We start from the raw sequence: 57,671 nt of genomic DNA on the forward strand, positions 1-57,671 counted from the left end.
TCCGCTACCTGAAGTTGTCCATATTCCTCCTGTGGCGATTGTTACCTTTCCTTCAAGTTCTATCGAAGAGGCATCCGAGCATCTTATCATATCAAATCCGGCATCTGCTGTTGGTGCTGGGGTAAAGAAATAATCAACATTGGAGGATACTGCTTTACATTTTCCATTTCCTGTAGTAGTTACATTTAATGTAACTTTTCCTGAAGCTTTTTCAGTATTTGTTGGAAAGTAGTCTGTAGCCTGGAAATTCTCATCCCCAAAACTTCCTCCTGTGGATGTTTTCCATGTTACACCTGAAGCAACTGTAAATGTCGCATTTAACGGTATACTTAATACATCTGAACAATATGAATCACCTGTTCCAGGATTAATTGTAGGAATTGGTGTGAAGGATATAATCCTGTCGTTTGAAGTAGGGGTACATATTCCTGTTCCTGTTGTTAATAATGTCAGTGTAACCGTAGGTTGGGTTAAATCACCTGCAGAAGGTATATAACTGGCATTTAAAGTATTTGCATTAGGAGTAAATATTCCTGTACCGTTTGTACTCCAGATTCCTCCGGCTGCTCCTGATACACTTCCATTTAGCGGAAGCTCATTGACGTCAGCGCATAAAGATGTATCCGCACCTGGATATGCGACCGGACCGGCAGTAAATCTTATAATTTTCTGATCTGATACTTCTGTACAATTGCCACTTCCTGATGTTGCTAGGGTAAATATTACAAATCCTTTTGTCTTATCTGCATCAGAAGGGGTATATGTTGTAGCTAATGAACCGGAAGAGCTAATACTTCCACTTCCGTCACTAGACCACGAGGATCCTGTAGCAATCGTAATCGAACCATTTAAATCAATTGTAGTAATGTCGGCACAAAGATCTTCATCTGATCCTGCTTTGGCAGTAGGAGCAGGAGTAAAGGTAATCACTACCTGATCTGTATCTGCAGCGCAGATCCCGTTGCCTGTAGATTCAGCAATCAATGTAACGTTTCCGTCTGAAAGCTCTTGTGATGTCGGAGTATAAGTTGTAGCAAGTCCTATGTTAGAGGAGAATGAACCTGCGCCTGAAGTAGACCATTTAATATCAGCAGCTTGTGAAACAGTTGCACTTAAATTTATAACTGAATTATTTTCACAAACAAATAAATCTGAGCCTGCATTGACAACTGGTCCTGGTGTGATCGAAATTCTAACCGTATCTTTTCCTGGAAGACATGTTCCTACAGAAGATCCGGTAAGTATTAAATCTACATAACCTGCAGCGATATCTGCTGCGGTCGGACTATAGGAGGCATTTAACGAATTCGGGTTTGGCGAAAAATTTCCGCTTGTAGGAGATGTCCATGACCCATTTCCGGAACCATTTAATTTAACTGGAAATCCATTGGTACACACATCTTGATTGGAACCTGCAAAAACAGGGACGGTGTTAAAGGATATCGTCATCTGGTCTGCTATTGGGCTACAAGAACCGTTTCCGGTTGTAGTAAGGGTAATAGTCACAGATTGTCCATCTATATTTTCAGAAGCAGATGGAACATAACTTGCATGTATTGCATTCGCATCCGGAAGGAATGTCCCTGATCCTGAGCTTGTCCATGTTCCGCCTGAAGCATTTACCACTGATCCGTTTAATGCTACATCTATTACACCGGCACAAACTGTTACATCATTCCCTGCATTGGCCTGTGGAACAGGTGAAAGGGAAATTACAATCGCATCTTTGACAGCATTACATGTTCCGTTTCCTGTAGTTGTCAAGGTTAAAGTAGCTTTACCATTAGCTATTTGAACCGAAGATGGAATAAAGGTTGCATTAGGTGTGGTATCATCCGGAACAAAAGTTCCTGTACCGGATGAAGTTGTCCATTTAATTCCTGAAGCTACATTGAATGTTCCGTTAAGAGGTACACCTGTAACATCCGCACAGACTGTCTGGTCCAAACCAGCATCGACAACAGGAGCTGGGGTAATTGTTACAATCATATCGTTGTTTACAGCATTACAAGTTCCATTTCCAGTTGTCGTTAATGTTAACGTAACGGATCCTGCAGCTTTGTCTGAAGCGCTTGGTGTATATTTTGCATTCAGGTCATTGATACTTGGGCTGAATGTTCCGCTTCCTGAACTTTTCCATATCCCTCCTGATGCAACTGTAACATTTCCGCCAAGATTTACTCTTGTAGCATCTGCACAAACAGTTTGGTCAGGACCGGCATCAGATGTCGGGATAGGAGTAAAGGTAAATGTGACATTGTCAGTAACGAAATTACATGCACCATTTCCTGTGGTAGTGAAGGTCAGGATTGATTGTCCGGAAGCTTTTTCTGATGCTGATGGTACATAAGTCGCATTGGCTGTAAACTCATCAGGAGTGAATGTTCCTGAGCCATTTGTTGACCAATATCCTCCGGTAGCTTTTGTGAAGGAACCGTTTAATGGAATGTCAGTAATGTCTCCGCAATAAGTTTTGTCTGATCCCGCTTCTGCAGTTGGTATAGAATTAATAGTTAATGTCAACTTGGAAGAAACTGCTTTACATGTTCCGTTGCCTGTGCTGGTTAAAGTCAACAGTACTGAACCTGAAGCGAGATCAAAACTTGATGGATAGTAAGTTGTAATTAATGAATTGGCATCTGAGAATGTCCCTGATCCAGAGGTTACCCAGGTTCCTCCAGTTGCAACAGTAACTGAACCATTAAGAGCTGCTTCTTCAAAGTCAGCACATAAAATCTGAGAAGGTCCGGCATCTATAGTTGGAGCAGGGGTTATTTCAATTTTTAATGTATCTCTTACTGTTGAGCAAACCCCTGATCCTGATGATGACAGTGTTAAGGTAACTATTCCTGCTGCTTTATCAGCCGCGCTTGGTACATATGTGGCATTCAAAGAACTGGCATTGGGCGCAAAGCTTCCGGTTCCAAAAGTCTTCCAATTGCTCCCTGTCGCATTTTGTATGGATCCGTTAAGGCTCACTCCACTGGCATCTGCACATATGGAAAGATCAGTACCGGCATCTACAATAGGTTTAGGTGTAATAGTAATTTTTAATGAATCGTTTACTGGTAAGCATAAGCCATTGCCTGAAGTAATTAAAGTCAAGTAAACTGTTTTTGCATTGATATCATTTGCAGATGGCTTATAAACAGCATTCAATGTCGTTTCATCAGGTGTAAATGTTCCATCTCCGGAAGTAGTCCATAAAGCCCCGGTAGCTATAGTTATTTTCCCATTTAAACGAACTCCAGAAGTATCACTACAAACTGTTTGATCCAATCCTGCATTTGCTGTTGGAGCAGGTGTTATTTGAACACTTACCTGATCTGTCACCGATTTGCAAAGACCATTGTTTAAAGTAGTAACTGTTAAATTTACATTGCCTGCATTTATATCAAGAGCAGAAGGTATGTAACCTGTAGTAAGACTGTTTGGATTTGTAAAATTTCCGGTTCCGGAGCTTGTCCATTTCACATCATTAGTTACAGTCGTAACAGCACTTAAATTTACAGATGCATTATTGGCACATACAACTTTGTCAGTTCCTGCATTTACAGTGGGCGCAGGAGTAATAGTTAAAGTCATTTCATCGCTTACTGCAACACAGTTGCTGATTGCTGTGCTGGTTAGTTTCAATTTAATGTTACCGGATAGGCGATCGGCCGCTGAAGGAATGTAGTTGGCATCCAAAGTAGTATTGTCAGGAAGGAATGATCCAGTTCCACTGCTTACCCATTGTCCTCCAGGTGCATTGAGTACTTGTCCGTTAAGTTTGATAGCAAAACTGTCTGCACATATGGTAATATCATCCCCGGCATTCACTACAGGCGCCGGAAGGATTGTTACGGTAATATCATCTTCAACAGGTTTACATATTCCATTACCAGTAGAAGTCAGTTTTAATGTAACCGTTCCAGAACTGATTTCTGAATCAGATGGTACATAGGTTACAGACAGTTGATTGGTTGAAGGAGAAAATGTTCCTGCTCCGCCTGTCCATGTTCCTCCTGTAGCTATTGTAATATCTCCATTGAGTGTAACCTGTGCATTGTTAGCACAGACATTTACATCTGAACCAGCCTTTACGGTAGGGGCAGGAGTGAAGGTAATAACTGTTACGTCAGAAACTGATTTACACAGACCATTACCTGTACTTGTTAAAGTTAGAGAAACAATTCCATCTTCAAAATCTGCAGCAGATGGAATATATGATGCATTAATGGTATTGGCATCTGGGGTGAATGTACCTGTTCCTGTGGACTTCCATGTACCTCCACTTGTATTAACTACAGTTCCATTTAAAGTAACAGATGAAATGTCTGAACATAAGGTTTGATCAGGTCCTGCATTTACTTGAGGTACTTTAGCTATATTTAATTTTATTTGTGAAGAAACAGGATTACATGTTCCATTTCCTGTGGTTGTTAAGGTCAGTGTGATTATTCCTGCAACTTTGTCATCATCCGATAAAACATAGCTTGCATTCAGGTTAGTGGCTGATTGACTGAATGTTCCTGAACCTGTGCTGCTCCACAAAGCGCCTGATGGAATTGTATTTATTGATCCGTTCAATATAACATAAGATGAATCTCCGCATATGGAAATGTCAGTTCCTGCATTTACTGTAGGAACTGGAGTAATTGTAAATAATACTGTATCCTTTTGAGGTGGGCAATAAGTTGTAGCAGATGTTGTTAATATCAGTTTAACACTTCCATTAGTTCTTTCTGTCGAGGATGGAATGTAAGTAGCGTTTAAAGTGTTCGCATTTGGAGAAAAAGACCCATTGCCGTTCGACCAGGTGAACCCTGTTGTGGTATTTGAACTCCCATTTAAAGTAATTCCTGATGCATCTGCACAGATAGTTAGATCAGGTCCTGCAGAAACTGTAACTGCTGGGTGAATGGTAATAATTAAAGTATCAGAGATTGCAGTACAAGAACCATTACCCGTGCTTGTTAGTGTTAATTTGACTTTGCCAAGAGTCTTATCTGTAGATGATGGTTTATAATTTGTAGATTTAGAAAATACATCCGGGACGAAGGAGCCTGTACCTGAACTTGTCCAGAAAGCTCCACTGGCATTGTTAATTGTACCATTTAGTGTAATAGTAGTTGCATTGCCACACATATCCAGATCGGTTCCGGCATCTACAAAAGGAGCGGGTGGTATTGTGATTTTTATATCATCAGATACAGCTTTACAAACTCCGTTAGCAATTGTTGTTATTGTTAGTGTTACTGACCCAGCAACTATTTCAGATGCACTTGGAATATAATCAGCACTTAATGAATTGACTGAAGGACTAAATATTCCAGCGCCTCCAGACCAATTAGCATTAGATCCAAATGCATTTAATTTTACAGGAAAGTCATTCGGACAAACAATCTGATCTGGACCTGCATTTATTGAAGGTGCAACTGTAAAATCTATTTTCATATTGTCCTTCACTGCATTACATAATCCATTTCCAAGGGATGTAAGTGTCAGTGTTACACCACCAGTAGCTTTATCTGCTGCAGATGGAATATAACTTGCAGTAAGTACATTATCATTGGGAGAAAATGTTCCTGTTCCGCTGGTAGTCCATTTCCCACCTGTAGCATTCTGAACTGAACCGCTCAATGGGACAGTTGAGGCATCACCACATACAGTCTGGTCTGATCCTGCATTTGTTATGGGTGATGGTTTTATTGTTATAAGGACTTCATCTGAAACAGCCACACAATTTCCATTTCCTGAAGTAGTGAGCGTTAGTGTCACATTTCCTGTAGCTATTTCATCGGTAGAGGGAATATAAGTAGCATTTAAAGCAGTTGAATTAGGGCTAAATGTTCCTTTTCCACCTGTCCATATTCCTCCAGTTGCTATCGTTACATTTCCTGTAAGAACAACAGAAGGATTGTCTGCACAAACTTCTTTATCCGCACCTGCGTTTGCTGTAGGAGCGGGGGTAATTGAGACAGTGGTTTGTTCTGATACTGCAAGACAATTTCCGTTTCCGGTAGTACTTACACTAATAACGGCTTGCCCTGCTGAAATTTCTGCTGCAGTAGGAGTATAATTAGCATTTATATCCGATGCAGAAGGAGTGAATGTTCCATTTCCTGTCCATAAGATACCTGATGCCGGAGCGCTGAAAACAGCATTTAGTTTTACCAAGGCATTATTTCCACAAACAGGACCAGCATTAGATGCAGTTATCTTTGGTGGATTCGTAAAGTTAATGACCATATCATCCTTTATAGCCAGACAATTTCCATTTTCTGTTGTTGTCAATGTAAGGGTAACAGCTCCTGCAGAAATTTCGGAAGTAGTTGGGGTATAAGTAGCATTTAGAGCCGTATTGCCTGGTGTAAATGTACCAGCTCCTCCAGACCATATCCCTCCTTTTGCAACAGTAATAGTTCCATTAAGATTAGTTGTTCCGTTGTTTTTACATTTTGACTGGTCAGTACCTGCATTCACAGTTGGAGTTGGAGAGAATCTGTATACTACCTGATCCGAAACTGAATTACAAGAAGGTTTGGTTGCACTAAGTGTCAGGGTGACAATTCCAGCAGATATTTCAGACGCTGTTGGTGTATAGGTTGCGTTCAAGGTAGAATTGTCAGGAGTGAAAAGACCAGCTCCTCCGCTCCAGGTATAAGTTGTAGCATCTTGCACGGACCCTGAAAGTTTAATTGTCGGATTGTTAGAACAAAGAGTGTCGTCTTTTCCTGCATTTACTTTAGGTTTAGGATCAACGAGAACATTCAGTGTTTTTGAAACAGGGTTGCAATTACCATTTCCAGTTGATTCTAGTGTAAGGGTAAAGAAGCCTGCAGAAACTTCAGCTGCACTTGCTGTATAGGTAGTTGTCAATGCATTTCTTCCCGGAGAAAAAGTTCCGCTACCTGTTATCCAGCTTCCTCCTGAAGCCCCAGTGACAGTGCCGTTCAAAACCGTGACAGGGTTATTTTCACATATAATAATATTCGAACCAACAGATACCACGGGAATTGGGGTAAATGTAATTGCGGTATTTGATGTTACAGCATTACAGTTTCCATTGTTAGTTGATGTTAAAGTAAGTGTGATATTTCCGGCATTAACTTCTGCGTTTGTAGGTGTATATGTAGCATTCAGAGTACTAGCGTTAGGACTGAATGTTCCTGTACCTCCGCTCCATGTGCCGGTAGTAGTTGCTCCTGTTACTGATCCATTTAATGGTATAGCAGTATTGTTCTTACAGATAGATTGGTTGTTTCCTGCATTTACCACAGGAATTGATGTGAATTTGATTAAAACTGCATCATTTTCAGCAAGACAATTTCCAATACCAGTGGTGGTAAGAGTTAAGTTAACAGATCCAGATGTTAGTTCTGCTGCTGTCGGGGTATAAGTTGCATTCAAGGTATTAGCATTAGGAGTAAAGCTTCCCGAACCTCCGGTCCATGTCCCTCCAGATGCATTCGAAACAGCACCATTTAAATTTACCTTATTATTGTTTTTACATACAGATTGATCAGCTCCGGCATCTGCTGTTGGATTAGGAGTATAAGTAAGCTTTATAGACCCAGTGCCTGCAGGGCAAACACCATTTCCGCTTGTCGTCAAATTTAGCACAACGGATCCTGCAGATATTTCAGCTGCGGTTGGAGTATAGGTGATGTTAGTAGATGTTTTATTGGGAGTATAGGTTCCAGCGCCTCCGTTCCAGGTAAGTCCTGTAGCTCCGCTTATTGTGGCCGATAAACTTAATTTGGGATTGTTAGCACAGGCAGACTTATCAGGACCTGCGCTTATAACTGGTTGTTTAGTGAAGGTGTATGTAATGCTGTCTTTTTTAGGGGAACAAACGCCATTACCAGTGGAAGAGAGGATAAGTTTTACTGATCCGTTTGCAATATCGGCAGCAGATGGAGTGTATGTGCCCTGAAGACTAGTGTTGCTAGGGGAAAAGGTACCGCTTCCTGAAGTACTCCAGATTCCACCACCTGCGTTAGTTACTTTTCCATTTAGTTTAAATGAACTAATAGTCGAACAAAGAGTTGAGTCATTTGATGAACCTGTCCCTGGTTTATCAGCGTTTGCATCAGTAATAACAGAAGGAGGTACAAAATTAGTAACAGTCTTGGTTGTAGAATTAACATACCACCAGGTATTGATTGTTTTACCATCTCCGAAATTGTTATTCCAGGTATGACATCCTGTGGCACTATTGCAACCTGCAAAGTTAGTGCCTCCTCCGACTTGGGAATCATCCCAGAAAAGGGATGGCCGAGGTCCTGTAGGTCTTACAAGATCAACAATATAACCTTTAGTATTATTTTCTACATCAAATAAAGGAAGGTGAGTAAGACCATTATAGTAGTCAACTTTTGTTGTTATATTAACTCCCCCGGTTACAATATTTCCTTTCCCATCTTTACCATCCCAGGTTATGCAGTTATCACCAGCAACAAGATCAGCAGTTATAAGTCTGTCTGTAGATCCAGCCTGATAACCTGCTATTCCGTTTAGTTCAAAAAGTATTTCAGTTTTTCCAGGTTTATCTACATTTATATTTATACAAAAGTTACTTCCAACGCAACCACTTAGAGATACGGAGTTTACATTTCCATATACTCCGGTTGGAAAACAATCTATATCGGGATCATTCAGAAATACTTTATATTGCGGGTAATTAATATTTCCTGATACAGACTGTCTGTCTGTGGCAAATGTACCTGTGTTTGTGCAACCTGCATTATTTGCTGCAATGACAAATCCGAAAGGTTGCATCCCATTAAAATTAATCGATGTAACAATCCCATCGTCAGCATATATATATAGTTTTGCTTTAAATTGATTGGTTGCGCTATTACATTGAAAATCCCATGATTTGGACCATAAGCGTCCGAGTTTTATTTCATTTGCAGCTGTGGCTACAGTAATATCAAAATAGGTAAAAACTCTTTTTACCGGATTAAGTGTCTGGGAGGCACTTGGATTGAACTCTATATAATAATCTCCAGCCATGGTGGAGGTATATGTTAATGCATTGTATCCTGTCGGGCCGACTAAGGCTCTTGGACCAGCAACAGCTTCTGCATAGCTGGCTATATAACCTGGACCAGCTGCATTAGGGATTTTGCTGGGGCCCATCACTACTACTCCATTGGGATTTCTTAACTGAAAATAAACGTCATTATCAGTTTGTCTGAATCCCATATATATTTTTTCTCCTGCATTGCATATTCTAATATTTAGTCTATGAGATTCCGGACAATTATAAGTTGCAAATGGTCTCGTCGTTGTATTATTATCAAATATCTGGATGAAACCATTGTCAGAGGAAGTAGGTTGCAATTGTTTAGTTCCTTCGGCAAATACATTAGGTGTTAGTATGTACCCTGAAAGCAAAAAGATTAAGACAATAAGCACCGTACTCATCTTAAATAAGTAATTGCTCCTGATTCGAAATAGGGAGATGTCCATACCTTTAAAAATTATGTCGTTGTATTTCAGGGTAATTGAATTTTTTTAATGTCTTAGTTGGTATTTATTACGTTTAGGTAGGGCTTCAGTTGTAAAAATCTAAGATCATTCGACGAATAGTTGTGTGTATATTAAATATTACAGAAGCGCGGAAATGAAAAAAGTAAAATTTGATTTTGCTGAAGTGATTGTGATCAATGTCGGATTTCAATATGGTAACGATTTTGTTATATTTGTTAGAATTAATTAATCGTAAAAAATGAGAAAAGAATTGCTGTTAATCCTTTTTGTTTTTCTTGCCGGAACTTCCTTTTCCCAAAATTTTGAAGGCACTATAAAATGGTCAATGAAAATCGATCTGAAAAATGCTCAACATCAGGAAGCTGTTAAAGGAAATAGTTCGGCCTCTCAAATGGATGCTGAAATAAAAAAGCTTGAAGATCAGATGAATGATCCTGAATTTAAAAAACAAATGGAAGCTAATCCTCAGCTTAAATCTTTAATGGAAGAAAATCTGAGCAGACTCCAATCTATGCAAGGCAGTTCAGGTGGAGGGGCAGGAGGTTTTATGCCTACAGGTGTTTTGATAAAAATTAAAGATGGGAATAATCTTATTAAATTGGAAGGTGGGATGTCAGAGATGTTGGGTGAAATTTTATACTTAAAAGATAAAGATCAAAGTTATTCAATAAGGAGAAAAAATAAAACTTATTCTGTTTTGCCAAAGGCTTCTGAATCAAAAGAGAAGGAGCCGATAGTAAAAGTAACGAAAACCGGTGAAATTGTTAAAATTATCGGATATACTTGTACCAAATATATTATACAGGTTACAGATCAAGGAAAAACAATCAATCAGGCTGTCTGGACAACAAAAGAAATAAAGGATTTTGACCCGAAAGGTTTATCAAAAATGACTTCTGCCGGAAGCAAAGAAGCCAAATTTTATCTTGATGGAGTTGAAGGAGTACCGTTAAAAATGGAAAGTGATAACGGTGAAATGAAAATGGTAATGGAAGTGACAGAATTAAAGAAGACACCTTTAGATGGATCTATATTTTCAATTCCATCTGATTATAAGTTGGTTAAAGGGATGGGCTTTTAATTAATCTGCAATAAAAGTTAAATATCAGTAATATAATTATTGAGTTAATTAAAATGAATGCCTTATTCCTGTAATTTTTAACTTTGTTCTTTTTTGTTTTATTTTGAAGAAATAATAAGAATGTTTTAGTTTTGGCACAAGAATTGCAGTATTTAATTTGCAAATAATTTTCTTTTAGATTTAGATATTGAAAAATCCTTTGATTAGATCAAAGGATTTTTTTATTTCATGCGGTGATGAAGAAATCAAGTATAACAAAGGCTATTTATGATTTTGTGCAAACAGAACAAAGTGGTGGGATTGTCCTGATTTGCTGCGCAGTAATTGCATTATTTTTTTCTAATACATCATTGAGTCATTCCTGGTTTAATTTCTGGGAAATTGAAGTTGGATTTGTCTCTTTAGGTCTGCATAAAAGTCTGCTTCACTGGGTAAATGACGGATTAATGGCTATTTTTTTCCTCCTAGTAGGTCTTGAAATTAAAAGAGAAATAGTTGAAGGTGAATTGTCTTCAATTAAAAAATCAATGTTACCCATTTTTGCGGCATGTGGAGGAATGATTGCTCCAGCTGTTATTTATTCCCTGATAAATATGGGTACTGATACTATTAATGGATGGGCAATTCCGATGGCGACAGATATTGCTTTTGCATTGGGAGTATTAAGTTTATTAGGAGATAGAATTCCATTTTCTATTAAAATAATGCTTACAGCCTTGGCAATTGTGGACGATCTGGGTTCAATAATTGTAATTGGTCTTTTTTATTCAGAAGACATTTCTGTTACTTTCTTATTAGCAGCTATGGGAACTTTCGGGGTGCTTCTGATTATGAATAAATTCGGAATAAAGTCTGTAATATTATATTTAATAACTGGGCTTTTTTTATGGTATTTCACCTTGAAATCGGGAATACATGCATCCATATCAGGGGTATTGCTGGCTTTTTCAATACCTCTTGGTAAAGGAGAAACTGATTCTGCTGCAGAAAAATTAATACAAATTATTCACAAACCTGTGAGTTTCTTTATTATGCCGGTTTTTGCTCTTGCTAATACTGGATTTATAATACATGCAAAATTTGAGGAAGTGGCAACTTCTTTAGTTAGTCTCGGGGTGTTAGCAGGACTTTATTTTGGGAAACCTCTTGGTATTTTTCTTGCTTCCTGGTTAGCTATAAAAATGAAGTGGGCTGATCTGCCGGCAAATGCCGGTTGGAGTCATTTGTTAGGTGTTGGTTTTCTTGGAGGTATAGGATTTACAATGTCTATTTTTATTTCTCTTCTTGCATTTACAAATACCAATATTCAAGGATTTTCAAAAATTGCTATTCTTGTTGCTTCAGTTTTATCAGGATTAACTGGTTTTTTCATATTGACCAGGTCTTCAAGAAAAATATGATATTTTTAATGGTCTTATTTTAAATTAGGTGGACTTAATCTTTGAGAAAATGTAAAATTACCATGGCTTATTTCTATCTTTGGGATCCTGATCCCCGCAATACTGATGTCAGATAAATCCTTATCCATAGAAGCAGCCATTAAGAAATTAAATATTGAGCTTAATGAAATGCAATCCTCGACAATCGAGGCTACAAAAAATCATAATAATATTCTCCTTCTTTCACCTACAGGCTCTGGTAAAACACTGGCTTTTTTATTACCCCTTTTAGGTAATTTAAAAAGTGATATAAAGAGAACTCAGGCTATGATTATAGTGCCTGCACGAGAACTGGCTTTACAAATAGAGCAGGTTTTCAAGTCTCTTGGATCAGGATTTAAAGTAGTTTGCTGTTATGGTGGGCACCCTGTTAAAGTTGAAAGGAATAGTTTAATTGAAGCCCCATCATTGATCATTGGAACTCCGGGAAGGCTTGCGGATCACCTCAGAAGAAAAAATATTTCAGTGGAAGCACTTACAACGCTCGTTCTGGATGAGTTTGATAAATCTTTAGAGTTCGGATTTGAAGAAGATATGAGATTTATTGCTTCAGAGCTTACCTCTTTGAAAAAGATCTGGCTTACTTCTGCGACAGAAGCAAAAGATGATTTGAATATTTTTAAGTATAAAATTGATTTTCATAAAATAGATTATTTAAGAAATAAAGTTTCCAGTAAGTTACAACTAAGATATCTGCGATCAGAAGGGACAGATAAACTGCTTACTCTCTTTCAGCTATTATGTTCAATAGGTAATGAATCAACATTGATATTCTGTAATCATAGAGATTCTGTTGAACGTATTGGGGACTTGTTGTATGAAGAAGGTATTGATCATTCTATTTTTCATGGAGGTTTAAAACAAGAAGAACGAGAAAAGGCATTGGTAACACTTCGTAATGGATCCTGTAAAATTCTTCTTACCACAGATCTTGCATCAAGAGGATTGGATATACCGGAAATACGAAATGTAATACATTACCAGTTAGCAACGACAGAAGAGGTTTTTGTTCATAGAAATGGTCGTACTGCCAGAATGTTTGCAGATGGAAATGTTTTTCTATTGCTTTCGGCAACTGATCGTTTCCCGGATTATCTGATTGATGAACCTTGTCTTTATGAATTACCTTCGGGATTAATTTTGCCTGAGAAATCAGATTGGACCACTCTGTATATAGGGGCAGGTAAAAAAGATAAGATTAGTAAAGGGGATATTGTAGGGTTGCTAATTCAAAAAGGAGAACTTACAAAAACAGAAATAGGAATAATAGAAATATATGATTTTGTTTCCTTTGCAGCTGTTAAAAGAGATAAAGCAAAAACTGCAATAAAGTTGCTGAAAAGTGAAAAGCTCAAGAAGAAATCAGTGAAAATAGACTTGTGTCGTTAAATGTTTGTTGCTTTCGTAAACACTATTTTCAATCATTAAAGTGATTTTTAAGTGCCTCCGCTTTGGAGTCTCTCCGGTGTTTTTGAGGAATCCTTCTTCTTGCTAAAATCAATTTCAACTTCTGACACGACTCAAAAATTTTTAAACACACCTACCAATTTATTATTTGAGTCTTTGTAAAATTCTATATGATCTTTAAAATAAGGATTAAAAATTGTATTGGTTTTGTCCAATAAAAGGTAAGAGTTATTAGGAAATGTAGGAGAGTATATAAAGAATTTCCTTAAAAGTAAATACCTCATGTTTAATACAAAAGTAGGTTTTAGAGGTTTTAAAATTACAAATGAATTTTATGAGGAGCTCTGTTTTACCCTTGTTTATTTACTTTTTCAGATTTAATGAAAGTTTTTTTATTTGATTACCAATTAGCAAAGATGAGAGGTTCAATATTGAATCATAATTGTAAAAATTGAACAATGGATATAAAAAGAAAAATGAAATTTTATTTAAAAAAAATATTAAGAAGATAAAACTCGGAAAACTGGGAAAAAATCAATTTTTGTTGTAGCTTGAACCCAACAACTGAATTGAGTTTAGAATCTTATTTATCTTTTTTCAACAGAATGAATTCTTCTGCAAACGGCACTTTACAAGTTTTTAAAAATCTGGTTGGTACCAAGTATGAAATGTACAACAGTCTTTTCAGTTCTCTACCTTTTCATAAAGTAGAAAAGACAGGAGTACTGTTGTCGCTTTTTCTGCTATTATGCGAAGAGGGTTTTACAAAAGGAAAAAGCCCTTCTGCAATAATTGAATCTTTTCTGAAACAATATACAACTTATCGGACAGAGAACGAGCAAACAGATTTACTTTTTAGATTTGTACAATATGCAGAGCGGCAGGTTGTATTATTTGATGCCCTTGAAGATGCAGCATTTCCTTGTGTGCACGACATGAGTGGTCCTGGAACTTTAAAAAATTTACAGGCTCAGGTTATTCATACTCAAAGTCAGGCCGAATTAAAAGACAAATTGAAGGATTTTTCAGTTCGCTTGGTACTTACTGCTCATCCTACTCAGTTTTATCCTAGTGAAGTACTTGGAATTATCCATGATCTTGCAAAAGCTCTTGTATCTGATGATACGGCACTTGTTAATATGTACCTGCAGCAGCTTGGTAAAACTTCCTTCTTTAAAAAAGAAAAACCAACTCCATATGATGAGGCCGTAAATCTGATTTGGTTTTTAGAAAATGTATTTTATCATTCAGCCGGAAAGATCCTTTCATTTATAAAAGGAGAGTTTCCAACCTTAGTTTCTGAAGGCAATGCCTTGATCAGAATGGGCTTCTGGCCAGGGGGAGACAGAGATGGAAATCCTTTTGTTAAGTCGGAAACGTCTCTTAAAGTGGCTGAAACATTACGCGAAAGCATCATTAAATGTTATTATATGGATGTTCGTCGTCTTAAAAGAAGACTAACATTCAAAGGCGTTGAAAATGTACTCGCAGATCTTGAGAAAAAACTTTATAACAATCTTTTTATACCAGGGCATAAAACTGATCTTAATAAAGAGGGAATTCTGGAAGCGTTATATAAAATAAAGGATACCTTAGTCAAAGAACATAATGGCTTATTTGTAAATCTGGTTGACAATTTTCTGAGTAAAGTTCATGTTTTTGGTCTTTTCTTCGCTTCATTAGACATTCGTCAGGATAGTTCTGTTCACGGGCAGCTGCTTGATTTTATAGCCGAACAAACGGATCATTTGCCGGAAGGGTATAAAAAAATGTCAGATGATGATAAAATCAGTGCGTTGATGAAGGTCAAAGGTATTGTAGATCCTTCTATCATTGATAATGACTTGTTGAGGGACACATTAGATACAATGTCTTCAATCAAGACAATTCAGAAAATTAATGGTGAGGAAGGATGCCACAGATATATCATCAGTCATAGCACAAGTGCTCTTAATGTTATGGAAGTTTATGCACTTCTTACTCTTTCGGGATGGAAGGCAAAATCTATGACAATTGACATTGTTCCACTGTTTGAAACTATTGAAGACCTTAGAAATGCTGCAGCAGTAATGAAGGATCTTTATGAAAATAAGATCTATCAAAAACATCTGGAGCAAAGAAATAATATTCAAACCATCATGCTTGGCTTCTCAGACGGTACAAAAGATGGGGGGTATATGATGGCCAATTGGAGTATCTATAAGGCTAAAGAGGAGTTAACATTGATGGCAAAAGAGTATGGTATTCAGGTAGCATTCTTTGATGGAAGAGGGGGACCTCCTGCTAGAGGTGGGGGAAAAACCCATCAATTTTATGCTTCAATGGGTAAAAATATTGCCAACAAGGAAATACAGCTTACTGTTCAGGGGCAAACAATTAGTTCAAATTTTGGAACTACAGATTCAGCCTTGTTTAACATGGAACAATTACTACATGCTGGAATCAGCAATGCGCTGTTCTCAACCATGAATGAAACTTTCACAGAGCAGGAAGATGAGTTAATGCAACTATTGTCAGATGAAAGTTTTAAAGCATATAGTACGCTTAAAAATGATCCTAATTTTCTTGAATATTTGAATTTTGCAAGTCCTCTCCGTTATTATGCAGAAACGAATATCGGAAGCAGACCTTCCAAAAGAAAAGCAGGGAAATTGAATCTGAATGATTTAAGGGCTGTACCTTATGTAGGAGCATGGAGTCAGTTAAAACAGAATTTACCAGGATATTATGGGGTGGGAACTGCTTTTGAAAAAATGGAGAAAGCAGGCAGATGGAAAGAAGTAAAAAATCTGTATGAAAAATCACTATTCTTCAAAACGCTGTTAAATAATTGTGAAATGGCTATGAAAAAATGCTTTTTCCCTTTAACAGCATACCTTTCAAAACATCCTAAATATGGAAGTCTTTGGAATATGATTCATGATGAGTTTGAAAGGACATCTAAATATATTTTGAAACTCACAGGTTCAAAAGAACTAATGGGAGATAAACCAATGGACTTATTGTCGATTCAAATGAGACAGAGAATCGAATTGCCATTGATTACGATTCAGCAGCATGCGTTGACCAAAATTCGCGAAATGGAAGAGAAGGGGGTAGACGGTCCATTGAAAAAAACTTATGAAAATATGGTGATGAGATGTTCTTTCGGAATTATTAATGCCGAAAGAAATTCAGCCTAATGATAAGATGAAATATTGGTTTTGTAATATTTTATGTCTGTAGTTTAAAGATCCTCAAATCACTTTGAGGATCTTTTTTTTATCATTGTTTTTTTCCACATTCTTTCATTTTCAGCTGGTAATGTTATATTTGTGTGTTAAAGAACGCTTTTGATGATCATTTTTTATTTCCCAGTATATGTCAAGATTCTTAAGAAAAGTCCTCAGGGTTGAAGAAAGTGAAACTTCATCACTTTTATGGATAATATGTTTAGGTGTTTTCATAGGAATTGCGATTTCTCTATTTGATCTTGCTTCTGTTTCTGTATTCCTGGAGAATTTTAACAAAACTTATTTACCTGGAGCCATGATTTGTTCAGGGCTTCTCACGGTGTTTGTTTCAAATACATTTATTAGTATTTATAATTGGATTTCCTTTTCAAAAGTAAGTCTCATAGCTTCTCTGGTGCTACTGGTAATTCCATTTTCGGTTTTACTAATTTCTCACTATGCTACAAGTCTTGCCATTACATATATTGCATTTGTGTTGACCGGGCCTTTGACCGCTCTGGCTTTATTGTTATTTTGGGGATTGTTTGAACGACTATTCGATCTTGCACAGGGACGACGTCTCTCCATGAGTGCAGAGAGCGGCATGGTGGTTGCTATGGTAAGCATCTTATCTGCGATAGCCCTTACCGAACATAGTTTTTTTTACAAAATTTCTAATCTCTATCTGATCTCTTGTATTAGTTTCGGAATAACCTTTTTCATTTTTGTTGCCATTTCTATATGCAAGACCTTCCTGACAAAAATAGAAATCAACGTACAATACATTAAAGCTTACAATAATTATAATAAATTGATAAAACAGAATTATACTCTTCTGTTAATATTGTTCGCACTACTTTCCGGACTTACTTTTTATTTCACCGAATATTTCTATCTGGTTTTTGTAGAAGATCAATATGCTGGCGCTGGCAAAACCATGGATTTTCTTTCAGGTTTTTCTGCTGCTATAATTGGGTTAGGTTTTCTACTTCAACTTATTGCTGCCAGATGGGTAAATGCTAAATATGGATATTTAACAAGTCTTTTAATTCTTCCAGGATTCTTAGCATTGTTTACATTGATATTTCTGGTATTGGGTATTATTGAAGGATATGACCCAAGTAAGTCAGTATTCTTTTTCCTTTTCATGCTGGTTTGTATCTCCAAGCTTCTTTCTGTGAGCCTCTTCAAATCTCTTGAATTTTCTACATTCAAGTTTTTCTTTATGCCACTTGATCATTTGCTAAGGTCAGATGTTCAGTCTAAAATAGAAAGAGTAGTAAGAGAGGCGGGCAAAGCAGTAGCTGGATTGTTATTAATTATTGCATTAAGATACATTAAGGTTGAATTTATTCCGGTATTCCTTCTTGTTTTATTAGGGGTATGGGCATATGTAGCCGTCAAAATGAATAATGCCTATAGGGAAAAACTTGTCGTAAGTCTTGATATGCCTGAAGAAATTGAGAAAAAAGATAAAGCTGCTTCCGGGATTATTGATGAACTTTCATTTACTATTTTAAATAATCCTGGTAAAAACCTTCAGGTTTATCTTAATCTTTTGAAGATTTTAGACCCGCATGTTCATAAAGATATTGTCTTAGAATTACTAAAAAATGAAGACGAAGAAACTCTGAAAATTGCACTAAATGAGGCTTCTGAATTATGTTTATTGCCAGCAATTCCGATATTATCAGCTATCAAAAATTCCAGGTTTTATCCTGTTCTCAGATGTAGAGACGTTTTGGATAAAGTATTTAATCAACTAAATGCTGCAGAGTTTCGACTGGAAAAGGTTAAATATATTGAGCAGTTAACACTATCAAAATTAAGAAAAGAAAGGGTTTACGGTGCACTCTTGTCTGCTTATTCTGAGGATGCAATTAAACCTCGTCTTTTGAATAAATTGTTCAGGGATGTAGATGGAAAAGTACGTTATAATGCAGTGGTATCATCAGCAGATTCAGCTAATTCCGACCTTCAGAAAAATCTCATAGAGAAGCTTTCTGAACCTTTTTACAGTAATGGTGCATTGGCAGCGCTCGTCGCTACAGGTGAGAAAATTTTACCTGCTGCAGAAAATGCTTTTTATCTTACAGGGCAGGAAGAGAAAATTCAATTAAGGATCGTGCAGGGGTATGGAAGAATGGGAACTGAAAATGCAGTTCAATTACTTTTAAAGAAACTGTCATACAGAAACCATAATGTGGCCCGTGCAGCTTTTGAAGCATTGAGCCGGTCAGGTTATAATATTACAGGAGACAGGGTAATTCAGTTTAAAGCAGAGCTTGAAGAATATACTAGTGTACTTGTATGGAACATGTCTGTATACCTTGATCTTGTTAGCTTTAAAGCGTCTGACGTGATCATTCAGGCAATGCTTTCTGAAATTGAAAGTAATTACGACAGCATTTTTAAATTACTCTCTCTCCTTTATGATCCTAAAACCATTGCATTGATTAAAGAAAATATATTTTCTAAAGATGCAGAAAAAAGTGAATATGCCTTCGGCTTACTGGAAGTGACGCTCGGAGAAGAAATGAAACCATTCCTGCTTCCCCTATTAAATACCGCTTCTTATGAAGATAAACTGGAAAGAATGCAAGAATACTTTCCATCAGAACCATTGGATATTCTGGAAATTTTATACGATCTGGTCCAGAGAGATTACAAATATGTAAATAGGTGGACGAAAGCTTGTGCTTTAAAAGAACTGGCTGAACAGAAGGAGGAAATCAATACAGATATATTTGTAGCTAATATTATCAATCCTGACCCTTTGCTAAAGGAAACGGCATCTGTTGCTCTTTATATCAAAGCACCTCATCTGTTTCCCGTTGCTTTCGAAAGGTTTCGAAGGGAATTAGGGGCAAACTTCAGTAAAGATGTAGTAAGTAAAATACTTATATCAAACGTTTCCGGCAATCATGAATATATAATGCTTGAAGAAGGGAAGCTGGAGGTAAGTGAAAACAAAGAGCCAATTAATCAGGCAGAAGCAAGGGAATATTTTACCTCTCCTAATTTGAAGTTTGAAATTATCAGATTTTTAAAAGGGGTTGATGATTTTAGATTTGTCCCCGGTATTATTTTGATGGAAGTTGCCAAAGTGACTTCCTTTTATGAATTTAAACAAGGGGAAACTATTGCAACGTTTGAAAGACCCGAGAATATTGATTACTATTTTGTCCGTTCTGGAAAAATATTGCTGAATAACGAAGACGAGAATAGGGAAGTGGTATCAGGAAACGGGTTTATTAATAATTTTATTTATTTAGGCTCAGCAGATTTTAAAGTAGAACTCATTGCTCAGACAGACTGCTCTGTATATAAAGTAAAACAGGAGGAGTTTAATGAAGTAATGTCATTCTTTGAAGATATCCCATCTTCTATTGTTACAAATAAGAAAAATCCCAAGGTATAATAAGGTTTAAATTTTTAAATGAAACTTTATGGAAGATTCGAATTTATATTTATTTCCTGATTGTCCATCAATAAACACAGGTGAAAACTTTTGGATTGATTACCTTATAAAATATCTTTCATTTGGCCTTTCTCAAAAGGGGTATAATGTAAAGGTTTTAAAAGACTTTAATGATCCATTTGAAGAAAATGGAACGGTTGTTTATCTTCCTGTATTTTCTGAAATTTCTCTTTCTTCTGAAGATTTTAAAGAACGTCTTGGAAAGATTACATCATCACCATCTATTTTAAAGTACGGAATTGTAAAAGAAGAAAAATCATTAGGTCCTGCAGCAAAAGCATATCCGGAACTAAAACTTTCCAAGCTTTTTCTTCTGGATCCGGACACTGGAAACGAGGTTCTGGAAAAAGATATTTTTAAAAAAGAGTTCCTGAATTTTTTCCTTTTTAAGATTTATGATTTATGTGCAGAGCTCGAACGGGAATGTAATAGCATTGCAAATACTGATACCAATGATAGATCAAAATCATTATATCTTGCAGAAGTAACAAGAGATTTAATACCGGTAAGAGAAGAAATAAGAAGGGAGCTTTTGCAATTAGGATACAAGGTTTATCCTAATAGCCCGATATTAGGATCAAGTAAGGAAAAGGAAAAGATGATTAATGAACAGATAAAGAATTGCGTTTTGTCGGTTCATCTTTTAGGAAAGATATTTGAAGAAACTTCAGAAGGAAATATTCCTAATTATAATTTCGAAAATCAAATTGCTGCTCAATATTATATTGATAAAGTGGAGGGTAAAAGTCTGGATTTTAAAAGAATTATATGGATTCCTGATAACCTTCTTATTCAAAATGAAAATCAAAAAAAGTTTATTAGTCAGGTTCATAAAGAGAAGAAACATTATGCGGGAGCTGATATAATAAAAAGTACAGTAGAAGAATTGAAGGATATTATTATTGAAAAACTTACTTCAAATGATACAGTTTCTTCGCCTGACAGTACAAGTGGAGAGGATGAGGGGCAAAAAGCTGTATATATTGTAAACAGTGAGAAAAATAAAGATGGAGCTGAGTCTGTAAAGTTTATGCTTGAAGAGTTTGGATATAAAGTTTTCTTAAATAGGATCACAATAGATAAAGAGAAAATAGAAAGAAGTAGTTCTATCCTGTTTTATTATCATAACGAAAAATCAAGTTGGTTGAGGAGTAAAATGTGTGAACTATATAAACTCAAATCCTGGGAATTTACAAGCACATCATTCCGAAGGGGTGTTATTAATTTCGAAAATGAAGAATTGCCTAGTGATGAAATTTTCAAAAATGTATATCATGTAAAGGCCAATGGCAAGATTGATAAAGAAGTTTTAATATCATTTTTTAATACAGCTTTTTAATTAAAAAGATGCTTTCAACAAAAACATCAGGAAAAGTAAAGCCGGGAAAAAAGGTTTCTCAAGTGAGAAATCCCCAGGAAGAGAAGCCTAATCCGTTTCCAGGGCTCAGACCATTTAGGTATGAGGAAAGTCATTTGTTTTTTGGAAGGGAGGGACAAATAGACGAAGTGCTTAAAAAACTTGTAGACCATAGGTTTGTAGGAGTTATAGGAACTTCTGGTATTGGAAAATCTTCCTTTATGTATTGTGGATTGCTCCCGGTAATTTATGGGGATTACAGAACTGAAGATTCATCTCAGTGGGAGGTATCTATATGCAGGCCCGGAATTGCACCTATTAAAAATCTTTCTGATGCCCTTATAGACAGTGAAATTAAAAATGAAGCTGATCCTGAGAAAAGGGAAATCATGTCAAATATGAATTTTTTGACACTTAAAGGTAGCTCTTATGGGTTGGTAGAACTAATAAAGTCTAAAATACGGAAAGAAAAAAAGAACCACCTCATTTTCATAGATCAGTTTGAAGAACTGTTCAGATTTAAAAGTAACGACGATCAAGCAGTAGATGAGGCTTCAGCGTTTATTAAAATTATAACAGAAGCTGTCAGTCAGAGAGAAATTCCAATCTACGTAGTCATTACAATGAGATCGGACTTTGTTGGCGACTGTTCTCAGTTTCCTAAATTGACAAGGTTAATTAATGACAGTCAGTTTCTGATCCCTCAGATGACGAGAGAAGAAAAGAAACAAGCTATTTTAGGGCCTGTTTCCGTAATGGGAGGTAAGATAGATGATCGTCTCGTTCAACAACTTTTAAATGATGTGGGAGACAATGCAGATGCTTTACCGATTATGCAGCATGCATTGATGAGAACATGGGATTATTGGCAAAGAAATGGAGATTCGGATTTAATGGAGATATCCCATTATGAAGCTGTGGGGGGGATGCAAAAAGCTTTGTCAGTTCATGCCAATGAGGCTTTCAATGAACTTAATGAAAATCAGAAACGGATATGTGAAAAGATTTTCAAATCAATAACTGAAAAAGGGGATGAAGGAAGAGGAGTGCGAAGGCCAGCTAAACTTTCGGATATCGCAGTGATTGCAAATGCTCCGGTTGCAGAAGTGACAGAGGTAGTAGACCATTTCAGAAAAACAGGAAATACATTGCTGATGCCTCCCTCCAATGTGAAGCTGGAGGAAAATAGTATTATTGATATTTCTCATGAAAGTCTGATGAGAATATGGGTAATGCTGACTAAGTGGGTTGAGGAAGAAGCGGAATCAGTAAAAATGTATCTTCGCTTAGCTGAAGCAGCCGAGATGCATCAGCAAGGGAAGTCTGGCCTATGGAGGCCTCCGGATCTGCAAATAGCCCTTAACTGGCAGGCAGAACAAAATCCGTCTAAAATATGGGGACTGCGCTACCATAAGGCTTATGAACGGACTATGCTATTTCTTGATTTCAGTAAAAAAGAATTCGAGAGAGAGCAAATTATGAAGGAGAAAATGCAGCGAAGAAGATTGATCGCCGCCAGAATAACTGCCCTTATACTTGGTTTGGGAGCCATTGTTGCCTTTTTATTCTTTATATATGGAGAGCAGCAGAGAAGAGAAGCAGAAAAGCAAAAAGCTGAAGCCAGAAGACAATCTAAAGTAGCAGAAGAACAGGCAAAAATTGCAAAACAGGAAAGTGAAAAGGCCAGGGCCAGCGAAAGAGAAGCTTTAGAGCAGAAGAAAATTGCTTTAAGCGAAACCGAAAAAGCCTTGAAGAATGCTCAGTTAGCGAAAGAACAGAAATTATTGGCTGAACTTGCCACAAAAAATGCACTTATTGAAAAGGCCAAAGCAGAAAAGGCTCATCAAATAGCTCTGACAGAAGAAAGAAAAGCATTTAACCTTAGAATGCTTTCTATAGCAAAATCAATGGCAATTAAATCTGTAAGCCTTGTAGATAAAGAGCAAAAGGGGATTGTAGCACAACAAGCGTTTTTGTTTAATAAAGAACATGGAGGAAAAGATAACGATCCTGATATTTTTGATGCTATGTACAATGCTATAAAGTCTCTTGGCGATTCAACGTTCAGACCGTTAAAAGGGCATAACCAAAACGTTCGTGCGCTTACAACAACCATCACAGGAAAGATGATTTATTCCGCAGGAAGCGATGGTAAAATTAATCGCTGGGATCCAAAGAAGGAAGATGGTTCCAGGCAGTTAATTAGTGAATCTCCTACTCATATACATAAATCAATAGCATTGAGTCCTGATAATAAGTTTCTGATTGCTGGTGGTGATTATTCATTTTTACAGCTATTTGATTTATCTCAGATTGGTACTAAACCTAAAATATTTAAGTCAAAAACAACAGAAACCTGGTTTCTTGGATTTACTAAAGATTCAAAAAGTATTATTTCTGCCGGTAATGATAAAAAGATATACCAATGGGATGTTGAGTCTGCCACTTCTCAGGAAGTCATAATCAGTGATTCTAAAATCAATGCTATTGCAACAAGTCCAACATTAAATCTTGTTGCGGCAGCTAAAGGAAATGGAGATGTTATTTTAATCGATCTGGATAAGAAAAATCAGGAGTCAATTTTATTTCAGGATAATGTGCCGGTCGTATCAATCGCATTCAGTAAAAATGGACTGCTGCTTGCTGCAGGAGATGAAAAAGGAATTGTTCGTATTTGGAATATGCAAACCAGAACAATTCTTGCAACTCTCTCAGGGCATACAGCAAGGATCAACAATATCAGATTTAGTAATGATGGAGAGAAACTAGCTACAGGTAGTTTTGATAAAACTGTCCGTATCTGGAATATGCTGAATATTTATGACGCTCCTATTGTTCTTAAAGATCATGATGACTGGGTATGGTCTATTGAATTTAGCCCTGATGGCAATAAGCTGCTTGCCGGATGTAAAGACAATAAGATAAAAGTATGGCCTACAAAAATTGAATTAATGAAAAACATCGTCTGTGACAAAGTGAGCAGGAACATGAATAACAAAGAGTGGGAGCAATTTGTGGGAGATGATATAGTTTATGAAAAAACTTGTTTAGATAAACCGAAAGGAAACGGAAAATGAATTCAATAGCATCCAAATTTTTATTAACTACTTTTTTAGTTTTCATATCTGCAATTATATGTCAGGTTTCTGCCCAAACCAGTGATTGTGGACAAGTGCTTTCAAAAGCTCAGGATATATATAAAGAAGGTAGAATTTCTGAAATTGCAGAACTCCTGGAGCCATGCTTAAATGAAGGTTTTACAAAACAGGAAAGAGTCGAAGCATATAGGCTATTGACTTTATCAAATCTTTATTTTAATGAAAGAGAAAAAGCTGAAAAGTCTATGACACTCTTATTAAAAAGTGGACCTGAATATAAATTAAGACCAACAGATCCTAATGAGTTTGTCCAGCTTTATAATAGCTTCAGAACTACACCGTATTTATTGATCGGGGGAAAGTTTGGGGTAAATGTTTCGGATATAGATATCAAAAGAAATTTTAGCTATGAAAATTCTCAAATGAATATTGGGGATTATAATTCAAAAGCGGGTATTCAGGGTGGAGTTTTTTTACAGATTCCTTTATACAAAAGATTTTCATTGCTAACAGAGGTATTGTATACGCAAAAGAGGTTTGTTTTTAAAGAAAGACTTTTTAATTATTCAACTATTGAGCTGCCGGAAACTCAAACCTATTTTGAAGTTCCAATACTTCTTAATTTTAACTTTGGAAGAGAAAAATGGGTACCTTATTTAAATGCCGGTGTTTCTATATCCTATCTGGCAAAATCCAAAATGTCACCGTTAAGAAAAGATTCTCTATATATAGGAGGAGGTCGTGAGGTAAAAGAAGGAGAGATTGATGTTACGAGCTTAAGGCAAAGATTTAATTATAACCTTATCCTGGGAGCTGGTATTAAAGTTAAGGATATTATTGGAAGGGGATATGTTTTTCTGGATGTGAGATATTGTCATGGTTTGAACAAACTAAATGATCCGGATAAAAGGTATTCTAACAATGATCTTATGTACAAGTATTTTTATACGGACAGTGATTTTAAGATAAATTCATTTCAGTATTCTTTAGGCTATTCATATCCTTTGTATAAACCGAAGTTGAAGAGAAAGACTAAAGAAAAGTATGAATGAAATAAAGATGTATAGAGTTAAAAAGAGGAGAATTTTCTCCTCTTTTATTTTAATGCCTTATCCAGGATTTTTACTCTTCCTTGTTTTCCTCCTTTTGCATTTTTTAGATAGAACTTAGCATCTCTGGAGATCTTGTTGTAGTTCCTGTACATTTTTTTCGCATTCGGCTTAAATTTATAGTAACAGGAGAATGTTAATCCGTCGACATTCCTTGGTTTTTTCTTTTGCCTTATCAGTTTGCTTTCTATCATGAGACAAATCATATCTGTATAAGATTGATCTTTCTCCTCCATTTCACTTTTGCCTTTAACTTTTCTAATAGAGTAAAAATCCGTACTATCAAGAATTAGAAATGTCCATTCTTTTCCTTTCTTTATTCCGAATAGGTCGTATTTATTTCCTTGCTGAGTTTTACCTGTCATGCTTGGCTGCAGTGCTTTTAATGCAGAAATATGCTCTTCACGCAATAATCGTGATGAATCCAGTGGATTTTTCTGTTCCAGAGAAACTTTATTCTTACCTCCAGCAATAGCATAAGAGAATATAGGAAGGGAAAACAAACAAGCTAAAAAGTGTTTTTTCATAGACGATTCTAAAGCTACAATATTAAAAAAAATATTTTTTGTTTCTAAGTAAGTTTCATGAGAAAAAGCTCGCTTTTTTTAGAAAAAAAAATATCTTTGTGTCTGTTTAAAAGAAGTATTTAACTTTGCTTAATGGCCAGCAATCTCCATTTTTAAGAATGCATAAAGTAAGATTAATTTTAGAATCATAGTTTTATAAGCAATTATGCTCAATAAAAGTTTAATTTTTTGGTTAGTTTGTTCAGTTCTTTTATTACAGCAGTTAGATTCATTTGGTCAAGGTGTTTTGAGGGATCTTATAGATAATACTGTTGACAAAAAGCAAGGTAAGGTAGCTGAAGAAAAAAAGAAAGAAGAAACAGTTAAAATCCTCAAAGATTCATTACAAAATCTTATAGCTAAGAGAGATTCTCTCAAGCAAGAAGATCCCAAGGTTCTGGATGTAGCTGTTCAATTTGATACCACAGAATTTAAGAAGAGAAACTTTTCGGTTAAATCGAGAAAGCCTAATTTCAACCTCACAAGTGAAGAAGGCTGGCAGAAAGAATTTTTGATTACTAATAACAAGGTATACAAGAAAAATCATAAGTTAGACTCTACTAAGCATGTATTTGGCTGGCATCCCTATTGGATGGGGAATGCATATAAAAGTTATAACTTTTCTTTGTTATCTGTAATTGCCTATTTTAGTTATGAGCTGGACCCCAATACAGGTTCTTACTTTAATATCCATGAGTGGAAGACTACAACTCTGATTGATTCTGCACATGCTCATGGTTGTAAGGTGGTATTAAGTGTTACGAACTTTGGCACCGGAAATAATGGAAAATTTTTGTCCAATATTAGTGCTCAAAAAACCTTTATTAATACTCTGATTACCTTATTAAGAGAAAAAAATGCAGATGGTGTGAACATTGATTTTGAAGCCATTTCTTCATCTAACAGGTCTGATCTTACTAACTTTATCATAGATTTATCATCAAGCCTGAGAGCTTCCAAAAAGGATTATCTCATAACTATTGCTTTACCGGCTGTTGATTTTGATAACGTTTATGAAATGCAACAGCTCTCAAAGTATGTTGACATGTTCGTAATTATGGGGTATGAGTTTTATGGAGCAAACAGTAAGGTTGCAGGTCCGGTAGCTCCAATTAAAAGCGGCAATGTCTGGTGGCCGTATAATCTTGAAAGAGCAGTTGATGAGTATTTGATTGCTGGAGTTCCTCCTGGAAAACTACTTTTAGGATTACCGTATTACGGCGCGGAATGGCAAACTAAAGATCTGAAGTTTCCTAGTAAGGTAGAGGCTTTTGTTGGATATTCCATGTATAGAAGTATAAAAAATACACATGGTGAACTTTTATGTTGTGATGATGAAGTCAGTGGAAGTAAATTTCATGTATATAGGGACGACCAGAACAGGTACAGACAAATATGGTTTGAAGACAAAGTCTCATTGAGTAAAAAGTATGATTGGATAAAAGAGAAAAAAATCGGAGGTGTAGGTATTTGGGCATTGGGATATGATAATGGTCATACAGAGTTATGGGAATTATTGGCAGACAAATTTTCGTTAAAAGAAGACTCTGTGTTAAAACCAAAAGTCTTAAAAGCTTCTGTTAGAAAACCTAGAATCTCCTGGCAGATGATGTTGTCTTATGGTATGCGAATCCTTCAAAATCCGAGGGTGCTGGTAACAAACCCAAGACCTCTATTCATCGTATTCGGGTCACTAATGGGAATCAGTATTGCAGGATTTTTGGTATTGTTCAGATATGGTTATCGTTTTAAACGATATTGGAAAATTATTTTACAAGGTGGGATTTCATTGGTGATTCTTATACTTCTTGGCCTAATATTCTTTACTCTAAAATATGCAGGTTTGCGTGAAGTTGCATTTTTGTTAGGTGGATTTATAATAGCAGGAGTATTATTTCTTATTTTTAGCAGACAGTTTTTGGTTGAAAGAGATTTACCTTAAACCTATTATTTTTATAAATGATATATTCAGTACTAAATATAATTGGAGAACGACTCAATTTTTATCTAAAAAACAGATTTGCCTTAGGTGAAGATAAAGTCATTTTATCTAACATAGTAAATCAGGATGGAAGTCTTGCTATTACTGAGTCAGATAAAGTCGTAATTACTTTAGTCAATATTCAGGAAGAAACTATAACCAGCAGATTAAATTCTACTGTTAATATGGCAAGACCAATTAATCTGAATATTTATGTTATGTGTTCTGCTTATTTTACAGATAAGAACTACCCGGAAGCTTTAAAGTTTTTATCAGCTACTTTAAGTTTTTTTCAGGCCAACTGTGTATTCACCCATAGCAATACTCCTGATTTAAATCGAAACATTGAGAAGCTGACTTTTGAAATAGTAAATCAGGATTTGCAAAATCAAAGTCATTTGTGGGGGACCCTGGGAGGTAAATATCTTCCTTCAATATTATATAAAGTCAGAATGGTGACTGTTCAGGAAGGTAATTTTGAAGATGACTATACCAGGGTTTCAGGCTTTAGCAGTATCATATAAAAATTAAATGACTTGAACAATGCTCGATATAAGCTTTAATTATAAAACACTTTTTAAATTAGCAATTGGGCATAATTTTTATGCTGATAGGCCAGGTGAAGATTTGAAGATTGTTTTAGCTTCTGAAAGTTCAGGCTTATTTCGTAAACTTGACCTTATTACAAAAGAAGATGCAGGAGAGTGTTTTTTTCTTTATGCACCCGAGAAAGTTGAAGGCTTATTAAATCTAATAGAGAAAAAAGAATTAAAATTAACTTACTTATTATATACTAAGAATCAATATTTTTCTAACTTTACTGATGTTTCATTAGAAAATAACTCGAAAATTTTTTACTTTTCCAACAATCGGGTAATCAAAGACAATGAAACTCTTTTATTGCATCACGGACAATTTGCAGGCACTAAAGAAAGATATTCTCTAAAAAAGGAAATAGTACTGCTTGGTGGAGATAAAGGATGTAAGTTTGAATTTAAGAACGATTTCAATCAGGTCGTTTTAGTTAAAGAAGTTGCTCCAGGCGGGAGTATAGCTATCAATAATACTCATTTACCCTTGGGGCTTTATTTCCTTTATGAAAATGAAACTTTAAAAGATTCATTTGTACTCTATACGAATGCTCCAATTTTAAAGCCTGTTGGAATCATTGATATTTCGTTAACTGGAAGTATTAAAGACGAACTTATAGAAGGAATAAAGAGTTTTGACATTCCATTTTATAGTTATAAAATAGTATTTAATTCCAGATCGACCTATTGGAAGTATTTATTAATAAGTAAATATAATTCAGGGTTAAAAAATACCGTCATTGATAGCGGCTCCGGAGATTTAAAGTTTTCCGGCCCTCAGGAGGTAAAGCTGAATAACGGAGCTAGTGCGATTATGTTTATCTCAGATCAGCCTTTGCCATTAAAGCAAATGTATGATTACAGGTTTCAATTGAAGCATGCGAAGAATGGAAGTTCGGGAGGGAAAGTTATAATGGATAAATTACCATTCGCTTCATTTGAAATGATAAAGCCTGAATCACGGGATGAGCAATCCAAAATTTTTTCTGAAATAATTATTCACATATAATTTTTACAATTAATAACTATGGCGCAAACTTTAGCAACCCCCGGCGTTTATATTGAAGAAAAAAATGCCTTTCCTAATTCTGTTGCCGGTATTCCTACTGCTATTCCGGCATTCATTGGATATACCGAAAAAGCAATAAGAGAAGGAGAGTCTTTAATCAACCAGCCGGTAAGAATCACATCTCTTGCGGAATACCACAGCATTTTTGGTGCAGGAGTAAAAACCACATTTAGTATTCAGCAGAGTCAGGGAGCATCTTTTGATTTCCAGGTAGACGGTGCATCTTACAAGCTTGTTCAGGACAGTGAATCAAGATTTCTTTTTTATGATTCATTGAGATTGTTCTTTGCAAACGGAGGTGGAACTTGCTACATTGTTTCTGTTGGTACTTATTATAAAGCAGAATCTAGTCAGTCAGAGGATGATTTCTACAGCTCTGGTTCAGGACCAAAACTAAATTCAATTTCTAAAAAAGCTTTGGAAGATGGTCTTACAGCCTTGATCAGTGAAGAAGAACCTACTATGGTAGTCATTCCTGAAGCGGTTGAATTGGAAGAAGGTGATTGCTTCGCTCTTCAACAGGCGATTATTGCTCATTGCGGTTACAAAATGAAGAACAGATTTGCTATCCTGGATGTATTCAAAGGAACAGCAGCAAGAACTTATGACAGAAATGATGTCATCACTAGATTCAGAGAAGGTGTTGGTAGCAACTTCCTTGCTTATGGATCCGCTTATTACCCATTCCTTAACACATCAATTGTACAGAATGAAGAAGTAAGCTTTAAGAATATTTCAAATCTTGATGTTTTGGAAAGCCTTCTTAATAAAGAGGTCGATCGTTCTACGGATGATAAAAAGAAATCAGACGAAATAAAAGCTGAGATCAGGAAAATCTCGAATCCTGACGCAGATGCTGATGGTGTTAATCAGACATTAAAAGTTGTTAGCCCTGTATTCAAGTCTATCTTAACAAAAGTTAGAAACCTTCTGAACGTGCTTCCTCCAAGCCCTGCAATGGCTGGTATTTATACTGCTATCGACAATTCAAGAGGTGTATGGAAAGCTCCTGCCAATACTAGCATTGCTTCTGTTATTTCTCCTGTCGTAAAATTAACTCATGACGATCAGGAAGACCTGAACCTTACAGTAACAGGTAAATCAGTAAATGCGATTAGATCATTCATTGGTCAAGGCACAATAGTTTGGGGAGCAAGAACACTTGACGGAAACAGTCAGGATTGGAGATATATAAACGTAAGAAGGACTTTAATATTTATAGAGCAGTCTATCAAATATGCAGCTAAAGCTTATGTATATGAGCCTAACACTTCTAATACCTGGGTATTGGTTAAAAGCATGATCTCTTCATTCTTGAATGATCTATGGAAACTTGGTGGCTTGGTTGGAGCATCTCCTGAGCAGGCTTATCAGGTTGAGATTGGTCTTGGTTCAACAATGACTCCGAATGATGTTCTTGATGGTGTTATGAGGATATCCGTGAAAGTTGCGATCTCCAGACCTGCCGAGTTTATCGTGATCACATTCCAGCAAAAAATGCAGGAATCATAATTGATTGATAGAATTTTTAATTAAACAGAAAATTACTTTTAATAATAAAAAGATAAAAATATGGCAGATACACAATGGCCCATTCCTAAGTTCCACTTTTCAGTAGAAATAGGAGGAACTTCAGTTGGATTCCAGGAGGTTTCTGGATTAAGCATGGAAACTCAATTTATTGAGTACCGCGCAGGAAATGATTCAACATTTTTAACTCAGAAAATACCAGGTCTTAAAAAGAACGGAAACATCACATTGAAGAAAGGTATGTTTCATGGAGATGAATTATTCTGGCATTGGTGGAATGATGTTCAGGTAAATAAAGAAAGAAGGGAAACTGTAATCATTAACTTACTTGATGAAGAAGGAAATCCTCTTTTTACATGGACTGTCAACAATGCATTCCCAATTAAGTTCTCTGCACCTGATTTAAAATCAGATGCAAATGAAGTGGCAATAGAGACCCTTGAGCTTGCTCATGAAGGTATAGTGCAGACTCTTGCTTAATTATATTAATTTTTAAGGAAGTAAATAATGGCAACTGGAACTTCAACTTCCAAGAAAAAACCTTCTGCTGGTGGAACATCTAAATATTACCCACCAGTTGGATTTCATTTCAGAGTTAGAATTGTTAATACCAATGACAGCTCTGGCTTAGATTCAAATTTTCAGGAGGTCTCAGGCATTTCTGCTGAAATACCAACTGAGGACTTTTATGAAGGAGGTGTGAATTCATTTACTTATAAGCTTCCTAAAACAATGAAATATTCACCTTTACAGCTAAAGAGAGGCTTAGTGTCCTCTCTTTCAGCTTTAGGTGAATGGTGTAAAACAACTTTGATTAATGGCTTTGACCAACCTATTGTTACCAAGGATGTTGTGGTAAGTTTGTTGGATGAAGAGAATGAACCGCTCATGTCCTGGAAGTTTATAGATGCATATCCCACAAAGTGGAGTGTATCGACTTTTAATGCCCAGAATAATGATATTGTTATCGAAAGCCTGGAACTAACTTATAAGCGATTTGAGCAGGTAAAGGTTTAATTTATGGCAATAGAAATTAAAGAATTAATTATTAAAATGACGGTTTCCTCCTCTGATAATGAGAAGAGACCTTTGCAGTTGGAAATGCCTTCTTCTGTTAAAAATAAAATAGTAAAGGAATGTGTGGATAAAGTTATGCAAAAATTACAATCAAAGATAGAAAGATAGAATGGCTGCAAATCAAAGTGGATTGACTAAGATGGAAATAATCGGCTATAAAAAGTCGACCTTTGAAGATGAGCATGCCAGATTTAAGGTCCAGTTTAATCCAACTACTTTCAAACAGGAATATGCTGTTGAATTTGTTGAAGATGCACCCCCAGGTTCTACTGATAGTCCGCAAAAGCTAAAAAAAGCTCCTTCAAAAAAGCTGAATATGACTCTTACTCTTGATGCTACAGGAGTGACAGGTCAAGCGGGGACAAATGGAAGTAAAACCATAGATATAATGGAAGAAATTAAAGCCTTTAAAAAAGCAACATATGATTTTATAGGCTCAACACATGATATACCATTTGTAAAGATAATCTGGGGTGTAAATACATTTCAGGGAAGATTGAAAAATCTTACTGTGACCCACACTATGTTCAAGTCAAATGGAGATCCTTTAAGAAGTACTTTAGAAGCTTCATTTGAAAGTTCAAAAGAAGCTTCTAAGCAGGCAAAGGAGCATGATCTTCAATCTCCTGATTTAACACATTTAAGAACCGTAAAAATTGGGGATACATTACCTTTAATGTGTAATGAAATTTATAATGATTGTTCTCTTTACTTAAAAGTAGCGAAGTTTAACAACCTGGTAGATTTTCGTAATCTTGAACCTGGTACCGAGATTATTTTTCCTCCAATAGTATGAGTAAGTCCCTGATAGAAAATGATACCAGTTTAGTAACTTATGAAATTCTTACTGACGGTACACTGATTCCTGGTCAACATCAGGTAACCTCAATAAATGTTTCAAGGGCAGTTAATAGAATAGGTACAGCTACTGTTACTATTGCGGATGGTGGATTTACCGGATTAGCCGATGATTTCCCTTCTGCTAATTCAGGCATTTTTGATCCTGGAAAGAAAATAACAATTAAAGCCGGCTATCATGCTAAAAATGAAGTAATTTTTGAAGGCATTATTGTAAAACAAGGATTAAGCCTTTCCCCTGATAGTCGTAGGCTGATTGTTGATTGTAAAGAAGAGGCTTATAAGATGGCTCTCGCAAGGAACAATGCAATATTTCTTGACAAAACAGATAGTCAGGTTATATCAGAACTGATCGGTAATAGTGGACTTGAGGCGACAGTAACTTCAACTGACGCAACACATCCGGAACTTGTACAATATTTTTGTTCAGATTGGGATTATATGCTGATGAGAGCCGACTTCAATGGACATATTGTAGTTACAGATGGGAGCAAAGTTAAAGTTGGTAATCCTGATGTTTCTTCTGCTCCGGTTGTGGAAGTGGTGAATGGGCAGACTTTAATGGAAATAGACATTGAAATAGATGCTAGAAATCAATTTCCAAAAGTAACAAGTGTAGCATGGGATGTTGCCAATCAAAAGATTCTGGAGGCAAATTCCGGAAGTGTGACTATACCAGCCGTAGGTATTACTCCTGCTAAATTAAGTAGCGTACATGGAATACAGGAATATCAGCTTCAGACACCAGCAAATTTACCTAATAATGTCCTTCAGGCTTGGGCAACAGGTAAATTGACGAGATCTAAATTATCTATGTTGCAAGGGCATGCAAAATTTATTGGTAGTTCCCTAGTGAAGCCGGATATCGTTTTAACATTAAAAGGCCTTAGTGATCATTTTAATGGTGATGTATATGTAAGTGCAGTAAACCATGTTCTTGAAGAGGGTGAGTGGTATACGCAAGCAAGCTTTGGGATTTCTTTTAAATCTTATTCTGAAGCGAATAATGACATTGATGCTCCTGCTGCCAGCGGAATAACTGCGGGTATCAGAGGGCTCCAGACTGCAATTGTAAAAAAAATCGATGAAGATCCCGCAGGGCAGCATAGGATACAGATTAGTTATCCAACATTGAAACAGGATAATATGGGAGTCTGGGCAAGGCTTTCTACCTTTTATGCAACGAATGGGTCCGGGACTTTTTTTATTCCTGAAATAAATGATGAAGTTGTTATTGGTTTTTTAAATGAAGATCCTGAACAGCCTATTATTTTAGGATCTGTATATAGTGCTAAAAATGTTCCTGCCTTCACTTCTGAAGCAAAAAATAATACTAAATCATTTGTAACCAGAAGTAAAATGAAAATGACTTTCGATGAAGAAAAGAAAATCATTACAATCATTACTCCGGGCAACAATAGTATTGTATTGGACGATGATAAGGGTGCCATAACAGCCATCGACAAGAATAATAATAAAATGGAGATGAATGATGCAGGGATAACCTTTGACTGTGTCAAGGATTTTACAATTAAAGCTCAGGGGAAAGTGATAATTGAAGCGCAGCAGGATATTCAGGCTAAAGCTACAGGTAATCTTAAAGGAGAAGGAATGGCTGTGGAACTAAAAGGGAGTACAAAATTTGCCGCTGAAGCAGCAATGGCTGAACTTAAAGGTTCTGGCCAGACTGTTATAAAAGGCGGAGTAGTGATGATTAATTGATTTTATAACTTTAAACTAAATAAATGCCTTTAGCAGCCAGAGCAGGAGATATGCATACTTGCCCTATGATGACGCCAGGTACCCCACCTATCCCTCATGTTGGAGGTCCTGTAATGCCACCTGGGTGTATGACTGTATTAATAGGTGGGATGCCTGCTGCAAGATTAGGCGACATGTGTACATGTGTAGGTCCTCCGGATAGTATTGTTAAAGGGTCTGCAACAGTCTTGATCGGAGGTATGCCAGCTGCCAGAATGGGTGATTCAACAGCGCATGGTGGGTCTATAGTTTTAGGTTGTCCAACTGTAATGATCGGAGGTTAATATGAAGCATAAAAAAACATTTTTGGGTGTTGGATGGAAGTTTCCTCCAACTTTTGATAAAACCTCTGGAAGTATAATGCTTGTTTCAGAAGAAGAAGATATCAGAGAAAGTCTTTTTATTCTATTGTCTACCAAACCAGGTGAAAGAACAATGCTTCCGGAATATGGATGTGACCTGAACAAAATGATTTTTGAGTCTATTGATAGCTCTCTGATTACTGAGATGAAAGGAATGATTGAAAATGCCATTCTTTATTTTGAACCAAGAATCATTTTGAATGAAATTGACATCAGTCAGGATAAAACAAATGATGGATTGTTGCTGATTGATGTACAATATACTATTAGAAAGACAAATAAAAGAAGTAACATGGTATATCCATATTATATTCTAGAAGGTAATGAAGCCCGCTTCAGGGCAGTGAATACTTTTTGATCTGACCAAACCAAAGCATGGAAGGTAATAAATTTATAAGACTTACAAGTGCCGGTACTTCACAGGAAAGCAGGGCATTTCCTGCCTTGGATTTTAATTATGTTAAAATTGATGAGCGTTCATTTGAGGATCTGTTGGTTTTTTCTTCAGGTTTTTCAAGACTTATCAATTTTTATAATTTAAAGAATAAAGTAGAAGGTGATTGGTCCGAATTCCTGACAGATGAAACAGTAATTCTGGCTACCATTATAGATTCTAATCCATCAGGAATAGAAATAAATTTTAAGAACAATCTTAATAAGGCCATCCTTTTTAAAAGACCTGAAAAAAAGTTCTTTTACTTTAAAAAATGCTTTAAAGAAGTTTTTGATCTGGCGCTTCGCTTCCAGATCTGGTTGGGCAGACTTAAAGCCGTTGAAGCATTTTCCGGTGAAGAGTTGAAAATCAGAAATGAAATTTCAAGCGCTATTTCCAGTAAGTTAAATGTGTCCTTAAAAATTCTTGTTGAGCAACAACGCAATCTTAATGGATTTTTAAGTGAAGATGAAACAATGGTTTTCAATTACCATAGGTTTGATGATATATGGGGAATTAAAGACTCATTGCAGGATAATAACCAGAAGAAGGATATTATTTCATTTAAAAAGGAGAGTGGCATTATTTCAGAACAGCTTCAACTAAGTTTTCAGGCATTTTATGAAACTTTGTTATATCTGAAAATGAAGGCTCCGGATTATCTCCAGGAATCTCTTAGAACAGATACCCATTATCCAGAAGTTTCTTTATTTCTGGCATTCTTAAAACTGTTTCAGCATGCTCAGGGTGAAATCAATAATATTTCTAAAAGACACCTTGATTTTTATTATAAAGTAGCTCTTCAGCAATCACCTAAAAATGCTATAAGAGATAAGGTTTATCTTTCGTTTAAAACATATGACACTTCTGTTGTAGCTCAAGTTAAGAAAGGAACTGTATTTATTGGTAAAGAAGATGATAGTGGAAAGGAAGTTTTATATACAGCTGATTATCCTTTGCTGATAAATAAAGCTAAAATTGAGCGTCTTCGTTCAATCTTTATTGAGAAAAAATCTTTGAATGTAAGAGGGGTAGAAAAAGTATTATTTAAAAATATTCTTTCAGCAGACTCCGACATTAAAGCATTAACAAGAAAAGCTGAGGATAATTTTCCTCGCAAGTCATTTGCGACTTTTGGTGAAAGTCAGGATGGAAAAGGTGAGCTTGAGAAAACAATGGGAAATGCCAGCATTGGTTTTGTTATAGCATCACCCGTATTGTTTTTGAAAGAGGGGTATAGAGAAATTTCATTGAAGCTTCAGTTTCTTCCTGAAAAGTTTCAAGGTTTGATTCAGAAGCTTGAAGACATTGCTCATGTTGAAAAAAGTACAGAAAGTGAAATCTTTATAAAAAGCTTTCTAGATGCATTTCAGCTGGACATTACTGTTCCGGATGGCTGGTTCAGGGTTAGAAAATATGTGATTTCAAGGGAGGTAGATTCTTTTTCTCTAGTAATTAGATTTGACCTGGACGAGTCCGATCCTGCTATTGTTAAGTACAATCCAGGTGTTCACAGAGGAATATATTCCTCTAAAGCGCCGTTGATTAAAATAGGCTTAAATAGCGATACTTATATATATCCTTATTCACTTCTCAAAGACCTGATACTTGAAGAAGTGGATATCAAAGTTAATGTAACAGGTGTAAAGGATCTTGTTCTATATAACAATATGGGACAGCTTAGCCCTGACAGTCCTTTTTATCCATTCGGACCAATGCCAAATGTTGGTTCTTATCTTGTTGTCGGGAATAATGAGATTTTCAGGAAGAGTCTGGACTCTTTAAATGTCAATATTGAGTGGTTCGATCTTCCCAGAAATAAAAGCGGATTTTTCGGACACTATGAGGATTATGGGATAAATATTGATAACACGTCTTTTGAAGCCAAGATTTCAATTCTGGAAAACGGAAGGTGGAGACCATCGGCAAAGGAACAACAATCATTTAAATTATTCAGATCAGAAGGCGATCCCAAAGGGGAATTAATTAACGCAAAATCAGAACTGGATGAACAAACATTAATTCATTCTGTAGAAATAAACAGGATTAAACAATCTCCTGATTTTGCCGGAATAGAATTGAATTCTCTTTACACCAGTACTTCACAAAGAGGATTTTTAAAAATTGAATTATCAGCTCCTGAAACAGCATTTGCTCACACAGTTTATCCTGCTGTTCTTTCAGAAACGGCAATTAGAAATTCTAGATCTAGCCTTGTGCAGCTGGTTGAGAAGAAAATGGATAAAATGCCTAATCCTCCATATTCTCCTCAGATTAAATCTTTATCACTTGACTATAGCTCTGCATCTGTAATATCTCTAAAAGACAGATCTAACAGATCGGATGGAAATGAATTAAGAGGTGCGATTTATCATATTCATCCTTTTGGGGAAGAATTGGTATATCCTGATAATTCCTCTCAGGTTACTTACCTATTGCCAGAGTACAATCATGATGGTTCTTTGTTGATAGGATTTTCAAATATCAATCCTCCTCAATCAGTATCCATGCTGTTTGAGATGTTTGATGAATTTACTATTTCTTCAGAGGAAGATCCTCCGGTAATCGAATGGAGCTATCTTGCAAATAACAAATGGCATTTGTTGAAGCCTTCTAAGATATTGAGAGATGATACAAGCTGCTTTATTAAAACCGGTATCATTCAGATTGATTTACCTTACGAAATAAACAGAAACAACACAATTCTTGATTCTAACTTATTTTGGGTAAGAGCAAGTGCTCTTAATAATATTGAAGTAGCATCGAAAACAATTAGTGTATATACACAAGCTATTTCTGCTACACTTTCAGATTCATATGATCTTGATGGAAATCATCTTAAAAAGCCATTACCTGCATTCACAGTAAAAAGATCGGTTGAAAATATTGAAGGTGTTGAATCAATTATTCAGCCTTTAGAATCATATAACGGTCTGCCGAAAGAAGGTAATAAAGAATTTTATACCAGAGTAGGAGAGCGCCTGAGGCACAAATCGAGAGCTATCATGGCCTGGGATTATGAGAGGATTATTCTTGAAAAATTTCCTTCTGTATATAAGGTTGCCTGTTTACCAAATATGACAAGCAGCAATCTTGATGCTCCGGGAAGTGTTTTACTTGTGATTTCTCCATTTAGAAATAGTAATAATCTGGATGGTAATGAGCCAATGGCAAGTAGTGAGCTGTTGTATCAGATTAAAAATTATATTACGCAATTCGTTAGTCCGTTTGTAAAGTTAGAGATCAGAAATCCTAATTATGAAAGGATCAAAATTATTTGTGGTGTTAAATTTACTGATGGGTATAATTATGGCTTTTTCCTTCAGAAGCTGAATGAAGAGTTGAAGAAATACCTTAGCAAAAGTAACGAGGAAGGTTATTCAAGACTTCATTTGGGAGGAAAGATAAATACTTCTGATATTCTAAGTTTTATGAGAACGCTGCCTTATGTTGACTTTATAACAAAATTCTCTATGGTTCAGGCTGCGCGTGATTTTGCCGGTAACTGGATATTGATTGATACTGCGAGAGATGGAGAAGCAAAATCATTTCTGCAGGCGACCAAACCATGGTCTGTTCTTGTACCAGCCCTGGAACATCAGATTACAGTACTGAATGACAAATATGAAGAACGATCACTTCAGGCAGGTATTGATTCACTGGAGCTGGGTCATGATTTCATTATAGAATAAAACATTAATAATTAAGGAATATATCATTTTATGTCTTTACAAAATCGAAATTCTTTAAAAACCTTTTTCAAGAAAGGTCAATTACCTTCGGAAGGCAACTTCTTTGACCTAATTGATTCAATGATAAATAAAGTTGACGATGGGATGTCTAAGACGCTGGAAGACGGCTTAATGCTTTCTCCTATCGGTGGATCAAAGAAATTGATCAGTTTTTACAAGAGCATTGAGGAAAAAAGCCCCGCCTGGGGACTGGAAATTGATCAGGGCAGTGGAAATATTAATTTCAATAACCATGTTGGTGATAGTGTATTGACATTGGCAAATTCTGGTAAAGTAGGCATAAACAATCCTTCACCTGAATTTGAGCTTGATGTGAATGGTTCTATAGCCATGGCCGGAAGACAGGGAAATGCTTACAAAGGAAAAATTCTTGCTGACGGAAAGTGGCATCCTGTGCTAACTGAATTAAACGGCTGTCATGCACTCGAAATAGTTGCAGGAATCGGGAAAAAGAAAACAGGTAGATATGCCCTTATTCATGCTTTTGCTTTAAGTGCTTTCGGAAAATCAAAAAGTAAGATTGATATACGTCAGGCATATTATGGGGTAAGAAGTAATAGAATCGAACTGCGCTGGACAGGTACAACTTACAATTTTAACCTGGAAATGAGAACCCGTAATACTTACGACGGAGAATTTTATATTCAATATTTTATTTCCAAACTCTGGTTTGATCAGTTTATGGATAATAGTGTCGGAAAATAATTTACCTGCATCATGAAACTAGAGAATGAAAATACGGGAAATATCAATTTTTCAGTGTCAATTGATGAAGCAAATAAGATATTCAAGGCTTTGGGAAATCTTCCCTTTGTTGAAGTCTATGAGTTGATAGGTAAGCTCAACGAACAGGCAAACTCTCAATTATCTAAAAAAAGAGGGAATTCGGAAACAATGATTTCTGACGCTTCATTTGATATTGATCAATTGCTAAAATAACCGGTTATGGAAAAACCTGCTTTTATTTCTTCTGAAAAGGAAACCAATCCTGGCCTGGATTATGGTTTGCTTAGAGCAGAAGGTGTTAATATAATTCAGAAACTTACGGGAGCATTCTGGACTGATTATAATGAGCATGATCCCGGAGTTACTATTCTAGAACTACTTTGCTATGCGATCACAGACCTTTCTTATCGTACACAGTTTGATATACAGGATCACTTATATAACGATCCTGAAGATGATACTTTTTTAAAGGCACATTCAATACTTCCTTGTAATGCGCTAACATTAAATGACTATAGGAAACTTATATTTGATAAAGTATTTGAACTTAAAAATGTCTGGGTACTTCCTATTCTTGATGATGGTAGTTCATTTCGAGGGCTTTATAAAATTCTTATAGATATTGATCCTGCAATTAAATCTGAAGAGGACAGACTTGCCGTTTCAGAGAAGACCAGAAAGGTTTTCTGTGATAACAGGAACATTTGCGAGGATCTTGAACAGATTAAAATACTAGATCAGATTGACGTAGGTATTTATGCAGACATAGAAGTAGATGGAATCAGAGACCTGGAAAGTATTCTTGCTTATATATATTTTAAAGTTGATGAATATTTAAGTCCTGAAATAAGGTTTTACTCCTTAGGAGAATTGTTGCAGGAAGGGTTTACATTAAATGAAATATTCAATGGACCTTTATTGAAGCATGGTTTTATCAAGACTTCAGAATTACAGCCTAAGTCAAATAAGATACTTATATCTGAAGTGATTAAATTTATCATGCAAGTGCCTGGTGTGGTAAGTGTAAAGAACCTTCATCTTAAAGTCGGTGATAGAATTTTTGAAAACCAGATTGAAATAAGTGAAGATGAGCTGCCTAAACTTCTTACTGTACTCACTGATGCACAAGGTAACTCCAGTATACAGTTTTTCAGAGGGGCAGTAAATTATACTTCAATTGATTTTAACATTGTTAAAAGAAAACTTAACGAACTTCAGTCTGCTAATAAAAGGGTTTATAGATTAAGTGAAGAAACCATTTCAATTCCTTTAGGAAAAAAACTGAATGTAGAGCCTTATTTTTCTATTCAGAATCAGTTTCCTCTTGTATATGGTATTGGTCAGTATGGATTGCCTAGTTCTGCGGATACTAAAAGAAAAGCGCAGGCAAAACAGCTGAAAGGTTTTCTGTTAATTTATGAGCAAATCCTTGCAAACTACCTTTCTCAGTTGGCAAACGTTAAAAGGTTATTTTCATTAAAAGAAGATTTAAAGCAAACATATTTTTATCAGACACTCGATTCTGTTCCTGATGTTAAACCATTGCTAAAAGAAAGGAAACATGAATTTATTGATGAAACGGACCTTCATTTTTCTACTTCTTTAAATTATTATCTTGGTTTACCAGAACTTGTAAAGGTTAAAGATAACTATACAGACAGAAGAAACAGGTTTCTCGATTACCTGTTAGCAATTCACGGAGAATCATATACACAATATTCCCTTTCTCAGTTTAATTTTTATTTCAATGAAAGTGAGTTCGAAAGACATCTTATCCAGAATAAGACAAGACTTTTGAAATCACTTTCAACAATTAATAAGAACAGGGCAAGAGGGTTTAACTATCTGGAATCTAGTGTTAATACAGATAACATAACGGGAATGGAAGCTAAGATCTCCATATTACTTGGACTTGGAGGCAGTCATTCCGATCAGGTATCAGAATATAAAGCTCATTCTCTTGTAGATCATTATAACAGCTTTGGAGTTAAATTATTAAATGATGATGCCGAAGATATCGAAAAAGATACCTGGTATAAAGAAGGTGCATTTCCTGATGGCTTAAACGAGGAATATATAGAAGAATATTTCGATTTTATTGACACTGATGAAATTGATATCACTGAATTTTCAGAGAATAAAAGAAACTCCCTTTTAACTCAGACTTTGCCAGTAAAAAGTAAATTGATTCCATCTGAATTTTTAAAAGAGGGAATTACTTTGAATAATTACAGACTTGGCAAATACTCGTATGGAGGAGAAGAAAGTTATTATATAGCTTTTAAAGGAGCTAATAATAAATGGCATAACTTGGGAAGCTTTGTAGAAGAAAAAGATGCTATTGCTGCTGTAATGGAGCTGATTTCCCACATCAAAAAACTGAACATTCAAAGTGAAGGGCTTCATATAATTGAACATATTTTGTTAAGGCCTGATTTGAAAGATCAGAATCATGGTATTTTGATTTATGATGAATATAGAAAGCCAGTTCTAAGAAGTGCTGAACAGTATTCTTTCAAAGAGAGAGATGCTATTTTGAAAGATATCAGAAACCATTTATATGAATTTGCAAACTATTCTGTAGAGACTACTGCAGATAAGGATTTTGAAGTTCATTTTAAAACCCCGGATGACAAGTACCATTTTATAAGTATGGAAGCAGATATATCTGTAGAAGCTACTCACGAAAAAATGGAAAGGTTATTCAGGTTTATATCAGATCAGGAAGAAATTACTCCATTTGAGAGAAAGATAGGCCTATATATCAAAAATATTCATACAGACAGAATTATCCCTGAAGACTTCTTTAGCTATAGAGCAAGTATTATTCTTCCTAATTGGACTGCAAGATTCAGCAATAAGGAATTCAGAGCTATCATTGAAGATACCATTCATGAGAATAAGCCTGCAAATATTTCATTTAATTGTTTCTGGCTTCATCCATCACAGATGCAGGAATTTGAAACTGTTTATTACCTTTGGATGGAAGAACTTCGTCAGCAGAATCCTGATAAAGACCTGCTTGATGAATACAGCTATCAGTTAAGTGAATTGCTGATGACCTATAATAATGAGTAAAGCGTAATGGCTGAAGATAAGCACTTTGTGCAGAAGTATGTCTTTGATGTTAATTATGATTCTGAAGAAAATGCTTTTAAATTTCAGACTCAGTTTGCGGATTTTATAAAAGAAAAAATAGTAGGGCTTACGGATGAGGTATTAAGTGAAGCTACTAAAGGGTATCTCCTAAGTACAGATAAATTAACGCTGGATTTAGGAGAAATTTCTTTTAATAATTATGAGAATGAAATATATGACAAAATAAAATCTCGACTTTCAGATAAGATCTCCTTACTCTTATCTGGCCAGTTTACTGGCAATCACCAGGAAAATGTCACTTTTTTATCTAAAGAGTTATCAGACCTTCAGGTATTAGATTTTTTTCTTCAGAATGGATTTTTGCCTTGGAATATACATCAGGAATATACTTCCTATTCTGTAAAAAAGTTATTGCTTGAACTGATTGAAAATAACCCTTCCACAATAAAAAAATATATAGAAAAGATTTCTTCCGATGAGGTTTTGGCAAGAAGACTTATTCGTCAGTTCGATGATGAAGTTTTATGGAAAATGGTTACTCTTTGGACTGGCGAACCTGTTTTTCTCAAGCGGTTTTATAAAGAAATTATTACTTTATACAAAAGAAAACCAATTATAAGAAATACATTTTCGGAATTCAGAGATCTTGTGTGGCCTTTTATTCTAAAGGAAGTAATCCTTGAGAAGAAGATGAATTTTGAGACTATTCAGTTTACAGAGGATTTAATGAATTTTGTTTCAGAGGAAACTACAACTGAATATCATAATGTAATACTCGCCTTTTATAACTCAATTGATGATGCTATCAATAATTCATTAAAACATGATGTTCCTGATTTAACAGAAAGTATAAAAGCTATTTTATTAAAGGATGACTTTTCAGATTTAGAACTAAAGAGAAAAATAAAGGAATCGAAAGACTTAGAAAAGGCTTTTAGAGCAAAGGAAAAGAAAGAAAATAAAGACGACGAAGATCCTTTTTTTTTAAACGATTCATTTGAAAATAGGAATAGAGAGGGTCAACAAAAGGAGGATGAATTTATCCTAACTAAGTTTTTATCTTTAAGAAACGAAATATTTGCTGTAGAAAAGGGCACTTTAAATGAAATTATAACAAGAGTAGAGAGGATTATAAAAGCGTTCAGTTTTTCAAATCCTGATTTCTTAAAGAAGAGTTTTGCGATTGCAGGGTGGACATTGGAAGAGCAGATAACCATTAAATTCCTGGATCTGTTTTCAGGAGAAGTGCGGAAGCAGATCATTTTACATATTCTTAAAAAAACTGAATCGGAATTTGAAAGAAGTGTAATTGATCAGGAAAAAAATCTGATTCAAAGGTTCTTTGAAATAGGCCATATTCCTGTTTTATATAATAAACCTTTTACCAGAAATTCAAAGACCTTTCAGACCATCCTTCTGAAAACAGCACAAAATAATACGGATTGGTTTAATGCAATTTTTAAACGTACTATTATAGAGAGTTCCGATAAAGATATAAAGATATCTTTACTAATGGAAATTTTTACAATGGATGTACTGAATAGTATTTTCAAATTGGCAGGACAGGAAGGGGAATTAAAGTTATTTACCGATCAATTGAAAGGGCAGTCAGGAGAACGAGGATTGGCAAAAGAAACTGTTAACAGAGTTGACAATCCTGATTCTGCTGCTTCTACATCAGGTACTAATGATGAAGTTTATTTTGCTTCAAGACTCTCAGAGATAAATTCTCCTGAAAGTGTAGTCTATCATTTAAATGTTTTATTAAAAAAATCATCTCCACAGTCAGGCAGGAACATCAAAACTCAAGACATCAAAAATGATGATAACTTTATAAATACAAGTGAGGTAAAGCTGAACACATTGATTCCTCTTTTCTTTGAGAAATATACATCAGTTGCTATTTCTTATTTTAAATCCTTGTCTGCAAGAGAACAAAAGGCTGTATTGAAGGCTTTGAAAGGAGAAAAGCTGGAAAGTGTAGAAGGTCTAATTAAAGGCCATGACAAAATCTTGGAGGAGCTTATTAAAGAAATAAGAAGTGAAAATAAGATCGTTGACAATACAGATCAAAAAGACGGCGCTAAGATTACAGAAGCAAAAGCAAAGGAACATAAAGAGCTTAAACTTGAGTACAGAAAATTGGAAAGTGGGGAGCCTATTTATATCAGTAATGCCGGATTGGTTTTGGTACATCCTTACCTTACCAGATTTTTTAAGATGCTAAACCTGACAGAAGGCAGGGTATTTAAAGATGAATATTCATCTCATAAAGCTGCTCACATATTGCAATATCTGGTGAATAAAAACACAAGTGCAGAAGAGCATGAATTAGTTTTGAATAAACTGATTTGCGGGATAGACCTCACTGCTCCTTTGATGCGGGATATAGAAATTACTCAGGAAGAAATAGAAATCTGTGAAGGTTTATTGGAAGGGGTTATCCAAAACTGGACTATCCTGAAGAAAACAAGTAATGATAATTTCCGGTCTTCTTTTCTGATGAGACAAGGAAGACTTGTTCTCGAATCGAAAGGATGGAAATTAAAAGTAGAAGAAAAAGCTTATGACATACTTGTTGAAAAACTTCCTTGGTCTATTGCTATGATTAAAATGCCATGGATGAATAATATCATATATGTGGAGTGGAAGTAATAGAATGCATAATTATTAAAATTTTAACTTAATTTTAATAATTAAGATTAGTAAGTGGATGTTGCTTAATCAACAATCCCTAAACAGATTGGAATTTAGCTTAAGATGGAAAAAGATTTCAATAAGACTCTGAATGCTCCCATAAATGAATTTACCGGAAAGGGCAAAGAGAAAATCGATTATGACCTGATAGGAAAGAATGGTGAAGTATTAAAAAGGGAACTGGAGTGGCTGAAATTTCTCATAAAAAAGAGGATCAGTTACTTTGATGATGATGAGATGAATTCATTGCCAATGGACCTGAATCCTCCGGTAATAGTTCATAAAGAAACGCCCTATGCAAAGTTTATTGAGAGGTATGAGCTTGATGCATATGGAAGGATATTACTCATCATGACCCTGGCGCCCGCTTATCATCCAGAGGTGTTTTCAGAACTTGTGGAAAGAGAACGAGGATTCAGGTTAAAGTATGACGAATTTGGAGGCATCGCGGAGAACTTTTGCTGTCAATTTCTCCCAACCTTAAAGACGTTGATTTATCTGATTGCAGGAAGTAACTCATCCCTTACAGGACAGCTTTATACACGCTTTATAGAAGAAAATATTCTGATTGAAGAGCAGATCATAATATTTAAAGAAATAGGTCCGGACAGCGACAGAGTAATCAATCTGGAGCTAAAACTCATCCCTGAATTTGTAGCACACCTAACCAGAAACAGAGAAACTCTTCCTGCTTTCAATAGTAATTTTCCTGCAAAATTAATCAAGTCCAGATATGAATGGGATGACCTTGTTGTTACTCATTTTACAAGAGAGAGACTGGAGTTGATTGTAGATTGGGTAAATTTTAAAGATAAGATATTTGAAAGACAAGGTCCGCAAGGGAAAGTGAAGGATGGATTTCCTGCTTTATTTTACGGTCCTCCCGGTACTGGCAAGACTATGGCTGCTTCTTTAATCGGCAAATTAACGAACAGACAGGTTTTCCAGATCGACTTGTCAATGGTTGTTTCCAAGTATATTGGGGAAACAGAGAAGAACTTAAGCCGCTTGTTTGATAAGGCAGAGAAGAAAGATTGGATATTGTTTTTTGATGAAGCAGATTCTTTATTTGGTAAAAGAGGCGTTGTAAAAGATGCCCATGATAAATACGCTAATCAGGAAATGTCTTATTTGCTTCAACGTATGGAACAGTTTACAGGTCTGACCATTCTGGCTACTAACTTTGATCAGAATCTGGATCCTGCAATGACAAGAAGGTTTCAGGCAAAGGTTTATTTCCCACGTCCTACAAAAGAAGAAAGATTGAATCTTTGGTATAAAAGCCTGTCAGAAGGCTATAGCTATGATCCCGATATATTAATGGAGAAAATAGCCGAACGCTTTGATGTCACCGGAGCCAATATAGCCAATATTTTAAAGTTGTGCTGTATCAGAGCCGAAAAGAGAGGAGATGGAATTATAATTGCCAAAGACTTGATAGAGGCATTGAGGATCGAATATTCAAAAGAAAACAAGACACTTTAATTAAATTCTGTTTTCTTCAGGAAATCGAATTGTTGTAACTCCGTCTTTGTTTTAAAAATAGATAATTTAAAACTTAGGGAGGATTTATGGATAATTTTAAAAAAGGACTTATCCTGATTGTCATCTTAATGTTTTCTGCCTTTTCCGGGTTTTCTCAGGATAAAAATACTGACAATGTAGAGATTACCTCATCCGGATATAGATCAGAAAATCAAATCAGCAAAGACAAAGACAACTGCTATTCAGATACTGAATCTCAATTTGACCGCACTAAACATAAAACCTTGAAAAATACCGGTGCTGGTGCTGCTGCCGGAGGAATTGTCGGTGGTATTTTAGGCCATGGAGGTGTGGGAGCAGCTGCTGGTGGAGCAGCAGGAGCTTATAGAGGCCATAAAAAATCTAAAAAAGATAAAAATGAATTTAATGAATTATATGCTTCTTGCCTGAGAGATAAGGGGTATACAGTTGAAGTAAAGGAATAAATATATTCTGATAATAGAGTCTTCCTGAACTGATTGTGAATACGATATATTTGTTCAGGAAGACCTTATTTTTTATTTATGGTTTTTATTACATTTTTTAATTACTCCCATTTTGAATGTAACTTTTTATCCATCAGTTTTTGACCTAGACTTTTAATTCTAATTGGAATTCTTTAAATGGAAAAATACCTTTTTTATTACATCATAGGAAACTGCCAGTGGCCTTTACGTAATAGGATGATGATTAATTACTTAATTTTTGCTTATGTCCTACAAAATTGTAAAGGGGAATTACCTAAAAAATCTTCACGAGCAAATTGAAAAACTTAGAAAAGATGTTGTCAGTGCTACAGATTTTATTAAAAATATAGAGAAAGGAGATCTGAATGCTGAATATACCGGTGATGCAGAAGATAAAAATAGTCTGATCCATGCATTATTGAGTATGAGAGAGCAAATGCAGCTCATTGCGGTACGTGAAGGTGAGAGAAACTGGGTAACAGAGGGGCTTGCAAAGTTTGCGGATATTTTAAGGACCAAGAATGAAAATATTAAAATATTAAGTGAAAATATCATATCTAATCTTGTTAACTACCTTAAAGCAAATCAGGGTAGCTTCTTTATTTTAAATGATGAAGATGAGAATGATAGGTTTCTGGAATTAATGGCCTGTTATGCCTATGACAGGAAAAAGTTTGCTCAAAAAAGGGTTGAGATAGGAGAAGGGCTCCTAGGACAGTCTTTTTTGGAAAAAGAAACGACCTATTTAACCCAAATACCTGAAAATTACCTTAATATAACTTCCGGATTAGGAGAAGCACTTCCCAGAGCTATCATCATTGTTCCTATCAAAGTCAATGATGTCGTTTATGGTATGCTTGAGATTGCTTCTTTTACAGAGTTTAAGGCCCATCATAAAGAGTTCTTGGAGAAGTTGGGTGAAAGTATAGCTTCCTCAATATCAAGTGTAAAAATCAGCGAAAGAACTCAAAAACTACTTCATGCATCACAGATAGCTTCCGAAGAGATGAAGTCGCAGGAAGAGGAGCTGAGGCAAAATATGGAAGAAATGCATGCTACCCAGGAAGAACTGGCAAGACATGCTGCGGAATCCAAAAGTTTATTGGCGGCTCTTGATTCTATAGCGGTAGTAGTTGAGTATAGTTTACAGGGAGATATTCTGAAAGTCAATGATAAAATGAGAGTTATTTCTGGTCTTCAAGAGGAGGAGTTGATCGGATTAAATTTATTCGATTTTTGTCAATCAGAGACAGAAAAGGTAGAAGCCAAGGCAATGTGGGAGGATATAATAAGAGGGAAATCAGTAACGAAGGTAGGAAAACACAAGAGTGATGGCGGATTTATCTGGTTACAGGAATATTACAGCCCGATCATTGACAGGAATGGTGATCTTATCAGAATTCTGGAAATTGCTATAGATATAAGTGAAACCAAGCGACAGGAGTTACTGCTATCTGAAAAAGCAGATGAAATGAGGGCGCAGGAAGAAGAGTTAAGGCAAAACATGGAGGAGATGCAAACTATCCAGGAAGAGCTTTCACTCAAAGAAGCAGAGTCTAAAAGTTTACTTTCAGCTATTGACAGCCTTGCTATTCTTACCGAATATGATATTGATGGAAACATGCTCAAAATCAATGATCAGATTGAAAAAATTATTGGTATTCCTGGAAATACTTTAGTCGGCCAGAATTATATGAGTTTTTGTGAAACGGAGGATGAGAAGGCTGAAGGTACTTTAATGTGGCAGAACCTAAAACAAGGACAATCTTATGTGAAAATAAGAAAAATGAAGCTTGAAAATAAATGTTTCTGGCTTCAGGAATTTTATAATCCTGTAATGGATCATGATGGAAGAATTCAAAAAGTTTATGGTATCATTATAGACATATCAGATTCTAAAAGACAGGAAGATGAATTAATTGAGAAGGCGGAACTAATGAAGGCTCAGGAGGAGGAATTAATGCAAAGTATGGAAGAAATGCAGTCTATTCAGGATGAACTCTCTCAAAAAGCAAAAGAAATGGAAGAGGCTCTGGAGCTTGAAAAGGAAAAAGCAAAGCAGGTTGAAAATGAATATAAGGCAAAAATTGCTGCACTGGAGCAAAAACTTTCCGGAAAAAAGTAACAGGAACCACCAGACTATGGAGCAAGCACAAATGGAGGTAACACATTTGTGCTTTTTTATTTTACTCAGTTTAAAGATGTTATTATTCAAATCCTGAAAAGGTTGAATATTAATTGTCTTTTTCCGTTACAAAATGTAATTCCTTTTAAAAAATGAGAAGGTTTTGATTATTTATAACATCCTATTTTTATAACTTAGATAAGGTAAACTTTATTAATTAAGAATTTAAATGCGATTAAAAAGAAAATTAGCTTTAATTGGTTGCGTTCTATCAATTTTGCTTTGTAATACAAGCATTTTTGCTCAGAGTAATATTGTGGAAAAATATGGACAGCTTTCTGTAAAAGGAAACTACATTGTCGGGCAATATGGAGACACAGTGCAATTGCGCGGAATGTCTCTTTTCTGGAGTCAGTGGATGAGCCAGTATTATAATCCTTATGTTGTGAAATTTCTTAAGGATAAATGGAAGTCCACTGTAATCAGGGCAGCGATGGGAGTAGAAATGGGAGGGTACGCGGATAGCAGGGCTTCGGAAAGAGAAAAGGTAATGACCATAGTGGACGCTGCTATCAGAAACGGTATTTATGTGATCATTGACTATCATAGCCATGAAGCGCATACCAGTCCGGATATGGCAAAGAAGTTTTTTGCGGATATGGCTAAGAAATATGGAAAGTATCCTAATGTACTGTATGAAATATACAATGAGCCTTTAAATTATGTAAGCTGGTCAAAAGATATTAAACCTTATGCTGAAAAGGTGATTGAGAGCATTCGTCAATATGATCCTGATAACATTATCATAATCGGTACCAGGCAATGGTCGCAGATGGTGAGTGAAGCGGCTGAAGATCCTGTTAAAGATACTAACTCTGTATATACTCTGCACTTCTATGCTGGCTCTCACAAGCAATGGCTGCGAGATGAAGCTAAAAAAGCAATGGATAAAGGGATTGCATTATTTGTAACAGAATTCGGTACTTGTCATGCCAGTGGTAACGGTAGCTATGATCCTGAAGAAACAAAAATCTGGTTTGATTTTATGGATAAATATAAAATCAGCTGGTGCAACTGGTCTATTGCTGACAAAGACGAAACAGCTTCTGCATTAAAGCCAGGTGGCTTTAGTGCAGGGGGGTGGGAAGATTCAGACCTGACACCTTCAGGTATCTTGATAAGAGATGAGATGATATTGAAGAATACACCAATTGTACCTTCTAAGAAAAAGTAACTTTTAAAACTTTTAAAGGTTTATAAGAATCTAAAGCGTAGTCTTATATATATTTGACTACGCTTTGTTGTTTTTAATGAAATTGAAATTAGAAATATGAAATTAACACTAATGATATTGTCTTCAGCCTTGATAGTTATTGGTGCAACAATTCCAGATCATATCAATCAGAATGATACTCAGCAGTCTGCTACGAGGGGGAAAAAGATATATGAAGAATATTGTCTTTCATGCCACCAGGCAGATGGGAGTGGTGTTCCCAGATTAAACCCTCCACTAAAGAAAACAAGTTATGTGCTGGGACCTCAGGATAAGTTGATCAAAATCCTGCTGAATGGGTTGGAGGAAGAAATTGAAATCAATGGAGAGTATTATTCTAATCCAATGCCAGCTTTCGGATCAGTTTTAAATGATCAACAGATTGCTGATGTGCTTACATACGTAAGGAGCAATTTTGGGAATAAGGCCAGTGCTGTGCCTGTTTCAAAGGTGAAGGAAGTGAGAGCGGCGAAATAGAGGATGGTTAACTTTGCCATTCTCTCATCCGTGGCCTGGAGCAGGAAATTGTCTGAACTGGGATTCGTGGGATTATAGGATAGACAGGATTATCTGCGAAGAGGATTCATTGGATGATGTGGAATTTTACTGTGGTTTCCTGAAAGGCCACGGAGCAGTTCTGTAAACCATATTAGGCGTGTTGGTCATCCTGAGCCCTGCGAAGGATCTGATAGTTACAAAAGGAATTTTCCATTTAAATCACCATTCTGCGAGAAAGCTTAATTTTATTTATTTTTAAAGATCTCATTCTTCGCAGGCTCAGAAGGAGGACAAAGGAAAGATTCTGGTAATTTGTCTATGGTCTGGGAACAGACAGCGGAAGCAGAAGTTATCTCTCCCTCGTCGCAGACTTGAACCTACTTTAAAACCTTAGTTGTATACAAATTTCCCCCGTTTTCGGTAATTACCACAAAGAGCAAGCCTTTTACCTTTGACATATCGATTTGCGTCAACGAATTTTCTATTCTTCGCTTTTCAATTAAATGACCGCCTAATGAATATATTTCACAAATATAATCCTTACTTGAAAAATCTTTTATTTCCGCAAAAACCTGATCGGCAGTTGAATTATACCAAACTTTTACATTCCTATTTTCAGCAATGTCAAAAGTACCGGTTATTTTTTCCTCATAGGTAGTTGAGGCAAGTTTAGGTAAGACGGAATATATGCCGTTATTGGTATTTTCATTGACCCCAGCGGTATTTGTCAATTTATAATTGGCATCAAAATAATCCTGTCCACGCAGAAATGCAGTATAGAAGGATTGTCCGGGGAATCCGCCATCGGTTGTTATATCTACAAGATACCATTTACCATCGACCTGAACATAATTCCAGGCATGATTTTCCCACGTATCGGTTACGGTATTGGTGTGTAGCCTTCCCGAAACATACAAGCAAGGTATTCCGGCCTTCTGGCAGAGCAGCAGAAACGCACGGGATAAACCTTCGCAAACAGCTTTTTGCTCTAAAAAAGCACCTTTTATATTACCCGAATATGCCGACGCAAGTCCACCATAATCTGTCCAATCAATCAAGCCGTCATGAAGCACCTTAAGTTTTTCGTGAGTTGACATTCCATCGGTAATATTGGCAATAATCTCATTACAGATTGTATCTATACGAACCAACTCGTTCAAATACGATTCAGGGGTGTGTACGGCCGCAATACGGCCGTAATACGTTCCCGTAACTTCATCCTGACGTGGAATGGAGTTTAAAATGTACATCTCGGGAACATCACGATAGATGCGTGTAAGCATATACATCAAAGAATTTAAGTCGGTCGTAAATCCCTGTCCTGCAAAATCAAAATCTACCCGATGATAAATAGAGCCGGCAGCTTTATTAGCATCAAAACGACAAAGTGTTTCCAGTATATAATCATACATTGCTTTATCTGTTTCTGAAAGTTCATTATATCCGTATCTATACACTTGTGAACCTGAAGGGACTATTGCAGCTATACTATCTTTTATTGGTTCTAAATCAACCTCATCGTCTTTGATAATTTGCGTGGCATATTTTGCCACACATCCGTAGGTTTCAGATTGTAATTCCAATACAAAATTGGTTTTGTTTTTTACCGTAGCCAGATTTTTGCATAAATCAAACGCCTTGTCGCCAATTGACAGTAGAGTACTCGGCAGCTGAACAAACGAAATACTTTCACAACCATAAAAAGCCATTTTGCCTATAGTCTGCAAACCTTCGTTCAATAGCAGATATGTTAAATTGGGGCAATCAGCAAATGCAGTTGCTTCTATTGTTGTTACCGAAGCCGGGATATTTACAAGCATAAGTTCGGAACATTTTCCAAACGCCTGAACCCCAATAGTAGTAAGTTTCCCAGTATTAGAGAAATTTATTTCCGTAAGTGCCGTACACGAATTAAATGCGCCGTCGGCAATGGTGGTCACATTATCCGGAATGGTCACGCTTGTGATACCCGAACAATATTGAAAGGCGGAACTTGGTATGGTTGTTATTCCACTATTCAACTCCACATCTCCCTGCACATTCCGTGGCACATAGAAAAGTGAAACGGGATTCTTTTTATATAGAATCCCGTTTTCACTAAAGAACACGATGTTATTTTCTTCTACTTGAATGGAAGACAAACTATTACATAACGAAAATGCACCACTTCCAATAGCTACCACTGATGACGGTAGAGTTAGAGTATTCAGTAATTTACTACCGGCAAATGCATCATTACCAATTGCCGTTATCGAATAGGTAAGATTGTTATAGGTTATGGTTGATGGTATACGTACATTACCTTTGTATAACTCCTCTGCTGTAAAATACATCCAACCGTCAGTTCCATTATTGCCGTATCCACGACAGGTAACTTCGACTGTATTTGCATTTGTTATATTATAGTAAACACCATCAACAAGTATTTCAGCTGTAGCAGAATACATGAATAAAAGGAAGATAAGAGAAACGGATAGTTTTTCTAAGTACAAATTTCTTTTCATAATTCTTTCAAATAAAGACATATTAAAATGGCTCCAGGTGCAATACTCTCTCTTTCTTGAATCTGTATAATTTTAAGATTATTTATTCTGGGGCAGAACTACTTCCGTTGGCTTAGTATTTTACGAATTATAGCAAATAAGGATTTTGTGAGGTGGATTTGCTATGTAATATTAGTTGTATTATTTAAAGATATTTTCTTTTTGTTTACAAGTCTTTTAGATTGAATAGAAGATAATATACCAGACAGACATAGGACTCTATATTATTTGAAGTCATGCTTACTCACGTGCTAAACTGCTCGCGTTTTTTGATCAATTTGTGTGCATTAGGTAAAAACAGATTGGCTATTAATGCTTTCCGGATTGGTGTTATAATACCCTCTTTGCTGTCCGGAAAAAATAACTCAACTCAAAATTTTGTTTTAATTGCTTGAAAAGTACCTTCATATTCCGCCTGCATTTGTCTAACTAGGTAATATTGTCTGAACTGGGATTCATGGGATTAAGGGATAGACAGGATTATCTACGAAGAGGATTTATGGGATGATGTGGATTCTACTGTGGTTTCCTGCCAGGGTTACTCTATAATGAGGACTCTTGTAAAAACTCCATAATGGTCAGCTAACTTTTGTTTTAACTCATTATGAGGAAGGGTTTTGCTGGAAGGGTAATTATGGCCTGTCAGGGGAGGCCATGGAGCAGGGGAAAGGGGCAACAGTTTGAGCAACAGCAAGAGATAAAAGTAATCCAGTAACGGCGCACAAAGGCAATATTGTCTGAACTGGAATTCATGGGATTAAGAGATAGACAGGATTATCTATGAATGTAACCAGAGAAAGTAATAAAAGTAAATCAGTAAGCTTATCCTCTCCTGAAAGGCCACGGATGCGAGCTTTTATATGTCAGTTAAACGACTGCCTGAATTCCAATGGCGAAAGGTTTGTTTTTGTTTTGAATAATTTGCTGAATGATTGTATATGTTCAAATCCTAATTGATAGGAAATTTCACTAATCGTCAAATTGGTGGTAGTTAGTTTTTCCTTTGCCTTTTCAAGTAATTTATCGTGAATATGCTGCTGTGTGCTTTGCCCTGTCAATATGCGTAACAGATTACTCAGATACTTTGGGGAAACATTTAATTGTTCTGCAACATATTGAACCGTTGGCAAGCCCTTATTTACTATATCATCGCTATAGAAATAATTTGTAAGTAACTCTTCTAACCGATCTAAAATTTGATGATTCGTTTTGTTGCGTGTAACAAATTGACGTTGATAAAAACGATCTGTATAAGTTAGCAGTAGTTCCAGCTGGGCAACAATTACAGACTGACTGAAATTATCTATGTTCGTTTGATATTCCTGAGCTATACTTTGCAGGATGCTGACAATGGTTGTTTCTTCTTTATCAGAAAGAAACAATGCTTCATTTACAGAATAATCAAAAAACTCGTATTGCTTGATTGTCTTCGCAAGTACTGTATTCCAAATGAAATCAGGATGAACGAGCAGCAACAACCCTGACCGATTGACCATTTCCTGCACATCCACTTCAAATACTTGTCCCGGGGACATTAAGAACAAAACACCTTCATCAAAATCACATTGTTGTTGTCCATATTTCATTTTGCCTTTAAAATTTTTATCAAGTAAAATTGCGTAAAAATCGAATACCAAACTAACCTGAGATAAGCAAGGCAATTGAATGGTATCATAATTGATCAAACTGATTAATGGGTGTTCGGGAGCAGGCAGCCTCATTACTTTATGGTATTGGCTAATGGTTTCTATTCTTTTAGGTGTTGCCATATCTTAGTGCTCCTTTAAAACTTGTTCTAATTTTTTTACTAAATTTCCCGGCTGTTCACGCATTGAATAATGCCCACCTTCAAAGGGATAAATTTTCCAGTTCCTTTCTTTTGCTTTGTTTAATCCCATGGCGTTATAAGCACTTTCGCTTTTACCGTCTTTTGTCATTTGGATAAAGGACGTTGGAATATTCTTGACTAATGGATTACTTATTTTTAATGGCTCCGTATACGTTTTTAAAGGTTGCGGAACATCCGTAGGATACGTTGATTTATTTGTGCCAAAGGGATATAACACCATGCTGTCTTTTATAAACGGGATAAAATGATTCCATAGTACACCACAAACATCTTTGGCACTTTCACCATCATTGGGGACCATTGCATCCAGATAAATAAGTTGGCTGATACGTTCCGGTATTTGTTCTGCTACACCGGAAATAACCATACCACCGAAGCTATGTCCGACCAATATAACATTATGAAGGTTTTCAAACTTTATGACATTTACAATATCTGTGATGTATGTGGTAAGGTTGATATTGGCATTGGATAAATGCACTCGTTCACCAAGTCCTGTAAGGGTAGGGCGGTAAACTACATCGCCTTTTGTTCTATAGATGGAATCTACTTTCGCATAGTCCCAGCCGCCATCCCAGGCTCCGTGGACAAATAACAGTGTCCTTGGTGAATGCTTTTGCCCAAAACTCGCAGTCGATAAAATGATACTGGCTAAAAGGAAAATAATTGCTTTCATGCTTTTCTGTTTTAGAAGTTAATGATTGTTTTTTACAAGAGCAAAATTGTAAAGAACACCTCAAACAGATTTAGCCTGATTACATTTTGTTTAAGTCGAAAAGGAGTGGGGAGTATTTATGCAGTCGAGGTAGAATTATGGGGGCAGTCTTGGAGGATAGCTAGCTGCTCCATGTCACCATGACAGATCATGGAGCAAGAGGGAGGGAGAGGTTTTTATTTTAATTTATTTTCCTTTGCCACGCTCAGCCTTTTCTTCGGTTGTTATGTTCCTGTACTAAAGCTACTAACTTTACTTTTTCTTCACAATATTCAGAAAAGCAAAGAAACGATGCTTCGGTTCGAAATTCAATTCCCCGCTTCTGGTCAGTCGTACGTTGTAACCATAACCTACACCTGCAATACCACTAACGTGAATGAAGGCCTCTGGAACGAGGTACAATGAGTGACTCTTAAAATTTGAATAAACAGCGGCATTGCATCGAGCTCAAATGCCAAAAGGACCTGTAGCAAAATAATATTCCAGTCCAGTTTTCGGGGCAACATACA

The 57,671-nt window shown here is 36.0% G+C and carries 35 protein-coding genes (1 of these 35 cut by a window edge); 29 read left to right on the forward strand and 6 right to left on the reverse strand.

Annotation, left to right across the window (positions count from 1 at the left end; all coding sequences use genetic code 11):
- Positions 1–9,417, reverse strand: the 5' portion of a protein-coding gene (locus MYP_RS17050) for a T9SS C-terminal target domain-containing protein (RefSeq protein WP_045465974.1). It extends 3,462 nt beyond the left edge of the window; only the first 9,417 of its 12,879 coding nucleotides appear in the window; it begins with the start codon at positions 9,415–9,417; its stop codon lies beyond the left edge, outside the window.
- 304 nt (positions 9,418–9,721) lie between these two features.
- Between MYP_RS17050 and MYP_RS17055 the strand changes: the two genes are divergently transcribed.
- From MYP_RS17055 to MYP_RS17090, 8 genes are all read left to right on the forward strand, one after another.
- Positions 9,722–10,564 (forward strand): DUF4412 domain-containing protein, encoded by an 843-nt coding sequence (locus MYP_RS17055; protein ID WP_045465977.1) that lies wholly within the window; start codon positions 9,722–9,724, stop codon positions 10,562–10,564.
- Positions 10,565–10,800: 236 nt separating this feature from the next.
- Positions 10,801–11,964 carry a Na+/H+ antiporter NhaA gene (gene nhaA, locus MYP_RS17060; protein WP_045465980.1) on the forward strand — a complete coding sequence of 388 codons (1,164 nt, stop codon included), beginning with the start codon at positions 10,801–10,803 and terminating at the stop codon, positions 11,962–11,964.
- Positions 11,965–12,069: 105 nt separating this feature from the next.
- On the forward strand, positions 12,070–13,392 hold the full coding sequence (locus MYP_RS17065; protein ID WP_045465983.1) for a DEAD/DEAH box helicase: 1,323 nt from the start codon (positions 12,070–12,072) through the stop codon (positions 13,390–13,392).
- 623 nt (positions 13,393–14,015) lie between these two features.
- Complete coding sequence (locus MYP_RS17070; protein ID WP_045465985.1) at positions 14,016–16,592, forward strand: phosphoenolpyruvate carboxylase; 2,577 nt, start codon at positions 14,016–14,018, stop codon at positions 16,590–16,592.
- 178 nt (positions 16,593–16,770) lie between these two features.
- Positions 16,771–20,043, forward strand: coding sequence for a hypothetical protein (locus MYP_RS17075; RefSeq protein WP_045465988.1), 3,273 nt, complete (start codon positions 16,771–16,773; stop codon positions 20,041–20,043).
- A gap of 28 nt (positions 20,044–20,071) precedes the next feature.
- The gene (locus MYP_RS17080) at positions 20,072–21,442 is read left to right on the forward strand and encodes a hypothetical protein (protein ID WP_045465991.1); all 1,371 of its coding nucleotides are present in this window, start codon (positions 20,072–20,074) and stop codon (positions 21,440–21,442) included.
- An 8-nt stretch (positions 21,443–21,450) separates the two neighbouring features.
- A complete protein-coding gene (locus tag MYP_RS17085; protein WP_081990561.1) occupies positions 21,451–24,537 on the forward strand; it encodes an nSTAND1 domain-containing NTPase in 3,087 nt (1,028 codons plus the stop codon).
- Positions 24,534–25,610 carry a porin family protein gene (locus MYP_RS17090; RefSeq protein ID WP_045465994.1) on the forward strand — a complete coding sequence of 359 codons (1,077 nt, stop codon included), beginning with the start codon at positions 24,534–24,536 and terminating at the stop codon, positions 25,608–25,610. Before MYP_RS17085 ends, MYP_RS17090 begins: the two co-directional genes overlap by 4 nt.
- 44 nt (positions 25,611–25,654) lie before the next feature.
- On the opposite strand, the gene MYP_RS17095 is transcribed toward MYP_RS17090, so the two are convergent.
- Positions 25,655–26,194 carry a hypothetical protein gene (locus tag MYP_RS17095; protein WP_045465997.1) on the reverse strand — a complete coding sequence of 180 codons (540 nt, stop codon included), beginning with the start codon at positions 26,192–26,194 and terminating at the stop codon, positions 25,655–25,657.
- Between the two features lie 286 nt (positions 26,195–26,480).
- Between MYP_RS17095 and MYP_RS17100 the strand changes: the two genes are divergently transcribed.
- The 21 genes from MYP_RS17100 (at position 26,481) to MYP_RS17195 (ending at position 52,034) form a co-directional block, all read left to right on the forward strand.
- Positions 26,481–28,175, forward strand: coding sequence for a glycosyl hydrolase family 18 protein (locus MYP_RS17100; RefSeq protein ID WP_197060110.1), 1,695 nt, complete (start codon positions 26,481–26,483; stop codon positions 28,173–28,175).
- Between the two features lie 17 nt (positions 28,176–28,192).
- Positions 28,193–28,738, forward strand: coding sequence for a DUF4255 domain-containing protein (locus MYP_RS17105; protein WP_045466003.1), 546 nt, complete (start codon positions 28,193–28,195; stop codon positions 28,736–28,738).
- Positions 28,739–28,757: 19 nt separating this feature from the next.
- Positions 28,758–29,813, forward strand: a complete 1,056-nt coding sequence (locus MYP_RS17110; RefSeq protein WP_045466006.1) for a hypothetical protein — start codon at positions 28,758–28,760, stop codon at positions 29,811–29,813.
- 18 nt (positions 29,814–29,831) lie between these two features.
- Positions 29,832–31,385 (forward strand): phage tail sheath family protein, encoded by a 1,554-nt coding sequence (locus MYP_RS17115; protein ID WP_045466009.1) that lies wholly within the window; start codon positions 29,832–29,834, stop codon positions 31,383–31,385.
- Between the two features lie 60 nt (positions 31,386–31,445).
- Positions 31,446–31,883: a phage tail protein gene (locus MYP_RS17120; RefSeq protein WP_045466012.1), complete on the forward strand. Its 438-nt coding sequence runs from the start codon at positions 31,446–31,448 to the stop codon at positions 31,881–31,883.
- A gap of 27 nt (positions 31,884–31,910) precedes the next feature.
- A complete protein-coding gene (locus tag MYP_RS17125) occupies positions 31,911–32,420 on the forward strand; it encodes a phage tail protein (RefSeq protein ID WP_045466015.1) in 510 nt (169 codons plus the stop codon).
- 3 nt (positions 32,421–32,423) lie between these two features.
- Positions 32,424–32,588 carry a DUF5908 family protein gene (locus MYP_RS26160; RefSeq protein ID WP_156140696.1) on the forward strand — a complete coding sequence of 55 codons (165 nt, stop codon included), beginning with the start codon at positions 32,424–32,426 and terminating at the stop codon, positions 32,586–32,588.
- A 1-nt stretch (position 32,589) separates the two neighbouring features.
- On the forward strand, positions 32,590–33,276 hold the full coding sequence (locus MYP_RS17130; protein WP_052430294.1) for a CIS tube protein: 687 nt from the start codon (positions 32,590–32,592) through the stop codon (positions 33,274–33,276).
- Positions 33,273–35,060, forward strand: a complete 1,788-nt coding sequence (gene vgrG / locus MYP_RS17135) for a type VI secretion system tip protein VgrG (RefSeq protein ID WP_045466018.1) — start codon at positions 33,273–33,275, stop codon at positions 35,058–35,060. The genes MYP_RS17130 and vgrG overlap by 4 nt, the downstream gene beginning before the upstream one ends.
- 23 nt (positions 35,061–35,083) lie before the next feature.
- Positions 35,084–35,383, forward strand: a complete 300-nt coding sequence (locus MYP_RS17140) for a PAAR domain-containing protein (protein WP_045466021.1) — start codon at positions 35,084–35,086, stop codon at positions 35,381–35,383.
- A 1-nt stretch (position 35,384) separates the two neighbouring features.
- Entirely contained in the window at positions 35,385–35,819 is a 435-nt protein-coding gene (locus tag MYP_RS17145) for a GPW/gp25 family protein (protein WP_045466023.1), read from the forward strand.
- Between the two features lie 17 nt (positions 35,820–35,836).
- The gene (locus MYP_RS17150; protein ID WP_045466025.1) at positions 35,837–39,586 is read left to right on the forward strand and encodes a baseplate J/gp47 family protein; all 3,750 of its coding nucleotides are present in this window, start codon (positions 35,837–35,839) and stop codon (positions 39,584–39,586) included.
- A 30-nt stretch (positions 39,587–39,616) separates the two neighbouring features.
- Positions 39,617–40,351 carry a hypothetical protein gene (locus MYP_RS17155; RefSeq protein ID WP_045466027.1) on the forward strand — a complete coding sequence of 245 codons (735 nt, stop codon included), beginning with the start codon at positions 39,617–39,619 and terminating at the stop codon, positions 40,349–40,351.
- A 12-nt stretch (positions 40,352–40,363) separates the two neighbouring features.
- Positions 40,364–40,585 (forward strand): hypothetical protein, encoded by a 222-nt coding sequence (locus MYP_RS17160; RefSeq protein ID WP_045466029.1) that lies wholly within the window; start codon positions 40,364–40,366, stop codon positions 40,583–40,585.
- Positions 40,586–40,591: 6 nt separating this feature from the next.
- The gene (locus MYP_RS17165; RefSeq protein WP_045466031.1) at positions 40,592–43,450 is read left to right on the forward strand and encodes a hypothetical protein; all 2,859 of its coding nucleotides are present in this window, start codon (positions 40,592–40,594) and stop codon (positions 43,448–43,450) included.
- Between the two features lie 6 nt (positions 43,451–43,456).
- Positions 43,457–46,126 (forward strand): contractile injection system tape measure protein, encoded by a 2,670-nt coding sequence (locus MYP_RS25290; protein WP_052430295.1) that lies wholly within the window; start codon positions 43,457–43,459, stop codon positions 46,124–46,126.
- A gap of 105 nt (positions 46,127–46,231) precedes the next feature.
- Complete coding sequence (locus tag MYP_RS17175; RefSeq protein ID WP_081990562.1) at positions 46,232–47,653, forward strand: ATP-binding protein; 1,422 nt, start codon at positions 46,232–46,234, stop codon at positions 47,651–47,653.
- Between the two features lie 86 nt (positions 47,654–47,739).
- Positions 47,740–48,138: a hypothetical protein gene (locus MYP_RS25295; protein WP_052430296.1), complete on the forward strand. Its 399-nt coding sequence runs from the start codon at positions 47,740–47,742 to the stop codon at positions 48,136–48,138.
- Between the two features lie 265 nt (positions 48,139–48,403).
- Positions 48,404–50,284, forward strand: coding sequence for a PAS domain S-box protein (locus MYP_RS25300; protein ID WP_052430297.1), 1,881 nt, complete (start codon positions 48,404–48,406; stop codon positions 50,282–50,284).
- Positions 50,285–50,600: 316 nt separating this feature from the next.
- Positions 50,601–51,518, forward strand: coding sequence for a glycoside hydrolase family 5 protein (locus tag MYP_RS17190; protein WP_231570066.1), 918 nt, complete (start codon positions 50,601–50,603; stop codon positions 51,516–51,518).
- A gap of 96 nt (positions 51,519–51,614) precedes the next feature.
- Entirely contained in the window at positions 51,615–52,034 is a 420-nt protein-coding gene (locus MYP_RS17195) for a c-type cytochrome (protein ID WP_081990563.1), read from the forward strand.
- A gap of 398 nt (positions 52,035–52,432) precedes the next feature.
- Here the strand turns inward: MYP_RS17195 and MYP_RS17200 are convergent, their stop codons facing one another.
- The 4 genes from MYP_RS17200 to MYP_RS26170 all read right to left on the reverse strand — a co-directional run bounded on the left by MYP_RS17200 (position 52,433) and on the right by MYP_RS26170 (position 57,564).
- A complete protein-coding gene (locus MYP_RS17200) occupies positions 52,433–54,559 on the reverse strand; it encodes a leucine-rich repeat domain-containing protein (RefSeq protein ID WP_197060111.1) in 2,127 nt (708 codons plus the stop codon).
- A 902-nt stretch (positions 54,560–55,461) separates the two neighbouring features.
- Positions 55,462–56,367 carry a helix-turn-helix domain-containing protein gene (locus tag MYP_RS17205; protein ID WP_045466037.1) on the reverse strand — a complete coding sequence of 302 codons (906 nt, stop codon included), beginning with the start codon at positions 56,365–56,367 and terminating at the stop codon, positions 55,462–55,464.
- A gap of 3 nt (positions 56,368–56,370) precedes the next feature.
- Positions 56,371–57,123: an alpha/beta fold hydrolase gene (locus MYP_RS17210; protein ID WP_052430299.1), complete on the reverse strand. Its 753-nt coding sequence runs from the start codon at positions 57,121–57,123 to the stop codon at positions 56,371–56,373.
- 291 nt (positions 57,124–57,414) lie between these two features.
- The gene (locus tag MYP_RS26170) at positions 57,415–57,564 is read right to left on the reverse strand and encodes a hypothetical protein (protein WP_156140698.1); all 150 of its coding nucleotides are present in this window, start codon (positions 57,562–57,564) and stop codon (positions 57,415–57,417) included.
- Positions 57,565–57,671: the final 107 nt, after the last annotated feature.

Origin of the sequence: Sporocytophaga myxococcoides (assembly GCF_000775915.1) — a bacterium.
GTDB lineage: Bacteria > Bacteroidota > Bacteroidia > Cytophagales > Cytophagaceae > Sporocytophaga > Sporocytophaga myxococcoides_A.

Bases quoted from the DNA above. Each gene is read 5' to 3' on its own strand.
- MYP_RS17205 (WP_045466037.1), bottom strand. From the start codon at position 56,367: ATGGCAACACCTAAAAGAATAGAAACCATTAGCCAATACCATAAAGTA.
- MYP_RS25290 (WP_052430295.1), top strand. From the start codon at position 43,457: ATGGCTGAAGATAAGCACTTTGTGCAGAAGTATGTCTTTGATGTTAAT.
- MYP_RS25300 (WP_052430297.1), top strand. From the start codon at position 48,404: ATGTCCTACAAAATTGTAAAGGGGAATTACCTAAAAAATCTTCACGAG.
- vgrG (WP_045466018.1), top strand. From the start codon at position 33,273: ATGAGTAAGTCCCTGATAGAAAATGATACCAGTTTAGTAACTTATGAA.
- MYP_RS17120 (WP_045466012.1), top strand. From the start codon at position 31,446: ATGGCAGATACACAATGGCCCATTCCTAAGTTCCACTTTTCAGTAGAA.
- MYP_RS17150 (WP_045466025.1), top strand. From the start codon at position 35,837: ATGGAAGGTAATAAATTTATAAGACTTACAAGTGCCGGTACTTCACAG.
- MYP_RS25295 (WP_052430296.1), top strand. From the start codon at position 47,740: ATGGATAATTTTAAAAAAGGACTTATCCTGATTGTCATCTTAATGTTT.
- MYP_RS17175 (WP_081990562.1), top strand. From the start codon at position 46,232: ATGGAAAAAGATTTCAATAAGACTCTGAATGCTCCCATAAATGAATTT.
- MYP_RS17085 (WP_081990561.1), top strand. From the start codon at position 21,451: ATGCTTTCAACAAAAACATCAGGAAAAGTAAAGCCGGGAAAAAAGGTT.
- MYP_RS17070 (WP_045465985.1), top strand. From the start codon at position 14,016: ATGAATTCTTCTGCAAACGGCACTTTACAAGTTTTTAAAAATCTGGTT.
- MYP_RS17125 (WP_045466015.1), top strand. From the start codon at position 31,911: ATGGCAACTGGAACTTCAACTTCCAAGAAAAAACCTTCTGCTGGTGGA.
- nhaA (WP_045465980.1), top strand. From the start codon at position 10,801: ATGAAGAAATCAAGTATAACAAAGGCTATTTATGATTTTGTGCAAACA.
- MYP_RS17080 (WP_045465991.1), top strand. From the start codon at position 20,072: ATGGAAGATTCGAATTTATATTTATTTCCTGATTGTCCATCAATAAAC.
- MYP_RS17105 (WP_045466003.1), top strand. From the start codon at position 28,193: ATGATATATTCAGTACTAAATATAATTGGAGAACGACTCAATTTTTAT.
- MYP_RS17165 (WP_045466031.1), top strand. From the start codon at position 40,592: ATGGAAAAACCTGCTTTTATTTCTTCTGAAAAGGAAACCAATCCTGGC.
- MYP_RS17210 (WP_052430299.1), bottom strand. From the start codon at position 57,123: ATGAAAGCAATTATTTTCCTTTTAGCCAGTATCATTTTATCGACTGCG.
- MYP_RS17095 (WP_045465997.1), bottom strand. From the start codon at position 26,194: ATGAAAAAACACTTTTTAGCTTGTTTGTTTTCCCTTCCTATATTCTCT.
- MYP_RS26160 (WP_156140696.1), top strand. From the start codon at position 32,424: ATGGCAATAGAAATTAAAGAATTAATTATTAAAATGACGGTTTCCTCC.
- MYP_RS17155 (WP_045466027.1), top strand. From the start codon at position 39,617: ATGTCTTTACAAAATCGAAATTCTTTAAAAACCTTTTTCAAGAAAGGT.
- MYP_RS17130 (WP_052430294.1), top strand. From the start codon at position 32,590: ATGGCTGCAAATCAAAGTGGATTGACTAAGATGGAAATAATCGGCTAT.
- MYP_RS17110 (WP_045466006.1), top strand. From the start codon at position 28,758: ATGCTCGATATAAGCTTTAATTATAAAACACTTTTTAAATTAGCAATT.
- MYP_RS17115 (WP_045466009.1), top strand. From the start codon at position 29,832: ATGGCGCAAACTTTAGCAACCCCCGGCGTTTATATTGAAGAAAAAAAT.
- MYP_RS17200 (WP_197060111.1), bottom strand. From the start codon at position 54,559: ATGAAAAGAAATTTGTACTTAGAAAAACTATCCGTTTCTCTTATCTTC.
- MYP_RS17055 (WP_045465977.1), top strand. From the start codon at position 9,722: ATGAGAAAAGAATTGCTGTTAATCCTTTTTGTTTTTCTTGCCGGAACT.
- MYP_RS17195 (WP_081990563.1), top strand. From the start codon at position 51,615: ATGAAATTAACACTAATGATATTGTCTTCAGCCTTGATAGTTATTGGT.
- MYP_RS17090 (WP_045465994.1), top strand. From the start codon at position 24,534: ATGAATTCAATAGCATCCAAATTTTTATTAACTACTTTTTTAGTTTTC.
- MYP_RS17145 (WP_045466023.1), top strand. From the start codon at position 35,385: ATGAAGCATAAAAAAACATTTTTGGGTGTTGGATGGAAGTTTCCTCCA.
- MYP_RS17140 (WP_045466021.1), top strand. From the start codon at position 35,084: ATGCCTTTAGCAGCCAGAGCAGGAGATATGCATACTTGCCCTATGATG.
- MYP_RS17065 (WP_045465983.1), top strand. From the start codon at position 12,070: ATGTCAGATAAATCCTTATCCATAGAAGCAGCCATTAAGAAATTAAAT.
- MYP_RS17075 (WP_045465988.1), top strand. From the start codon at position 16,771: ATGTCAAGATTCTTAAGAAAAGTCCTCAGGGTTGAAGAAAGTGAAACT.
- MYP_RS17160 (WP_045466029.1), top strand. From the start codon at position 40,364: ATGAAACTAGAGAATGAAAATACGGGAAATATCAATTTTTCAGTGTCA.